The sequence below is a fragment of the Pseudomonas sp. GM80 genome, from assembly GCF_000282515.1.
GTDB lineage: Bacteria > Pseudomonadota > Gammaproteobacteria > Pseudomonadales > Pseudomonadaceae > Aquipseudomonas.
On record NZ_AKJD01000252.1, the window covers coordinates 1 to 57,671 of the forward strand.

Genomic DNA, 57,671 nt, shown 5'->3' on the forward strand with positions numbered 1-57,671 from the left:
CGGCAGCTCCTACAGGGGGTGCTTGAATTCAGGAGTGTTGGTGTGACTGCCAAACCGCAAAGTACGTTGCTATCCCCGTTGCAAACCGCCCGTCAACTGGCCGCCGAGTTTGCCCTCACCGCTGTCGAACGCGACGAACGCGGTGGCACGCCGAAAGCCGAGCGCGATGCCCTGCGCGACAGCGGCCTGCTGGCCCTGAGCATACCCACTCGCTACGGCGGCCTCGGCGCGAGCTGGAGCGAAACCCTGCAAATCGTCCGCGAGTTCGCCAAGGTCGACAGCTCGATCGCCCACGTCTTCGGTTTTCACCACCTGATGCTCGCCACCGTGCGCCTGTTTTCGCGGCCGGAACAATGGCAGCCGTGGTTCGAACAGACCGCCCGCCAGAACTGGTTCTGGGGTAACGCGCTCAACCCGCTGGACACCCGCACGGTGGTCAAGGATCTCGGTGGCTGGCGCGAGTTTTCCGGCAAGAAGAGTTTCTGCTCCGGCGCCAGCGACTCGCAGATGCTGATCGCCTCGGCCGTGGATGAAAGCGCCGGCGGCAAATTGCTCATCGCCGCGATTCCCAGCGGCCGCAGCGGCATCACCCTGCACAACGACTGGAACAACATCGGCCAGCGCCAGACCGACAGCGGCAGTGCGACGTTTGAACGGGTGCGGGTCGAAGAGTCGGAATTGCTTCTCGACCCCGGCCCCTTGAGCACGCCCTTCGCCTGCCTGCGACCGCTGATTGCGCAGCTGACATTCACCCATATGTTCCTCGGGATTGCCGAAGGTGCCTTCGAAGAAGCGCGCCAATACACCCTCAGTGAAACCCGCCTTTGGCACAAATCCTCGGCGCGCAGCGTGCGTGAAGACCCTTACGTGCTCGCGCATTACGGCGAATTCTGGGTCGCCCTTGAAGGCATTCGCTTATTGGTCGAACGCGCGGCGGCGCTGCTCGACGAGGCCTGGGCCAAAGGCCCGAACCTCAGCGCCGAAGAGCGCGGCCAGGTCGCCACGGCGATCGCCACCGCCAAAGTCGCCGCCAGCCGTCAGGGCCTGGACATCTGTAGCCGACTGTTCGAAGTGACTGGCGCGCGCTCGACCCACGCCTCGCTGCGCCTCGACCGGCACTGGCGCAACCTGCGCACGCAAACCCTGCACGATCCGCTGGATTACAAACTCCATGAGCTGGGCGACTGGGCGCTGAACCAGTCGCTGCCGGTGCCGACGTTCTATTCCTGATTCTTTCCTTTGTGGAGCGAGCCCATGCAACTGCTGACCCTACCGCCCTCACCCGCCCTGGCGACGTCGATCCGCGCCACTGCGCAGGTGTTCGAAGACCCGAAGTCCCAGGCCCTGCTCGCGCATCTGCAACAAGTCGCGCCGAGCGAAGCCAGCGTGTTGATCATCGGCGAGACCGGCACCGGCAAAGAGTTGGTCGCGCGGCATATCCACAACTTGAGCCATCGCCGCCATAGGCCTTTCATTGCGGTGAACTGCGGGGCATTCTCCGAATCGCTGGTGGAGGCCGAATTGTTCGGTCATGAAAAAGGCGCCTTCACGGGCGCCTTGAGTGCCAAGGCCGGCTGGTTCGAGGAAGCGGACGGCGGCACCTTGTTTCTCGATGAGATCGGCGATCTGCCGATGGCGATTCAGGTGAAGTTGCTGCGGGTCTTGCAGGAGCGCGAAGTGGTGCGGCTGGGCTCGCGCAAAAGCATTCCGATTGATGTGCGGGTATTGGCGGCGACCAACGTGCAACTGGAAAAAGCCATCAACGCAGGGAATTTCCGCGAGGATCTTTACTACCGACTGAACGTGGTCAATCTGGAGCTGAGTCCGCTACGCGAACGCCCCGGCGATATCCTGCCGCTGACCCGGCATTTCATCGAAGCCTACAGTCAGCGCCTCGGGTACGGGCGGGTCACCATCAGCCCCGGTGCCGAGCACAAACTGCGCGGCTACAGCTGGCCGGGCAACATCCGCGAGCTGGAAAACGTCATCCATCACACCCTGTTGATCTGCCGCAACGGCGTGATCGAGCGTGATGATTTACGCCTGTCCAATCTGCGCATCGAACGCCCGGACGACCAGCACGCCAGTGTTGATGACTCTCCGGAAGCACTGCTTGAGCAAGCCTTTCAAAAACTCTTCGCGCAGCAGGCCGGTGCGCTGCACGAAAAGGTTGAAGACGCTTTGCTGCGCGCCGCTTATCGCTTCTGCCATTACAACCAGGTACACACCGCCGCGCTGCTCGGGCTGAGCCGCAACGTCACGCGCACGCGACTGATCAAGATCGGCGAACTGGCGGTGAACAAACGGCGCCTCACGGAAAACCTGCACGGCGAGCGTTTGATTCAACTGTCGATCTAACCGACCAGGTTGCAGTGCAGCGCATCGTCGTGACTGCGGGCGATGCTGCTCAGCACCTGGAAGGAATTGAAGGTGATGGTTTTCGCCTGATGCGTGTGAATCAGTTGCCAGAAATCCTGCTCACCGCTTTCAAAGCTGCGTAACGCCGCCTCCCCCGCTTCGCGGGTCTGCCATTGCAGAAAGCTCAATACGCGGCGGCCGTCATCGCTGGCCTGCACGCTGGCACTGACAAAGCCCTCATAACGCTGGGCCAGACGCTCTGACTGTACAGACAGCGCATTGACCAATGCCGGTTGCTGGCGCGGCTCGATCTCGAATTCGATCAACTGAGTGAAACTGCGGTTTTTCGCTGATGCTTGCATGAAAATCCCCACTTGGCGGTAAGGCGAATCTTGCGACTCGAAGGCCTGCAGGGTAAAACCTCTAGTTAAGTCAAGGTCAAGAGCTGTTTTCAGATGATCAGCAAAGAAAACCTGCACAAACAGTTAACCGTCGGCGAAGTCGCGGCACGCAGTGGCGTGGCGGTGACGGCGCTGCATTTTTATGAATCGAAGGGGCTGATCAAAAGCCAGCGCAACGCCGGCAATCAGCGGCGTTATCCACGTGAGGTGCTGCGGCGGGTAGCGTTGATCAAGGTCGCGCAACGCCTGGGGATTCCGTTGGCGGAGATTGGCGAAGCGCTGAAGATTCTGCCTGATGATCGCGCGCCGACGGCGGCAGACTGGAAAGTTTTGTCCGAGCAGTGGCGGCGGGAACTGGATGAGCGGATCGAGCAATTGACGCTGCTGCGCGATCGGCTGAATGGCTGTATTGGCTGTGGCTGCCTTTCAATGCAAGCCTGCCCGCTGCGCAATCAGGGCGATGTGTTGGGTGAAAAAGGGCCTGGGCCGCATTTCCCAAAGGATTAATCGATTTCAGGAGGCTTTTGTGGTGAGGGGATTTATCCCCGATGGGCTGCGAAGCAGCCCCTAAGCCAGTCAATTAGGTATTACTGTAAAAATGGGGACTCAGGTTTTGGGGCTGCCTTGCAGCCCATCGGGGATAAATCCCCTCACCACAGGGGTTGCATGCTCTTGCTGCTCGTCGGGCAAAAGTCAGCACTGCGCGGACAGTTCTATAGTGATTCTTCACCTCGCAAAACAACAATCAGGGAGTACGTCATGAGCGTCAAACCCATTCCCGAGGGGTATCACAGCATTACCCCGTATCTCGGCATTCACAAAGCCGCCGAGGCCATCGACTTCTACAAAAAGGCTTTCGGTGCCACCGAAGTCATGCGTTTATCCATGCCGGACGGCGGTATCGGCCATGCCGAACTGCGCATCGGCGACAGTGCAATCATGCTCGGTTCGCCGTGTGATCAAGGGCCGTTGAGCAGTCCGGACAACGCCGTGTCGGTGGGTTTGCATTTGTATGTCACCGATGTCGACAAATCCTTTCAGCGAGCGCTGGATGCCGGGGCGACGACGGTGTCGGAGGTCAAGGATCAGTTTTACGGTGATCGCAGCGGGACGTTGAAGGACCCGTATGGGCACCTGTGGTTTCTGGCCTCGCGCAAGGAGGATTTGACGCAAGAGCAGATCAGGCAGCGGGCGATGGAGATGTTCAGCCAGGGTTGAATTTCTCGGTGAAATTGATGGCCTCATCGCGGGCAAGCCCGCTCCCACAGGGATCTGTGGTGTGACCGCTTTCTACGCTACACCACACAACCCTGTGGGAGCGGGCTTGCCCGCGATGGGGCCGGTACAGACGAACACATCACATTTCATGAACCGGCCCATCACGCTTTGCGCCTTGCCCCAAACCCCGGACACTTTCAGGATGCAGGCAACAAGCCCCCTGAAACAAGGATCAGCCCGATGTTTGCCGGATTCCTCAAAGACCAGCGTCACGTCAACGGCGTCGACATTGCCTGCCGCGTCGGCGGCAGCGGGCCGGGCCTGTTGCTGTTGCACGGCCACCCGCAGACCCACGTCATCTGGCACAAGATTGCCGAACAACTGGCCGAACACTTCACCGTGGTCGCCGCCGACCTGCGCGGTTACGGCGACAGCAGTCGCCCCGACGCTGACGAACTGCACCTCGGTTACTCCAAGCGCGAAATGGCCCGCGACAATGTCGAATTGATGAAAGCACTGGGTTTCGAGCAGTTCTCGATCCTCGCCCACGACCGCGGCGCACGGGTCGCTCATCGCCTGGCGCTCGACCACCCCGCCGCCGTGCAACGCATGCTGTTGCTGGACATCGCGCCGACCTTGTCGATGTACACGCAAACCAACGAAGCCTTCGCCCGCGCCTACTGGCACTGGTTCTTCCTGATTCGCCCGGCACCCTTGCCGGAAACGCTGATCGAAGCCAACCCGGAAGGTTATCTGCGCAGCGTAATGGGCAGTCGCAGCGCCGGCCTCAAACCGTTCACCGATGAAGCCTTCAGCGAATACCGGCGCTGCCTGCAACAACCCGGCAGCGCACGCGGCATCTGCGAGGATTACCGCGCCAGCGCCGTCATCGATCTGGAACACGACCGGGCCGACATCGCTGCCGGACATCACCTGAGTTTGCCACTGCGCGTATTGTGGGGCGCCGAAGGCACCGTCGGCCGCTGCTTCGATCCGCTGAGGGAATGGCAGCAAGTGGCGACGAATGTCTCCGGCCAGGCCCTGCCCGCCGGCCACTACCTTGCCGAAGAAGTCCCCGAACGGGTGCTCGCCGAAGCGCTGGCCTTCCTGCGCTGAGCAAAACCCCCAATGCTATGCTCGCGGCTCCTGCCGCCAGTGTGCGTTTTGCCATGCCCCAGAACAAAGACACCGTGCCCCTGCCCGAAGACCTGCGAGTGCTGCTCACCGTGATCCGCAAAAACGGATTTGCCGCCGCGGCCGATGAGCTGGGCCTGTCACCGGCCTACGTCAGCAAACGTATCCAGATTCTCGAAACCACCCTCGGCACTCGCCTGCTGCACCGCACCAGCCGTCGCGTTTCGCTGACCGAGGACGGTGAACGGGTGCAGCGCTGGGCGTTGCGCATTCTTGATGACTTCCAGCAACTGCACGACGAACTTTCCGACGCTCACGACAGCCCGCGTGGGCGTTTGCACCTGTGCAGCAGCTTCGGTTTCGGGCGCAATCACGTGGCGCCGGCGGTGTCGTTGCTGGCCGAACGTTATCCAGACCTGGAGATTCGCCTCGACCTGTTTGACCGGGTCGTGGACATCATCAATGAAGGCTTCGACCTGGAGATCCGTGTCGGTGATGACCTTCCCGGGCAGCACATCGGTCGACAACTGGTGAGCAATCGGCGCGTGTTGTGCGCGGCGCCCGGCTATCTGCAACGGCGCGGTACCCCGCTGACGCTGGAGGACTTGCAGCAGCATGACTGCCTGGTGATCAAGGAACGTGACAACACCTTCGGCATCTGGAATCTGGACCGTGACGGCGGCGAGGAAAGCGTGCGGGTCAGCGGGCCGTTGTCATCGAACAATGGCGAGATTGTTCTGCAATGGGCGCTGGATGGGCGTGGGATTTTGCTGCGTTCGTTGTGGGATGTGAAGCCGCTGCTGGAGCAAGGGTTGCTGGTGCAGGTGCTGGAAGATTACGGGCAGAGCGCGAATGTCTGGGCGGTGTACCCGACACGGTTGGCGCATTCGGGGAAATTACGCGCGTGTGTGGAATTCTTGCAGGAGCACTTCAAAAGCCTGTCCCTGTAACCCCAAACACCCAAACACCTTAACACCACGAAACCCTGTGGGAGCTGGCTTGCCAGCGATGGCATCAGTACATCAACATCATTTTTGCAGACACACCGCCATCGCTGGCAAGCCAGCTCCCACAGGTTATGCGTTTAACTTAACCACGGGTTGGCAGCCAGGTGTTGGCGTTCGAATGCGCTGATCTGATCGCGGCGTTGCAAGGTGCTGCCGATCGCGTCCAGCCCCAACAACAGCGACGTTTTGCGCAGCGCATCAATGTGGAAATCGACCACGCTGCCATCCGCGAGGCTGATCCGCTGCGCCTGCAGATCGATACTGAGCCGCGCGGTTTCAGCCTCGCCGACAAGCGTTCCGATGCGCTGCACCTGCGCCTCTTCCAGGGTGATCAACAACACGCCGTTGCGTTGGCAATTGTCGTAAAAGATCCCGGCAAAACTGCTGCCGATCAACGCGCGAACGCCCAGTTGCTGCAACCCCCACACCGCGTGTTCACGGCTGGAACCGCAGCCGAAATTCGGCCCGACCACCAGAAAACTCGCGCCTTGCCACGTCGCTTGATTCAACACGAAGTCGGGGTTGGGCGTGCCATCGGGCAAAAACCGCAGATCGAAAAACACCCCGCGATCCAGCCCTTGCCGGTCGATGCCCTTGAGAAACTGTTTCGGCATGATTACGTCGGTGTCGACGTTGGCCGCCAGAAACGGCGCGGCCTGACCGCTGACTTGAGTGAAGGGTTGCAGGCTCATGGGCGTTCTCCAAAGTGGCGGATGTCGGTGAGTCGACCGCTGATCGCAGCGGCGGCGACCATTGCCGGGCTCATCAGATGCGTGCGTGCTCCGGCGCCCTGCCGACCCTCGAAATTACGGTTGGTGCTGGATGCGCAGCGGTCGCCGGGGGCGAGCACGTCATCGTTCATCGCCAGGCACATCGAGCAACCGGACTGACGCCATTCAAAACCGGCGTCGATGAAAATCTGCGCAAGACCTTCCGCCTCTGCCTGCGCCCGCACTTCGCTGGAACCGGGCACGATCATCGCGCGTACATGCCCGGCGACCTGTTGCCCGCGCACGACGCTGGCAGCGTCGCGCAAATCTTCGATCCGCGCGTTGGTGCACGAGCCGATAAAGGCGTGGCTGATGACGATATCGCTGAGCGCCATGCCCGCTTCGAGGCCCATATAGTTGAGGGCGCGGCGCATGTCCTGACGCAGGATCGGATCGCTGATCAATTGCGGATCCGGCACTCGCGCACCGATGGCAGCGGCCTGATCCGGGCTGGTGCCCCAGGTCACCATTGGTTCCAGCCCACTGGCGTCGAGGTGTATTTCGCGATCGAACACCGCGCCGGGATCGCTGCGCAATTCGCGCCATTTTTCCACGCCGCGATCCCACAACTCACCTTGGGGCGCGCGCGGTTTGCCTTTCAAGTAGCTGAAGACTTTCTCGTCCGGCGCCATAAAGGCCCCGCGCGCACCGGCCTCGACGGCCATGTTGCAAATGGTCATGCGCGCTTCGACGCTCAAGGCATCGATGGACGAACCGCAGAATTCGATGGCGTAACCGGTGGCGCCGGACGCGCCGATTCGGCCGATCAGCGCCATGATCACGTCTTTCGAAGTCAGGCCCGGTGCCAGTTCGCCGTCCACCGTGACGCGCAGGCTTTTCAGGCGTTTGTAGACCAGCGTCTGCGATGCCAGCAGGTGCTCGATTTCCGAGGTGCCGATGCCGAAGCCGAAAGCTCCCAGTGCGCCATAGGTCGTGGTGTGGCTGTCGCCGGCAGCGATGACCATACCCGGCAGGATGAAGCCTTGTTCGGGCGCGATCACGTGCTCGATGCCTTGGCGCTTGTCGAGGATGTCCAGCAGTTCGATACCGAAGTCCCGGCAGTTTTCCGCCAGATACGACACTTGCCGGGCGCCGCCGGCATCGGGCATCGCGGCGATACGCAGCGGCGTAGTCGGGTTGACGTGATCGACCACCGCCAGCGCCGTGCCCGGTCGCCAGACCTGGCGCCCGGCAGCGCGCAGGCCGCTGAAAGCCTGCGGGCTGGTGTACTCGTTGATCACCTGACGATCGATATACAGCAGGACATGGCCCTGATCGTCGAGGCAGCACACCGTGTGCGAATCGATATGTTTGTCGTAAAGGGTTCTGGGACTCATCATGGCGTTCACTCAAGCAATCCGGGTGATTGCCATCATAGGCAGGCGCTGCCGCCCATCAATTGCCAGACAGTGATCGCGCGGATCATGAATCGTGTTCAATCCCCCCCTGTAGGAGCTGACGAGTGAAACGAGACTGCGATCTTTTGACCTTGAAAAATAGAATCAAAAGATCGCAGCGTGCCGCAGCTCCTACAGGAGAGATTGCGAAACATTTGCTTTCATATCGCCTTTCGGGATTTGCGTCGCTCATTCGTCCTATAGAGATGCAGGCCGTTCGCGTAGGCAAAAGCCACGAGCGGTCATTCGGGGACTGCTGTGCTGCGAAGCCCGTAGTGCCGCGCCCTCCCACCGAAACAGACGTCCAATCATGTCGAAGAAATCCCGCTCCAAACTGTGGTTCCTCGTTCATAGCTGGCTGGCGTTGCCGATCTGGTTTTTTGTCCTGATCGTCTGCGTCACCGGTACCTTGGCGGTGGTCAGCCAGGAAATCGTCTGGCTGGCGAACCCGCAAATGCGCGCCAGCCAGCCGACGGATGATGCGCCGCGACTGAGTTACGATCAGGTGCTGGCCGCCATCAAGAAAGCCGAACCTCGCACGGTGGTCGAGAGCATCAGCCGTCCCGACGAGTCGCACTTTGCGCTGGATGTCCGGGTCAGCTACCCGGATGGCCGTGAGCAGACCGTTTACGTCAATCCGTACACTGGGGTGATTCAGGGCGGCGCGCCGGATTTCAACTTCAAAGCCTTTACCCGCGCCTTGCATGGCTGGTGGCTGGTGCCGTTCACCAATGGTTACAGCTGGGGCTGGTACCTGGTGTCGTTCCTCGGTTTGCCATTACTGGCGTCGCTGATTACCGGGCTGGTGGTTTATAAACGCTTCTGGAAAGGATTCTTTAGCCCTACCCTGCGTTTTCGCCACGGTGCACGGATTTTCTGGGGTGATTTCCACCGTCTCAGCGGAATCTGGTCGATCTGGTTTATCGGCGTGATCTCGATCACCGGGACCTGGTTCCTGATCGAAGCGCTGCTGTTCGACAACCACATTTCCATCTCCAGCGAACCGGTCATTCCGGCGATGGCACGTGAAGCGGTGCCGATCTCGGCCGACGGCACACCACCGCCGCGCATCAGCCTGGATCGCGCCATTGAAGTCGCCCAAGAGAAAATTCCCGGCCTGGAAATCAGCTTCGTCAGCCTGCCGGCCAACGCCTACACCCATCTGAACGTCGGCGGCCGCGGCTGGTATCCATTGATGTTCCAGACCGCGACGCTCGATCCGTACAGCGGTGAAATGGCTGCTTCGCGTTTGTTGAGCGACCGTACCTCACTGGAATTCGTCACCGAATCCATGCGCCCCCTGCACACCGGCGACTTTGGCGGGCTGTGGATCAAATTGATCTGGTTCTTCTTCGGCCTGCTGCTGAGCATGATGGTCCTCAGCGGCTTGTTGATCTGGACCAAACGCACGGCGCTGGCGACGGCCAATGCCCTCAAGCGTGAATCGAAGAAAAACCGCGTGCAGGCGCAACCGGCCCTGCGCCGAGAAACGTCGGAGGTCGACCTGTGAGCAAGTCCAACACTGCACCTCAACCGTCGCGCCTGCGCCTGTTCTGGCACAAATGGCGCTTCCACATCAACGTGCTGTTGCTACTGATTCCATTGGGGTTCATGCCGAAATACTTCGCCGATGCGGCGCTGTTTCGCGGCGATGTCGGCCTCGGTGAACGCGAAGTCGGCGAAGTCGCGGTCGGCCCCTGGAGCCTGCGCCTCGCCGAGTTGCGCAATCAGGCGCCCCAGCTGGAAGGTCCGGCCGGCTACATGAAAAGTTTCAACGCCGCGCTTTGCGATGCCTGCATCGACACAGTCAAAGCCACTTACCTGCGCATTGGCAAACCGCGCAGCCTGCGCGCCGCCGGGGTGATTTTTTTCGGCGCGCCGTACCGCATGGGCGCGCAGTTGCCCGTACCGGAAAAAACCAAAGCCGACGCCGAACTGTGGATCACCATGGAAGGCTGGGACGGCAGCATGCATCAGGCCTCGATTCCCCTGAGCCAGGCCTCCCCCGCCACCATTGCCTGGCTGACTCAACAAGGAGCCAAACCATGACCCGCTCGCAACGCCCTTCCCGCCTGCGGCTGAGCGCCGCGTTGCTGGTGCTCAGCGCCGGTTTCACTGGCAGCGCGCTGGCGCATAACCCGATGTGCGAATGCAAAGCCATCGACGCTGACCAGATCAAATGCACCGGCGGTTTTTCCGACGGCAGCGGCGCCCCCGGCGTGACCCTCGACGTGATCGGTTACGACGAAACTATTCTGGTACCGGGCAAGCTTGGCAGCGATTCAACGCTGACCTTCAAAAAACCCGGCGCCGAGTTCTACGTGCTGTTCGACGCAGGCCCGGGCCACGTTGTCGAAATCGACCAAGCGGATATTGAGGCCCCATGAGTACGCCCACCACGCAAGTCGTACGCCCGGCCGGTGCCGGCCATGAAACCCTCAATGTGTTGCTGTTGTGTCTGTTGATTCTGGCGATTGCCGGTTCGGTGGTGGCGTGGCGCGGGGTTTCCCATGAGCCGGAGCCGGTCGCCAGCAATCAGTTCGACGCACGCCGCGATCTCAGTGCATCAGAGCAAGGCATTTATGCCGACCTGCGGGTGACCCTCGACGAAATCCGTCTGCTGCGCGAAGAACAGCAAACCTTGCCGACGCCGCAAAATCTGGCTGACGAAGGTTTTGCGCCATTTGCTCAGGATGCGAGTTCAGTCAGCCGCGGCGGTCATGCCTGGCAATTGCTGGCCGACACTGCCTACTTTGGCCACAGTCAGGCACCCGCCGTCGCTGGTTCATTCGTGATGCTGTTGAGCACCGATAACAGCGCTGCACCGGACATCTGGCTCAACCGCGATGCCGATCTCAAAGTGCCGACCGAACTGACCGCCGCCGCCCTGTCCGCGTCGGGCTGGAAACAGATCGTCGCGCAATACGATGCCGGGGTTACCCGCGAACATCGCCATTGATTCCTCGCCCTCACCCGAGAGAAGACCGTTTGCCCATGTCTATTTCATCGCCTCGCCGTCCCTTGTTGCGTATGTTTCTGGTCGGCCTCTGCGCCTGCCTGCTGAGCCCGCTGGCCAGCGCCGATCAGGCCAAGCGCCTGCGCATCGGCATCACTCTGCATCCTTATTACAGCTATGTGGCGAACATCGTCGGCGACAAGGCCGAGGTCGTGCCGCTGATTCCCGCCGGTTTCAACCCGCATGCTTACGAGCCGCGCGCCGAAGACATCAAGCGCATCAGCGGGCTGGACGTGATCGTGCTCAACGGTGTCGGCCATGATGATTTTGCCGACCGCATGATCGCCGCCAGCGAAACACCGAACATCAAGACCATCGAAGCCAACGAAAACGTGCCACTGCTGGCCGCCACCGGGGTCGCTGCGCGCGGCGCCGGCAAAGTGGTCAACCCGCACACGTTTTTGTCGATCAGCGCCTCGATCGCCCAGGTCAACAACATTGCCCGCGAGCTGGGCAAGCTCGACCCGGACAACGCCAAGACCTACACGCAAAACGCCCGCGCCTACGGCAAACGCCTGCGGCAGATGCGTGCCGACGCGCTGGCCAAGCTGACCCAGGCGCCGAACGCCGAGCTGCGCGTCGCCACCGTCCATGCCGCTTACGACTATCTGTTGCGTGAGTTCGGTCTGGAAGTAACCGCCGTGGTCGAGCCGGCGCACGGCATCGAGCCGAGCCCGAGCCAGTTGAAGAAGACCATCGATCAACTGCGCGAACTGGACGTGAAAGTGATCTTCTCGGAGATGGATTTCCCGTCGAGTTACGTCGATACCATTCAGCGTGAATCCGGGGTGAAGCTGTACCCGCTGTCGCATATTTCCTACGGCGAATACACCGCCGACAAGTACGAAAAGGAAATGACCGGCAACCTCAACACTGTGGTACGGGCGATTCAGGAGTCCGGCGCATGACCTCCAAAGAAACCCTGATCGCCGACCACACCGAATCCCCTGTAGGAGCGAGCCTGCTCGCGAATGCGTCGGTTCAGGCAACCTCTTCGTTGGATGACATAGCGCTATCGCGAGCAGGCTCACTCCTACAGGTTTCGGGGCCGACGCTGGATTTTGCGCAGGTTTGTCTGACGCTGGGGCGTACGACGATTCTCGACAAGGTCACCTTCCAGGTGCAGCCCGGCAGCGTCCACGCACTGGTCGGCCCCAACGGTGGCGGCAAGAGTTCGCTGATCAAAACCCTGCTCGGGCAGATGCCGCATCAGGGCCAGCTCAGCCTGCATTGGCCGCGCGAGCCCGGCACCATCGGTTATGTGCCACAGGCACTGGAATTCGATCGCGGTTTGCCGATGACCGTCGACGATTTCATGGCCGCGATGTGCCAGCGTCGTCCGGCATTTCTTGGTTTGAGCAAACACTACGCCGGCGCCATCGGTGATGCGCTGGAACGCGTCGGCATGCAGGACAAACGCAAGCGCCGCATGGGCGCGCTGTCCGGCGGTGAACGGCAGCGGGTTTTGCTTGCGCAAGGGTTGATTCCGGCGCCGCAATTGCTGGTGCTCGATGAGCCGATGTCGGCCCTCGACGAAGCCGGGATTCAGGTGTTCGAACGCCTGCTCAATGACTGGCGCGCCGCCGGCATCACCGTGTTGTGGATCGAGCATGATCTTGAAGCCGTCGGTCGCCTGGCCGATCGCGTCACCGGCCTCAACCGTCGTGTGTTGTTCGACGCCACACCTCGCGAGGCGCTGACCCCGGAGCGTCTGCTGACACTGTTTTCGACCCATCCACGGAGCGCGAGCTGATGAGTTACGAAGCCTTTCGTTTGATGGTTCAAGGCTGGGCCTCGTCCGGTTACCTGCCGGAAGCGCTCGCTTATGGGTTTGTCGTCAATGCGTTGCTCGCCGGCCTGCTGATCGGCCCGGTACTCGGCGGCCTCGGCACGCTGGTGGTGGTCAAGCGCTTCGCGTTTTTTTCCGAAGCAGTCGGTCACGCCGCGCTGACCGGTGTGGCCATTGGCATTCTGCTTGGCGAACCCTACACCGGGCCGTACGGCAGTCTGTTCGGTTACTGCCTGTTGTTCGGCATCCTGCTTAATTACCTGCGCAACCGCACCGGTCTGGCGCCCGATACCTTGATCGGCGTATTCCTCTCGGTGTCGCTGGCCTTGGGTGCGAGCCTGCTGCTGATTCTCGCCGGCAAGATCAACGTGCACATTCTCGAGAACGTGTTGTTCGGTTCGGTATTGACCGTCAACGGCAATGATCTGGCGGTGCTGGCCATCGTCGGTTCGCTGGTCATGGCCCTGGCGCTGCCGCTGTACAACCGCATCATGCTCGCCAGTTTCAATCCGCAACTGGCGGCGGTGCGCGGCGTCGCGGTGAAGACCCTGGATTACCTGTTCGTGATTCTGGTGACGCTGATTACCGTCGCGGCAGTGAAAGTCATCGGCGCGATTCTGGTCGGTGCGCTGCTGGTGATTCCCGCCGCTGCGGCACGCTTGCTTAGCCAGTCGCTCAAGGGCTTTTTCTGGTGTTCAGTGTTGATCGCTACTGTGAGCACCTTGTGCGGGATTCTCGCGCCGATCGTCTTCGATCTGCCAATTCCGTCCGGCGCCGCGATCATTCTGGTCGCCGGCATCGCCTTCGCCCTCGCCGCCATCGCGCGCGGTGTCGTCCCGAGCCTGAAAGGGAATCTTGGATAAATGACTTTTTCAATGCGCAAACTGACTTTGGCCATGGCCCTGTGCGGCGTCGTCTGCACGCCACTGCTCGCCGCCGAAAACGCTAAACCGCTGCGGGTGCTGGCGTCGCTGCCGATCACCTACGGCCTGGGTGAAGTGCTGCTCAAGGGCACCGATGTCAACCTCGAACGCGCGGCACCGGCGAACCTGCCGGGCAGTCGCCAGACCGCCTACTTCACCGGGCGTGGCGCGCCGGCGCTGAGCAAACTGGCGACCGGTGCCGACGCGGTCATCGGCGTACGCTCGCTGTGGGCTGACGATCCGCTGTATCCGATTTCTCGGCGCAGCAATATTCGCATCGTTGAAGTCGACGCGGCACGGCCGGTCGACGGCGCCCTGCCCGGCATCGCTGTGCAGCCAGGTCTGATGATCGATGGCTTGAACAGTCAGCCATGGCTTTCCAGCAACAATATGGGGCGCATGGCCGACGTCATGGCGGCGGATCTGGTGCGCCTGGCACCGGCCGCCAAGCCTGCGATCGAGGCGAACCTGGCGGCGTTGAAACAGCGTCTGCTCAAGCTCAGCGCCGACAGCGAGGCGCGGCTGGCCAGTGCCGACAATCTGAGCGTGATGAGTTTGAGCGATCACTTCGGTTATTTGATTGGCAGCCTGAATCTGGAATTGGTCGGCCAGGATCCGCGTCCGGATGCGGAGTGGACGCCTGAGGATCTGAAAAAGCTGACGGCCACGCTCAAGGACAATGATGTGGCGGTGGTGCTGCATCATCGCCAGCCTGCGGAGGCGGTGAAAGCGGCGATTGCCGAGTCGGGTAGCCGGTTGTTGGTGTTGAGCACCGATGCGGCGGATCCGGTGGCGGAGCTGGAGGGGAATGTGGATCTGCTGCTCAAGGGATTGAGCGGGGTGTAATTTCATCCGAGACCGCGTTATCGTTCATCGCTGGCAAGCCAGGTCCCACAGGGTTCGCGGTGAACGCAGATTTTGTAATCCCCCCGATACCTGTGGGAGCTGGCTTGCCAGCGATGAGGCCCTGATCATCAACACAAATCCAGGGCATGAAAAAACCCGCTGACCTTATCGGTTCAGCGGGTTTCTTTTTGCCGGATGCTTATTGCGCCACGGCCTGCGCTTCCATCTTCTGGCGCAGGCTCAGCGGACGCATGTCGGTCCAGACTTCTTCGATGTAGGCCAGGCATTCCTTTTTCAGGCCGCTCTTGCCCACGGTGCGCCAGCCTTCCGGCACGGCTTTGTAGTCCGGCCAGATCGAGTACTGCTCTTCGTGGTTGACCACGACCTGAAAGAGGATGTCCTCGCGGTCGAATACTGACGTCATGCTGGTTCTCCATCGTTGTAAGGGTGGGCTGCACAACGGGTGCAGCCGGGTATGTAGAAAGAACGTTCGGCGCGGCGAAAAATTTACACGGCGGCCGTCGCGGCCACCAAGGCACGGCCGAAGATCTCGGCAACACGGTCGATTTCAGCGGCGGTGATCACCAGCGGCGGCAGGAAACGCACCACCGCACCGTGACGGCCGCCCAGCTCCAGGATCAGCCCGCGCTTGAGGCACTCGCGTTGCACCAACGGCGCCAGAGCCGCGAACGCCGGCGGATGACCGAGGGCATCCGGCGCACCGTTCGGGTCAACCAGTTCAACACCGAGCATCAGGCCACGGCCACGAATGTCGCCCAGCTGCGGGAAGTCACGCTGCAGGATGCGCAGGTGCTCGCTCAGGCGTGCGCCCATGGCCGCGGCGTGCTCGCAGACCTTGTGCTCGACCAGATAACGCATCACCGCAGAACCGGCGGCCATCGCCATCTGATTGCCACGGAACGTGCCGGCGTGTGCGCCCGGTTGCCAGGTGTCGAGCCAGTCGCGATACACCACCACCGCCAGCGGCAGGCTGCCACCGATGGCTTTGGACAGCACCACCACGTCAGGCGTGATGCCGGCGTGTTCGAAGGCAAACATCTTGCCGGTACGGGCGAAACCGCTCTGGATCTCGTCGACGATCAACGCCACGCCAGCCTTCTCGGTAATTCGGCGCAGGCCGCGTAGCCACTCGATGTCGGCGGGTATCACCCCACCCTCGCCCTGCACGGCTTCAACGATCACGGCGGCGGGCAGTTGCACGCCGGCTTCGGGGTCGTTGAGCAGGTTTTCCAGATAACTCAAATTGGCTTTGACGCCCGCAGCGCCACCGAGGCCGAACGGGCAACGGTAGTCATACGGGAACGGCATGAACTGCACGCCGCTGCTGAGCAACGCGCCCAACGGCCTTTTCGGCCCCAGGCTGCCCATCAGGCTCAAAGCGCCCTGACTCATGCCGTGGTAACCACCGGAGAACGACAGTACGGTGCTGCGCCCGGTGGCGGTGCGCACCAGTTTCAGCGCCGCTTCCACTGCGTCAGTGCCGGTCGGGCCGCAGAACTGGATTTTCGCCTCCGCCGCGAGGGCAGACGGCAGCAGGCCGAACAGGTCCTGAACGAATTGATCCTTGACCGGTGTGGTCAGATCGAGAGTGTGCAACGGCAGTTCATCGGCCAGCACTTGCTGGATCGCTTCGATCACCACCGGGTGATTGTGGCCGAGCGCCAGCGTGCCGGCACCGGCCAGGCAATCGATAAAGGTGCGGCCTTCAACGTCTTCGACGTACAGGCCTTTGGCACGCTTGAGCGCCAGCGGAATGCGCCGTGGATAACTGCGGGCGTTGGATTCCTGTTGCGCCTGACGCGCGAGCAACGGCGACTCGTTGAACTGGTACAGCGTTTCCGCTGGCGCCGAGCTGACCCGGGCCGACGACTCTTCGATAAGGCTGGTGGCGACTGACATCTCTCGACCCCTCAATACGCTATGGATAGTGACCAAAACAGCACACCGCACAGGTGCGCATTCCGGTCGCGGAGCGCACTTGCAGGTTTTCCTGTTCTGGAAACGCTTAAGCGTCCCGAGGATTTAGACCCTTGATCGAGTTGTCAGGCCGAGGTGTCGAACGACTGGGTCATTGCCAGGGTCTGCAAGCCGTCGCGGGCAGCCGGTTGCGTCGATTCGCGATAGCCCAGTCGCCGATAAAAAGCCTGGCCGGTGCGGGTGCTGTTGAGATTGACATGCAGAACGCCGCGAATGCGCAGCCAGCCGTGCAGATCGTTCATCAACGCCCGCCCTGCGCCACGACGAAACCATTCCGGCTGCACGTAGCAGAACGTGATTTCCCCGCAGGCGGCGGCCATGCCGACGCCCACCGGTTTATCCCCGAGCAGCGCAACATTCACATAGCACTGCGGATTGGCCAGCCAGGCACTGATCTGTTCGGCAGACAGTTGCGCAAGCCAGGCGCTGACTCGTTGGGGATCGTTGCGGTGATCGAACGCACAACCGACGCGGATCGAGCGTTCGATGATGCGGCTGATGATGCCGCTGTCGGCCGGGAGGGCCGAACGAATACAGATGGGTGCTTCCATGGCGCTGTTCCCTCAATCCATTGAGTCAAAGCAGGGGCCGACCTTAACCCCGCCCCGCCCGGATAGCGAACGCCAAGAAGTTACATTTGATGAGAATCCCCTGTAGGAGCTGCCGAAGGCTGCGATCTTTTGATCTTGTTTTCCAGGATCACAAGATCGCAGCCTTCGGCAGCTCCTACAGGGGGGAGTGAAATCAGAGCGTTTGCAGGGGCATGGTCAGTTCGACGCGCAGGCCGTCCGCGCGGCTGTCGAAATGCAGCGCGCAGTCGCAACGCTGGACGATCGCCTGGACAATCGCCAGGCCGAGGCCGCAGCCGGTGCTTTGGCCGTTGCGCCAGAAGCGCTGGGTCAGGTGCTGCAAATCATCCGGGGCAATGCCCGGACCATGGTCGCGCACGACAAAACGTACGCGGTTGCCGATGGTTTCCAGGCTCACCTCGACTGCGCAATCTTCCGGTGTATGGCGCAGCGCGTTGTCGAGCAAATTGCGCAGCGCGGCAATCGCCAACACCGCAGGCATCTGCAACGGAGCCTCAGAAAGCTGCGCCGGCAATTGCAGTTTGATCCGCAGTCGTTCGCCGCCGGTAGCATCCTGAATCGCCAGTCGGGCGACCTGTTCGGCACTGCATTGCGAACCGTCGTCGAACGACAGACTGCCTTCGACTCGCGCCAGCAGCAGCAATTGCTCAAGGGTCCGATGCAGGCGATCAGCGCCCTCTTCCGCCCGCGCCAGCGATTGATCGCGAGCGCTGCCTTCGGTCATGCGCGCCACTTGCAGGTGGGTCTTGATCGCCGTCAGCGGGCTGCGCAGTTCGTGCGCCGCGTCACCGGTCAGCCGCCGCTCACGTTCGATGGTCTTGCCAATGCGCTGGAACAATTGATTCTGCGTATCCAGCAGCGGTTTCAATTCGCTGGGAAATGCCTGCAATTGCAGCGGCTCAAGCGAGTCGGCATTGCGCCGCATCAGCGCTTCACGCAAGCGATTGAGCGGCGCCAGCCCCTGGCCGATGCCCAGCCACAACAGGCACAGGCACCCAAGCAACGCCACGCCGACCGGCACCGACGCGGCCAGCAGAATCGACATGTTCAGGGCCTCGCGCTCGATCTGCCGATCCGCCGTGGTAATCCGCACATCGCCGCGTGCGAGGGTGAAACTGCGCCACGGCGCGCCGTCGATGATCTGGTCGTGGAAGCCCATTTTCTCGGCCTCCAGCGCTTGCTCGGGGTTGTTGTGACTGCGGGCGAGAATTTCCCCGCGCAACGAACTGACCTGACAGGCCATGCCGCCAGGAATATTCAATTGTTCAGCGCTGAAATGCGTGCCCTCGCCTTTGCTCGGCAGTGTCGGCAACTGTTCCAGCAGCCCGGCGACCATGCGCGCCGACGCCACCAGACGCTGGTCGAGGGAAAACATCATCTGATTGCGCAGGTCACTGAGCATCCAGGCCGCCGCCAGCGCCCAGATCAGCGCGAACGCGGCGCCGAGGGTCAGGCTCAGGCGCAGTCGCAGACTCATCACTTGCCTTGATCTCCGCCATCTGCCGGGCCGAGCCGATAACCCAGGCCGCGCACGGTTTCGACGATGCCCTTGCCGAGTTTGCTGCGCAGGTGATGGATGTGTACGTTGAGGGCGTTGCTTTCCAGCTCGTCGTTGAAGCCGTAGACGCTGTCCTTCAGTTGCTCGGTGGAAAGCACCCGCCCACGATTATGCAGCAGGGCTTGCAGCAACGATTGCTCGCGGCGCGACAAATCCACCGGTTGCCCGGCGAGGGTGGTTTCGCGGCTGCTCGGGTCATAAGTCAGCGCGCCGTGTTCGATCAGATTGACGCTGCGGCCCGCCACGCGGCGCAACAGGGTTTGCAAGCGCGCGAACAGTTCACGCAGATCGAACGGTTTGAGCAGGTAATCGTCAGCGCCGGCCTGCAAGCCATCAACGCGGTCGGTAACCGAATCGCGTGCGGTCAGAATCAGTACCGGGATTTCCAGGCCACTTTGCCGCAATTGTTGCAGCAATTTGAGGCCATCTTCGTCGGGCAGGCCGAGATCGAGCACCATCACGTCAAATTCGGCGACCTTGAGCATCGCCCGCGCCTTCGACGCCGTGTTGACGTGGTCGACGGTCAACCCCTGCGCCGTGAGACCGGCAACGATCCCGCTGGCGATCAACTCATCGTCTTCGCAAACCAGTACGTGCATGGTGAGTCCCGTAGAAAAAAGCCGATTAGGCAGTTGGCCGATTAAGCTGACATTATGCCCCGAACGTCACAGCGACAAGGGCATGGCGGTTAATCATCGGTTAATCGCCACCGCCCATTGTGCACCTCACTTGCACAGGGACAAGGCTCCTCCATGCGTCATTTTTTTCTTTTGTTTGCTCTGCTGATTTCGAGCCTGGCCCAGGCTGGAAACAACCCATTTGAGTCAAAACCGGAGTTTCTGCCGGTCGATAAAGCGTTCGTGCTCACGTCCGAGCGTCTGCAATCGGGTGAAACCCAGCTGTTCTGGCAAATCACCGACGGCTATTACCTGTATCAGAAACGCCTGAAATTCGACGGTCTGAGCGCCGAACAACAACCGGCATTGCCCGAAGGCGAATCGCACAGCGATGAGTTTTTCGGTGAGCAACCGGTTTACCGCCAAGGCCTGGAAGTCAAAATCCCCGCCTCGGCCAGCGGCCAGATCAAGGTCAGCTATCAGGGCTGTGCCGATGCCGGCCTGTGCTATCCGCCGCAGACCCGAGTGATTGACCTCGGCGGTAAAGCCGCCGTCGCGGCAAGCGCCGAAGCACCTGATCAGGCCTTGGCCAGCAGCCTGCAACAGCGCGCACTGGGCTGGAGTCTGCTGGTGTTCTTCGGCCTCGGCCTGCTGCTGGCGTTCACCCCTTGCACGCTGCCGATGCTGCCGATTCTCGCCGGTATGGTCGTCGGCAGTGGTGCCACACCGCGTCGCGGTTTTGCGCTGGCCGGCAGTTATGTGATTTGCATGGCGCTGGTGTATGCGGCGATGGGCGTGATTGCCGCGCTGCTTGGCGCGAACCTGCAAGCATGGTTGCAGAACCCTTGGCTGCTCGGCACCTTTGCCGCGATCTTCGTGGTGCTGGCGTTGCCGATGTTCGGCTTCTTTGAACTGCAACTGCCGGTGGCGCTGCGTGATCGCCTCGAACACGCTTCGCGCAGTCGCAGTGGTGGCAGCCTGGTCGGCGCCGGCGCGCTCGGCGCGCTGTCGGGCTTGCTGGTCGGCCCGTGCATGACCGCGCCGCTGGCCGGCGCGCTGTTGTATATCGCGCAGAGTGGCAATGCCCTGCACGGTGGCTTGATTCTGTTCTCGCTGGGCATCGGTATTGGTGTGCCGCTGTTGCTGCTGGTGACCGTCGGCAATCGTTTCCTGCCCAAACCCGGCGAGTGGATGAACCTGCTCAAGGGCGTGTTTGGTTTCCTCTTTCTCGCCACTGCGTTACTGATGTTGCGGCCGGTGCTGGACCCGTCGTTGTGGCTGGGCTTGTGCGGCGCGCTGTTGTTGATTGCCGCTTACAGTGCCTGGAAACAATCCGAAGGCTTTGGCCGTGTTGCACAGATGTTCGGGGCAACGGCGCTGCTGCTGGGTTTGTGGGGCAGTTTGCTGGTGATCGGCGCGGCGGGCGGCAGTGATGATCCGTACCAGCCGTTGCAGGTTTATAGCGCCGGTCGCACGACCAGCGCTGCACCCAATGGCCATGAAGCGTTCACCACGATCAACACTCCCGACGCCCTGCAACGCGAACTGGATACAGCGAAAACCAAAGGCCAATGGGTCTTGCTCGACTATTACGCCGACTGGTGCGTGTCGTGCAAAGTCATGGAAAAACAGGTGTTCGGCAAGGACAAGGTCATGCAGGCATTGAGCGATGTGCGCCTGCTCAGGCTTGATGTCACCGCCGACAATGCCGCCAGCCGCGAGCTGCTCAGCCGTTACAAAGTGCCGGGGCCACCGAGCTTCGTCTGGATCGGCACGGACGGCGCAGAGCGTCGCAGCCAGCGCATCACCGGCGAAGTCGATGCCGACACGTTCCTGCAACGCTGGGCCACCACCCGAGACGCCAATTAATGCTGACGTTCACCCTCGGCACCTTTGCCATTGCGCTCAACCACCTGCTGCTGATCAGTGCTCTGGCGCTGGCGACCTTTGTCGGCTGGTGGGTGGCCAAGCGCGGCAGTGACAACCCCGAGTCGGCGCTGTTCAGCCTGTTTCTACTGGGCATGCTCGCGGCGCGCGTGGCGTTTGTCGTGCTGTACTGGGCGCACTATCGCAATGACCCGTGGCAGATCATCGACCTGCGCGATGGCGGTTTTCTCGCCTGGCCGGGGGTGATCGTATTGCTGCTGGCGGCGCTGTATCGCGGCTGGCGCCGGCCTGGTTTGCGCCGGCCGCTGGGCTTTGGCGTGGTCAGCGGCGTGGCGTTCTGGTTGCTCGCAACCCTGTCACTGAATATCTATGAACAAGGCACCCGGCTGCCGGACATTTCCCTGCGCAACGCGGCCGGGGAAACCATCCAGCTCAGCGACTATCAGGGCGGCCCGTTGGTGATCAACCTGTGGGCCACGTGGTGCCCACCGTGCCGCCGCGAAATGCCGGTGCTGGAAAACGCCCAGCAGCAACGACCGGATCTGACCTTCCTGTTCGTCAATCAGGCCGAAAGCATGCAAAGCGTGGCGACGTTTCTCGAAACCCAGGGCCTGAGCCTCAATAACGTGCTGTTCGACCGCAGTGGTCGCCTCGGTCAAGCCGTGGGTTCCATGGCATTGCCGACTACGCTGTTCTATAGCCCTGACGGTCGGTTGCTGAGCAGTCACCTTGGTGAGCTATCGAACGCCAGCCTGGCCCGTGCCCTGGAAAACTTTGGCACGCCAACCCCGAATTCGAACCCGGCCATCGCACCGGCCACCTCTGCAAGGAAACTGCCATGCCCCGCCTCCGCCACCTGCTGACGCTGACCCTGGGCACCGCCCTGCTGCACTTGCCGTCCGTGCAGGCTGCTGAAGAATTGCCGGCGGCGATCAAACAGATCGAAGCCAAAGGCGCGAAAATCGTCGGCCAGTTCGATGCGCCCGACGGTCTGCGCGGTTATGCGGCGCAATACCAGAACCGTGGCATGGCGCTGTACCTGACCCCGGATGGCAAACACGTTTTGCTGGGTAATCTGTACGACGCCGACGGCAAGGACCTCAGCAGCGAACCATTGCAAAAACTGGTCTACGCACCGATGGCCAAGGAAGTCTGGGCCAAGTTCGAGGCGAGCAACTGGATTCAGGACGGCAACAAGGATGCACCGCGCACGGTGTACCTGTTCAGCGACCCGAACTGTCCGTACTGCAACATGTTCTGGGAACAGGCGCGGCCTTGGGTCAAGGCCGGCAAAGTGCAACTGCGGCACATCATGGTCGGGATCATCCGTGAGGACAGCCCGGGCAAATCAGCGGCGTTGCTGGCGGCGAAAGACCCGAGCAAGGCGCTGGAAGATCATGAGAAGGCTGGCAAGGGCAGCTCGCTTAAAGCGCTGAAGGATATTCCGGTGGCGGTGCAGAGCAAACTGGCGGCCAATATGCAGTTGATGGAAGACCTCGATCTGCAGGCGACGCCGGCGATTTTCTACATGGATGCCAAGGGTGAGCTGCAACAGCAGCAAGGGGCGCCGTCGCCGGACAAGCTGGCGCAGATTCTCGGGCCCAAGTAAGCAAGATCAAAAGATCGCAGCCTGCGGCAGCTCCTACATGGGCTGTCGCAGGCTGCGATCTTTTCAATGGCGCTCAGCCAGGAAGGCGAACAACACCTCCGTGACAAACTCGGGATTCTCCAGATTGGAGATATGCCCCGCCTGCGGCACCAGCACCCACGGGCAGCCAATCAACTCAGCCATTTCCTGTGCTTCCGAAGGTGGTCGCGGTTTGTCCTGATCGCCGCACAGCACCAGCGTGGTTGCAGCGCTCAACTCGCCCAGACGTGGCAACAGATCATCGCGGCCAAAGGTGATACGCCCCATCGGCACGATGCTTTCGCGCAAGCGGTCCGACGAATACGCCGCCAGTTTTGCACGGAAATCCTGATACAACGCCGACTGCGGATCGATGCCCGGGCGGAAAAAGATCGGCACAACGATGTCGAGCAGTTGCTCGCTGATTTCACCGGTTTCTTCGATTTGCTTGAACAGCGAGAAGTAATACTGACGGGTAGGCTCCGGTTCGACGCCGACATAGGTGTCCATCAGCACCAGGCCGTTGATCCGCTGCGGTGCCGCCAGCGCCAGACGCACGCCCCACATGCCGCCGACCGACAAGCCGACCAAGGTAACCTGATCGATGTTCAGATGATCGAGCAAGGCCTGCGCCTGCCTGGCGATGTCGTCCAGCGAGCGGGTGTTTTCAGGCAGCCGCCCCGACTCGCCATGACCCCACAAATCCAGCGCAATCACCCGATAGTGCGGCGACAACGCGGCGATCTGCGGTGCCCACATGGCCTGATCCCACAGATAACTGCCGGCCAGCAGGACTGCCGGGCCGGTGCCTTGATCGATGTAATGCAGTGCTTGTCCGTCAACCGTTAAAAAAGGCATCGATTCACCTGCGCGGTAAAAAACAGAACCGGCAGACTGAGCTGCCGGTTGCTGATCGTCAATCGGGCAAATGTCTAAAAATGTTCCTGTTGAAATGTGTTGAATGCACTGACGCCATCGCTGGCAAGCCAGCTCCCACAGGTTCTAAAGTGAACACAAAATTTGTGATCATGTTCGATTACTGTGGGAGCTGGCTTGCCAGCGATGAGGCCAGTACAGATACCGAAAAAACTACAGACCCTCCAGCTCCGCCATCAGATCATTCAAGCGGTCGACTTTCTCCTCGGTGATGTCACTCGCCGCCAGCCCATCGATGTACTCGGCCAATTCCTCCACCGTGCTGCACTCGAACATCGCCCGCAGCGGCACGTCGCGTTGCAGCGACTTCTGCACCCGCGAGGCAATCTGCGTGGCCAGCAACGAGTGCCCGCCCAGCTCGAAGAAGTTGTCGCGCACACCGACCTGCTCGACCTTCAGCACCTCGGCCCAAATATCCGCCAGCGTCTGCTCGAGGTCATTGCGCGGAGCCAGGTAATCCTGGCTCTGCAACTGGCCGATCTCCAGCGCTGGCAAGGCTTTGCGGTCGAGTTTGCCGTTGGCATTCAGCGGCAGCTGATCGAGCCACAACCAGTGCAGCGGCACCATGTACTCCGGCAACTCGGCGCGCAGGCGCTGTTTGATCCGCTCTAGGCGTTCGCTTGGGTTGAGTGCCGAATCGGCCGCCACCAGATAACCGACCAAGTGCTTGCCATTGACGCCTTCCTGCACACCGACCGCGCCATCGCGCACTTCCGGCTGTTCGTGCAGGCGCGCTTCGATCTCACCCAGTTCGATGCGGTAACCGCGAATCTTCACCTGATGGTCGACGCGGCCGACATACTCCAGCACGCCGTCGCTGCGACGCCGCGCCAGGTCACCGGTGCGATACAGACGCTCGCCCGGCGCGCCGAACGGGTTCGGCACAAACACTGGCGCGGTGCGTAGCGGATCGCTGACATAACCGCGACCGACGCCCGTGCCGGCCACGCACAACTCGCCCACCGCACCCAGCGGCACCAGCTCCAGCGCACCATCAACCAGATACAGCAAGTTGTTGTCGGTCGGTGTCCCGATCGGCAAGTAACTGCCGCGCGTCGAGGCCATGTCGACACGGAAGAACGCCACGTCATCGGAACATTCCGCCGGGCCATACGCGTTGACCAGACCGATGTCCGGGTAACGCAGCAGCCATTGGTGCGCCAGTTCCGGTGGCATCGCTTCGCCGGTCGGCAACATCCAGCGCAAGCCATCAAGGCTCAGGCGCTCCGAGGCGAGCATGCCCTGAATCAGCGATGGCACGCTCTCCAGCACGGTGATGCCCTGCGCCTGCACATGCACCAACAAACCTTGCGGATCGTGGGCAATCGTATTCGGCACGATGTCCACCCGCGCACCGAACAGCGGTGCGGCGAGGAACTGCCAGACCGAAATATCGAAGCTTTGCGAAGCGGTCTGCGCGATCACGTCGGCGTCGCTCAAGTTCAAGTACGGCACCTTGCTCAACTGGTTGTTGAGCATGCCGCGCTGCTCGACCATCACGCCTTTCGGCAGGCCGGTCGAGCCCGAGGTGTAGATCACGTAAGCGAGGTTGTCCGGGCCGCTGTAAATGCCCAAGTCCTGCGCCGAAATCGCCGCCGCTTGAATTTCTTCCCACACCAGCAAACGCGGGCGATTGGCGCAGCTGAATTCATCCAGCAAAGTCTGCGCCTGTTCAAAGCATGCTGTAGAGCAGACCAGTACCGGCGTACGGCTCAGTTCGATGATGCGTTGCAGACGCTGACTCGGCAGGCCCGGATCCAGTGGCAGATAACCCGCGCCAGCCTTGAAGCTGCCGATGATCATGCCGAGCAGATCGAGATTGCGTTCGCCGAGCAACGCCACCGGTTGATCCATCTGCACCCCGGCCGCGACCAGGGCATGGCCGAGACGGTTGGCGTTGTGGTTCAGCTCGGCATAGCTCTGTTGCTGATCAAGACACGTCGCGGCGATGCGCTGTGGATGGGCGGCGACCTGCGCTTCGAACAGCGCAACATAGCTCTGCTCCAGCGGATAATCGTGGGCACTCTGGTTGCAACCATGCAGCAGGAAGTCCTGTTCCTCGGCACCCAGCAGCGGCAGATCGGCCATGTCGCCATGGAAGCCGTCGACCAGTGCCAGCAGCAAACGCTTGAACTCGCCGAGCATGCGCTCGATGGTCGATTCATCGAAATAACGCTGGTCATACGACAGGTGCAAACCGAGGTCATCGCCCGGGTAGCACACTGCCGTCAGCGGGAAGTTGGTGTGGGTTCGGCCCGAGTCCGACGTCGCGTTCAGGCTCTGCGCGCGGTCCAGCACCGAGACTTCCACCGGGGCGTTTTCGAAGACGAACAGGCTGTCGAACAGCGGCTGGCCTTTCGGCAGTTCGCTTTGTTCCTGGATGTTCACCAGCGGCAGGTATTCGTACTCGCGCAACTGCATGTTGCTGTCGAGCAAAGCGCTGAGCCACTGACGCACGCTGCTGCGTTCATCGTCCGCCGGCATCTGCACCCGCAGCGCGATGCTGTTGATGAACAGGCCGACCGTGCGCTGCATCTCCGGCATTTCCACCGGACGCCCGGCCACGGTCACGCCGAACAGCACATCACGATCACCGCTCATACGGCGCAGCACCAAGGCCCACGCTGCTTGAGCAAACGTGTTGATCGTCAGTTGATGCGCCTGCGCCAGTTCACGCAGACGCGCACCGTCCTCGACATTGAGGCGGGTGTAGCGGTCACCGACGACCATCCCGCCGCTTTCACCGGCGTGTTCGCGCAGGAACGGCCGGTCACTCGGGATCGGCGTGGTGCGCTCGAACCCTTGCAGGTTCTGCTGCCACCACTGCCGCGCTTCGGCCAGGCTCTGGCGTTGCAGCCAGCCGATGTAATCGCGATAACGCGGCGGCACGGCGAGTTGCGCTTCACGGCCCTCGCCCATCGCAGTGTAGATCTCGAAGAAGTCGTTCATCAGCAACGAGCGGCACCAGGCATCGATGAGGATGTGGTGGTTGCTCATCATGAACCAGTAGCGCGCCGCGCCGACCTTGATCAGGCGCAGGTGAAACGGCGCCTGATTGAGCAGATCGAACCCGGCCTCGCGCTCGTTTTTCAGCAACGCTTGCAGCTGCGGTTCCTGCTCGGTTTCGGCGACGGCGCTCCAGTCCAGATATTCGATTGGCGTGCGACCCGGCGTGTGAATCACTTGCAGCATGTCTTCGCCAACGTTCCAGCAGAACGAGGCGCGCAGCGCTTCGTGACGGGCGATCACCGCTTGCCAGGCTTGGGCGAAACGCTCGGCATCGAGTTCGCTGTTGATGCGGTAGCGATCCTGCATGTAGTACAGACCGGTGCCCGGTTCGAGCAAGGTGTGCAGCAACATGCCTTCCTGCATCGGCGTCAGCGGATAGACGTCTTCGATGTGCGCGGCCGGCACCGGCAAGGCATCAAGTTGCGCCTGGGTCAGTTTCGCCAGCGGGAAGTCCGACGGCGTCAGGCCGCCGGCCTCGTCTTGCAGGCAATGGGCGATCAGGCTTTGCAACTCACCGAGGTAGGCATCGGCCAGATCGTTGATGGTTTGCGCGTCATAACGCTCGGCGCTGAAGGTCCAGCGCAGGAGCAATTCACCACCGTAAACCTGACTGTCGATGCTCAGCTCGTTCGGCAGTGGCGCGTGCGGATCGTGGGCAGCACCGACCGGCTCATCCAGCGGACGGAACAGCGCATCGCTGCCGAAGCTCTGGTCGAACTGGCCGAGGTAGTTGAAGGTGACCGGCGCATGCGGCAGCGCGGCCATGCTGCGTTGACTGAGGTCATCGGCGAGATAACGCAGCACGCCATAGCCGAGGCCTTTGTGCGGCACGGCGCGCAATTGTTCTTTGATTGCCTTGATCGAAGCGCCCTGCCCGGCGGCTTCTTCGATGTTGTGCGGGGTCAGGCGTAATGGATAGGCGCTGGTGAACCAGCCGACGGTGCGGGTCAGGTCGATCTCGTCGAACAGGGTTTCGCGGCCGTGGCCTTCCAGCTGAATCAGCGTCGACGGTTGCTCACTCCAGCGGCACAACACGCGGGCCAGCGCGGTCAGCAGCAGATCGTTGACTTGCGTGCGATAGGCGGCCGGCGCCTGTTGCAGCAACTGTTTAGTGTGTTCGGCATCGAGGCGCACGCTGACGGTTTGCGCGTGGCGATTCTGCTGGCCGCCCTGCGGGTTTTCGCAAGGCAGGTCGGCGTTTGAGCCGGCCAGTTGGGTCTGCCACCAGTCGAGTTCTTCGCGCAGGGATTCGCTGCCGGCGTAAGCCTGCAAACGTGCCGTCCAGTCCTTGAAGGCACTGGTTTTCGCCGGCAGCTTGACCGACTGCCCGGCGTCGAGTTGGCGGTAAACGGTTTGCACATCGTCGAGCAACACACGCCATGAGACGCCGTCGACCACCAAGTGATGAATCGCGATAAACAGGCGTTGCTGTCCTTCAGGGCCGTCGACCAGCAAGGCGCGAACCAGCGGGCCATTTTGCAGATCGAGGCTGCGCTGGGCATCGGCAAACAGCGCTTCGCACTTGTCCATCGAGGTAACACGCACTTGCCACAACACCGCCGCATCGGAGACCGGTTGGTGCATCGCTTGCCACGCGTCGTTGACTTCGCTGAAGCGCAGACGCAAAGCATCATGCTGCTCGATCACCGCCAACAGCGCCTGTTCCAGACGGTGCGGTTCCAGTGGTACGGTCGGCTCCAGCAACAACGCCTGGTTCCAGTGCTGACGCTCAGGAATATCGGTGTCGAAGAACCAGTGCTGAATCGGCGTCAGCGCCGATTCGCCAACCACCAGACCCTGTTCGGCCGTCACCTGCTCGGTGCGACTGGCTACCGCCGCGAGGGTCTGCACGGTCTGATGCTGGAACAGATCCCGCGGACTGAAATGAATACCTTGCTGCCGTGCACGGCTGACCACTTGAATCGACAGAATCGAATCGCCGCCGAGTTCGAAGAAGTTGTCGTTAAGGCCGACCTGTTCGACGTTGAGCACCTCGCACCAAATCTGCGCCAAGGTCTGCTCAAGTTCGTTGCTCGGCGCGACGTAGTCCTGACGATTCAACTCAGGATCCGGCGCCGGCAACGCACGACGATCGAGTTTGCCGTTGGCGGTCAGCGGCATGCTCGCCAGCAGGATCAGGTGCGTCGGCACCATGTAATCCGGCAGTTGCGCCTTGAGGTGCGACTTGAGGGCGTCGCGCAGTTCAGCCTGTCTGGCTTCATTCTGCTCGGCAACTTCGGTGACCAGATAGCCAACCAGTTGTTTGCCGCTTGGCGCATCGAGGGCGAGCACCACGGCTTCGCGGATCGAATCGTGATCGAGCAAACGGGTTTCGATTTCGCCCAGCTCGATACGGAAACCACGAATTTTTACCTGATGGTCGATCCGGCCCAGGTATTCCACCAGACCATCGGCACGCTGGCGCACCAGGTCGCCAGTGCGATACATGCGCCCGCCATCAGTGGCAAACGGGTCAGCGACAAACCGTTCGGCGGTGATGCCCGGACGGTCGTGATAAGCCTGCGCCAAACCCGCGCCGCCGACGAACAATTCACCGGTCGCGCCTTGCGGCACCAGCGCCAGATCGGCGTCGAGAATGTAGGCGACACGCGCGCCGATCACGCTGCCGATCGGCACACTGCCGGCGCCCTCTTCCAGCACCTCCGGCGCCAGACTGGCGAGTGGCATGACCACGGTTTCGGTCGGGCCATAGGCGTTGAAGAACATCGCCGGTTTGAACGCCGCGCGAATCCGCTGCAGGTGTTCACCGGTCAACGCTTCGCCACCGGTGATGATCATCCGCACCGGCAGGATTTGGTTTTGCGTCGAGAGGAACTGCGCCAACTGGCTGCCGTAGCTCGGGGTGAAACCGAGTACGTTGATTTTATGCGTGCGGATCAAGCCGCAGATTTCTTCCGCGTCCCACTGACCTTGCGCACGCAACACCACTTGCGCGCCGCTGAGCAGCGGCACCAACAGACGCTCAGTCGCAGCGTCGAAGTTGATCGAATAGAAGTGCAGCTCGCAGTCGTCCGGGCGCATGCCGAATCGCTCGATCACGGCTTGGCAGTGCATGGCGATTTCGCCGTGGGAGACCACCACACCTTTCGGTTTACCGGTCGAACCCGAGGTGTAAATCAAATACGCCTGATGCTGCGGCAGGCTGATAAACGGCAGCTCAGTGGCCGGGTAATCGGAGAGTGCCGCGCTGTCGTCTTCCAGGCACCAGCGCGCCACATTTGGCGGCAGATCGCCGAGGGCTTTGAACATCGCGCGATCACTGAGCAGCAGGCCGATGCGGCTGTCGTCGATCATGTAGTGCAGACGGTCTAGCGGGTATTCCGGGTCCAGCGGCACATAGGCGCCGCCGGCCTTGAGAATCGCCAGCAGGCCGATGACCATTTCCAGCGAACGCTCCAGCGCCAGGCCTACGCGCACTTGCGGGCCGACGCCACGCTCACGCAAGGCCCAGGCCAAGCGATTGGCGCGGGCGTCGAGTTCGGCGTAGCTCAGGGTCTGCCCGGCGAAGGTCAGGGCCGGTGCGTCTTTGCGCGCCAGCGCCTGCTCGGCGAACAGATGATGGATGCACTGATCGAGACGATGCTCGCCCGGCTCGATGCCGAGGCTGTCGAGCAGTTGCTGTTGCTCCGGCGCATCGAGCAGCGGCAATTCGCTGAGACGTTGTTGCGGATCGGCGATCAGCGCTTCAAGCAGGTTGCGCCAATGCTTGGCCATGCGTGCGATGGTCGGCTCGTCGAACAAATCGGTGCTGTAAGTCAGGCAGCATCCGAGGCGGTGGTCGAGGTCGGTGACTTCCAGGTTGAGGTCGAACTTGGTCGCCCGCGCATCGTTGGCCAGATATTCGACGGTCATGCCGGCGAGCATGCGGCTCTGCTGGAATTCCCAGCGCTGCACGTTGCACATCACCTGGAACAGCGGGTTGTACGCGGCGCTGCGTGGCGGCTGCAAGGCTTCAACCAGATGATCGAACGGCAGATCCTGATGCGACTGGCCTTCGATCACCGTGTGGCGCACCTGCTCGAACAGTTCGCCGACCGACATCATGCCGTCGAGCTGGCAACGCAGCACCTGGGTGTTGAGGAACGCACCGATCAGCCCTTCGCTTTCCGGACGAATGCGGTTGGCCACCGGCGCGCCGATGCGCAGATCGGTCTGGCCGCTGTAGCGGTAGAGCAGCGTGGCCAGTGCGGCAGTCATGGTCATGAACAGGGTCAGACCGTTTTGCGCATTGAATGCACGAACGCGCGCGGCGAGGTCGTCGCTCAGATCAAAACGGAACAGCTCGCCCTGATGACTCTGCACTGGCGGACGCGGGCGGTCACCGGGTAATTCCAGTAACGGATGTTCACGGCCAAGTTGTGCGGTCCAGTAGTCGAGTTGACGCTGACGCTCGCCGGATTCCAGCCAGTTGCGCTGCCAGACGCTGTAGTCGAGGTACTGCACCGGCAGCGGCTCGAGCGGCGAATCGCGATCATCAACAAACGCTTCGTACAGCGCACTGAGTTCGCGGGCGAAGATATCCATCGCCCAGCCTTCGGTGACGATGTGGTGCAGGGTCAGAACAAAGTAATGCTCGTGCTCGGCAGTCTTGACCAGACAGGCACGCAGCAGCGGGCCGGTTTCTAGGTCGAACGGCAGATGCGCTTCTTCATCGGCCAGTAGCTGAACCTTTTGCTCGCGCACCTCGGCGGCGAATTTGGAGAAATCCTTCCAGCCCATGCGCACGCCGGTTTCGGCATGCACCTGCTGACGCGCAACGCCGTCGACACTCGGGAACGTGGTGCGCAGAGTTTCATGACGCAAAATCAGCGCTTGCAACGCCAACTCGAAACGCTCGACATGCAACACGCCACGCAGGCGCGCCATGCCGCCAACGTTGTACGCCGGGCTGTCCGGCTCCATCTGCCAGAGAAACCACATGCGCTGTTGCGAGTACGACAGCGGCACCGGTTGGCTGCGGTCGACCTTGTCGATCGGCGGCTGTTTGTTGGTGCGGCCGCTGGCCTGGATCAACCGGATCTGTTCGGCGAAATCACCGAGTTCGCTGTGCTCGAACAACGCGCGCAACGGCAACTCGACGTCACAGGCCTGACGGGTACGCGAAATGATTTGCGTGGCCAGCAGCGAGTGACCGCCGAGGGCGAAGAAGTCGTCGCGCAGACCGATTTGCGCCAGACCCAGCACTTCGCGCCAGATCGCGGCGATCTGCTGTTCCAGCTCAGTCACCGGTTCAACGTGTTCACGTACTTGCCACTGCGGCTCGGGCAAGGCACGGCGGTCGAGTTTGCCGCTTGGGCTGAGGGGCATTGCGTCGAGACGCATCAGTTGCGCCGGGACCATGTATTCCGGCAGTTCGGCGGCCAGAGCGGTTTTCAGCCGGGTGATTTGCTCGTCAGGATTTTCGCTGGCATCGGTTGCGGTGAAGTAGCCGATCAGTTGCGCACCGGCAGCGGTTTCGCGCACCAGCACCACGGCTTGGGCGACGCCGTCCTGGGCGAGCAGACGTGCTTCGATTTCTTCCGGTTCGACACGGAAGCCACGCAGTTTGACCTGCTGATCGAGGCGGCCGAGGTATTCGATGACGCCATCGGCGGTCCAGCGCGCGCGGTCGCCAGTGCGGTACAAACGCGCGCCCTGCTCACCCAATGGATCGACGACAAAGCGTTCAGCGGTCAACGCTGGACGACCGAGGTAACCGCGAGCCAGACCAATGCCGCTGATGCACAACTCGCCCGGCACGCCGGCCGGCACGGGATTGAGGTCGGCGTCGAGCACGCGGCACATCACGTTGCCCAGCGGCCGGCCGATCGGCGAGCGTTCGCCATCGGCCGTGGTGCAATGCCAGTGGGTGACGTTGATCGCGGTTTCGGTCGGGCCGTAACGGTTGTGCAATTGCACCGCTGGCAGTTGCGCCAACACACGGTTGCGCAGTTCGGCGGGCAGCGCTTCACCGCCCGAGAATACCCGGCGCAGGCTGGTGCATTCGGCGCTCAGCGGTTCGTCGATGAACAGCGAAAGCAGTGGCGGGACAAAGTGCAGCGTGGTCACCCCATGCTCTTGAACAAGCTGGGCGATTCGATGCGGATCGCGGTGTTCACCGGGACCTGCAATCAGCAGACGTGCGCCAGTGATCAACGGCCAGAAGCACTCCCACACCGACACGTCGAAACTGATCGGCGCCTTTTGCATCAGCACATCGGTTTCATCGAGCGCGTAAGTGTTCTGCATCCATTGCAAGCGCTCGGCCAATGCCGCGTGAGTGTTGCCGACGCCTTTCGGCTGGCCGGTGGAACCCGAGGTGTAAATCACGTAGGCGAGGTTGTCGCCGTGCAGGTGCAGGCCCGGTGCCTGGCTCGGCCAGTTCTCCAGGTGCAAGGCGTCCATGGCGATGACGCTGACGCCATCGCTGGCCGGCAAACGGTCGAGCAATTCTGTTTGCGTCAGCAGCAGTTCGACGCCGCTGTCGCTGAGCATGTAGGCCAGACGATCAGCCGGGTAATCCGGGTCCAGCGGTACATAGGCGCCACCGGCCTTGATGATCGCCAGCAGGCCGATCAGCAGTTGTGGCGAACGCTCGGCGGCGATGGCCACGCAAACGTCGGGGCCGACGCCTTTGTCGCGCAAATAGTGCGCGAGGCGGTTGGCCTGAGTGTGCAGTTCCGCGAAGTCGAGGCTGCCACCGTCCCACACCAGTGCGATGCGTTCCGGGGTCTGGCGGGCCTGTTCATTGAGTAGCTCTGGCAGCCATTGTTGCGCCGGGGTGCACGGTACGACGCTCCAGTTTTTTTGCTGGTCGTGTTCGTTGGTGGTCAGCAGTTGCAGATCGCCGATGGCTTGCTCCGGGCGTTCGCAAACTCCGCGCAACAGGTTGCTGAAGTGTTCGGCCAGACGCGCAATGGTCGTGGCATCGAACAATTCGCTGGCGTAGTCGAACGACAAAGTCAGGCGACCGTTACGGTCTTCTTCGCTGTGCAGTTGCAGGTCGAACTTGGCTTCGCGGCTGTGCCACGGCAGCTCTTCGGCGAGCAGACCCGGCAGGCGTTTCAGCGCGCTGAGGTCGCGCTGCTGGTGGTTGAACATGACCTGGAACAGGCCTTGTTCGCGGGCCTGCGGGAAGGCTTCGAGAAGTTGCTCGAACGGCAGATCCTGATTCGCCTGGGCACCGAGCGCGGCCTGGCGGGTCTGCGCCAGCAGTTCGACGAACGACAGGCGCGAATCGATCTCGGCGCGCAGCACTTGGGTGTTGATGAAGAAGCCGATCAGGCCCTGGGTTTCCAGGCGCGGACGGTTGGCATTTGGCACGCCAATGCGGATATCGCGCTGACCGCTGTAGCGATGCAGCAGGCTCTGGAATGCCGAGAGCAGCAGCATGAACGGTGTCGACTGGTGCGCTTGGGCGGTGTTGCGGATCGCCTCGCTGAGGCTCGTGCGCAGTCGCACGGTATGGCGCTCTGCGCTGTGAACATGCTGCGCCGAACGCGGAGAGTCAGTGGCCAGTTCCAGGGTCGGATGCTCGTCACCCAACTGGTTTTTCCAGTAGGCCAGTTGCCGCTCGCCCTCACCTTGCGCCAGCCATTGGCGCTGCCAGCTGCCGTAGTCGGCGTATTGGGTTGGCAACGGCGCGAGGTTGGCGGTCGCGCCTTGCGAAGCGGCGGCATACAGGCGCGAGAACTCGTCGATCAACACGTTCAGCGACCAGCCGTCGGCGATGATGTGGTGCAGCGTCACCAGCAACTGGTGATCTTCGTCGTCGATGCGCACCAGCGTCACCCACAGCAGCGGGCCTTTTTCCAGGTCGAACTGGGTGCGCGCTTCGTCTTCGCGAATCTGCACCGCGCGGGCTTCGCGCTCATGCGCCGGCAGGTCGCTGATGTCGATCAGTTGCAGGTTGAATTCAGCGGCGGCATCGACGCGTTGCAGGGCCACGCCGTCGCGTTCGAAAAAGCGTGTGCGCAGCGATTCGTGGCGCTCGATCAGTTGCTGGAAGCTGGCGCGCAAGGCGTCTTCGTCCAGTTCACCACGCAGGCGCAAGGCACCGGGAATGTTGTAGGCGCTGCTCTGCGGGTCGAGTTGCCAGGTGATCCACAGACGGTTTTGCGCCAGCGATTGCGGTATCGGCTCGCTGCGCGACAACGCGGTGATTGCACCTTGGGCGCTGCCGCCGTCTTGTTGCTGTTGCGCCACGGCTGCGGCGAACTCGGCCAGCGTCGGCGCTTCGAACAGCAGACGCAGATTCAGCTCAAGGCCAAGTTCTTCGCGAACCTTGGCAATCACTTGCGTGGCGGCGATCGAGTTGCCGCCGAGCAGGAAGAAGTGATCGTCGGCGTTGACCTGTTTGACGTTGAGTTGCTCGGCCCAGATGCTGCCGATCAGCGCTTCGAGTTCGCAGGCGCTGGTGGTCGACTCTGCGGTTGCGGCTGTGGGCGCCGGGAACACTGCGTAGCTGTCGAGGCTGCCATCAGCCAGGCGATTGCGGCACGCTGAACGCTGCAATTTACCGCTGGAGGTTTTTGGCAGCGCGCCTGGATTGAGCAGCACCACCACGCTCGGTGCTTCCTGGTACGCCTCGGCCACGGCTTGGCGGATCGCCTTGATCAACGCTTCCGGCGGCAGGATTTTCTGCACGCTGCGGCTGATTTCCGCGGCGATGCCGATGCCCTCTTCGCCATTCTGGTTGACGGCGAATGCCGCGACGCGGCCCTTGCGCACCACCTCCACTTCGTTCTCGACGGTCTTCTCGATGTCCTGCGGATAGAGGTTGTGGCCGCGCACGATGAGCATGTCTTTCAGACGACCGGTGATGAACAGCTCACCGTCGCGCATAAAGCCCAAGTCACCGGTGCGCAGCCAAGTGCGGCCGGCGTGCTGAACGAACGTCTTGGCGCTGGCCTCGGGGTTGCGCCAGTAGCCGAGGGCGATGCTCGGCCCGGCCGCCCAGACTTCGCCGACGGCGTTGTCGACCAGTTCTACGAGCGTGTTCGGCTCGACGATCAACACCGCGTGCTCGGGCTGGCTGATGCCGCAGCTCATGATCGGGCTGCCTTCGCCCGGCTCGGCGCGGTTTTGCGCCAGCGCCTGATCGTCCACGCGCAGTGCTGGGATACCGGTGCCGCGCGGGGTACCGGCGACGAACAGCGTGGCCTCGGCCAGACCGTACGAGGCCATGAAACTGTCGTCGCTGAACCCGCTCGCGGCAAACTTCTCGGCGAAGCGCTCAAGGGTGTCGAGGCGGATCGGCTCGGAGCCGGAGTAGGCCACGCGCCAGCGGCTCAGATCGAGGCGTTCGAGCGCCGACTCGCTGACGCGTTCGCTGCACAAACGGTAGGCGAAGTCCGGTCCGCCGCTGATGGTGCCGCCGTATTGGCTGATCGCTTCGAGCCAGCGCAAGGGCCGACCAAGGAAGTACGCCGGCGACATCAGGACGCACGGCACGCCGCTGAAAATCGGCTGCAGCAGACCACCAATCAGCCCCATGTCGTGGTACAGCGGCAGCCAGCTGACGATGACATCGTCGGGGTTCACATCGATGCCAAAGCCATGACGGATCAGCAGTTCGTTGGCGACCAGGTTGCCGTGGCTGACCTGCACGCCTTTGGGCAAAGCGGTAGAGCCGGAGGTGTATTGCAGGAAGGCGATGTGATCCTGCGGCAGGTTCGGCTCGAGCCAGTTTTCGGCAAGCGCATTGTCGAGGGTATCGACGCACAGCAGCGGCGGCGCGCCTTCGATTTGCTGCAAGGCGTCGCGCAGGTCGGCGCTGGTCAGCAACAGGCGCGGTTCGGCGTCGGCAATGATCGACAGCAGACGCTCCTGATGGTGACGACGGGCGGATTCCGGCGGATAGGCCGGCACCGCGATCACGCCTGCGTACAGGCAACCAAAGAAGGCCGCGACGTAATCCGGTCCGCTGGGAAACAACAAGACTGCACGATCGCCGAATTCGGCTTCGGCCTGCAACGCGGCCGCAATGGTGCGCGCGCGTTGATCCAGTTCGCGATAGCTGAGTACCACAGCCTGCTCTGCGTTTTCGGCGAGAAAACGCAGGGCCAATTGGTCCGGTGTCAGGGCCGCACGGCGCTGGAGGGCTTGGACCAGAGTGCTGGGGATTTCGAACGCGTCGGTCATGAGGTTTCCTGCCTGAATTCGGCTTGCGAGTGGAATCGGGTTGCTGTGTCACGCCCCTCTTGGGCATGCAGGGCGCGGTCTGTGCCGACCGCGCAAGGCTTGGGAATGCTGTCTGGCCGGGGCTCGATACCCGGAACCATTCACCAATGAGAACGGATGACGTCTTGAAATAATTAGTCGGCAGGCTGGATCGCCAATGGGGCCGGGATGCGGCGGCGTGTCGCAGTTCTCACAACGCACCGATTTGGATCATTAGTTCTTTTTCTCATTTGACAATCATTATCATTCAACATAATTTGTCGCTCGATGTGTAGGACGGCCCCGTCCCCCCAAGGCGTCCCACTAACCTATTTGGCAGCAAGGTGATTTCCATGACGGAACAAGTATCCACAAGCAGGTGCGATTCACCGCTACTTCAGGCATTCGTCGACAATCGACTGATTCTGGTCAAAATTGCAGCCCGCATTACCGGCTGCCGGTCACGTGCCGAAGATGTGGTGCAGGATGCGTTTTTCCGACTGCAGTCGGCGCCGCCGATCACATCGTCGATCAAGGCTCAACTGAGTTATCTGTTCCAGATCGTGCGCAACCTCGCCATCGATCACTACCGCAAACAGGCGCTGGAACAGAAATACTCCGGCCCTGAAGAGGAAGGGCTGAACGTGGTCATTCAGGGTGCTTCGCCGGAAACCTCGCACATCAATTTCTCCACCCTGGAACACATCGCCGACGCGCTGACCGAGCTGCCAAGCCGGACCCGTTATGCGTTTGAGATGTATCGCCTGCACGGTGTGCCGCAGAAAGACATTGCCAAGGAACTGGGGGTCTCGCCGACCCTGGTCAACTTCATGATTCGTGATGCGCTGGTGCACTGCCGCAAGGTCTCGGGCAGCCGTCGGGATGCGGTGATTGCCGGTCGCCGCTGAGACCGCTTCTTCAGATAGAAAAAGATCGCAGCCTGCGGCAGCTCCTACATGAGGACCCGGTCGCAGGCTGCGATCTTTTGCTTTCAGGTCACTTCAAGCCAGCTTGCACCGATCAAAAAACCGCTCACGCCCCAGAATCATCAACGCCGCGCGCTTGTGCGGGAAGTCGAATTCCTTCTCGCAGTGGAAGCACTGGTTCTGCATGTGGCCAATCATCTTGGCGTTATCGGCCCGCGGCTCGGCGACCACGCGTTGCGTGCGCGGATCATCCAGAAACAGGTAATGCACCAGCGCCGACAACCAGCTCGCGACTTTGTGCGGGCCGCGATGATCTTCTTCACCGACCAGCATGTGAATGCCACGATCGTAATTGTCGGCGTCGTAAAACGGCGCGATGCGATCTTCCTTGGCCCAATAGGCTTCGAAATAGGCAAACGGCTGATCATCGAAGCAGCCGATCAAGGTCAACGTGTGCGGGTCGGCGTCGAGTTTGCTCAGGTATTCGCGGTGCTTCTCGATGCTGCCCTCTTCCTGCCAGAAACTGGCGACGCGCGGGCTGTTTTGCCAGCGGTTGAAACGCGGCAGATCCTCTTCGATTTCGACCGTACGCAGCGAAATCCACGCCCCCAGCCGCGCATCGAAACGCCGATAGACTTCACCCCGTGGCTTCACCGGTCGCTGCGGATGGCGCTTGCCCTGGCTGATGACCATTTGCTGCGGATAGCTGCCGGTCAGCGACGTGCCGAGCCACGGTTGCGGCAATTGCCAGAACAGCGTGCGTTCGCAGCGATATTCGCCAGCGACCTCAGTGCTTACCAGCAAACCGCTGAGCAACGCTTCGGTCGGCGGCTGATCCAGCTGCCAGGTCAATTGCTGGCATTCGGGATCACGGGCAAACAGCCAATAACAGGCCGCCCACAGGGCTTGCCCTGGTGGCAAGGCAAAACGCTCATCGAGCTGGATTGGCCCTTTGGCCTGACGATCCAGGCGCAGGCGAATCAGCGGCTGCCCGTCGAGGCTCAGGCTCAGGCGGCTTTCGGTTGCATCAGCGATCAGATGACTGCCTGAGGGCAAGGCCAGGGCAGTCAGGTCATTCAGATTGGACATGGGTCGGGCTCACGATAATCGTCGACAGTTCAACGATGGGACGTGAGCCGGGCAGGGAAATTTAGGCTTGAAGCCCAAATCATTCCCTCAGTGGCGCGGCACCGGGACCACGGCAATCTTGTACGGATCGAAGATTTTCAGCATCTCGCCGTTGTCGCGCAGGCCTTGCAGCAACTTGCCAAACGCTTCGCCCGTGATCGGCGCGGTCGAACGCAGGATCGCGTAGTGGTGGTAGACCTGATCGATGCGCTGGGAAACCAGCAATTCATCACGCACCTTTTCGTTACGCAGCAGGTAATCACTCAGGTAAGAACGGGTCACCAGGGCAATGTCGGCGCGCCCGCGCAGCACCATCAACAGATTGCTGTCATGGGAATAGGTCAGCGTGGCGTTGAAATTCTGCGCGAGAAATTTCGGGTCAGCGTTGAAATTGGCGAATTCGTAGTGATACCCGCTGAACAGCGCCAGTCGCTTGCCGGTGAGGTCGGCAAAATAGTTCTGCTGGCGGCCGTCTTCGCGTTGCGCAACGAAAATCTCCGCGTCTTCAAGGCCCATGTCGACGTCCGTGTGGGGTATCTCCTTCCAGCCCCACTCCGGGTTTTCGAAGATCGCCATGTCGATCCGGCCCTGCTTGAAATCACCGAAACGCCGAGGAATCGAGGTCGGTACCAACACAAACTGGTAATCGCTTTGCAGACGGTTCAAGGCCTCGACCAATTGCGGCAGCAGGCCGGTGTCGGCGCCGTTTTCCGGGCGAATGGTGTAGGGCGGAAAATGCGCCGCGCCGACCCGAACCAGTTGCGCTGCCTGAGCGGGCAATACCCATATTGCAGCCAGCGCTGCGAGCATCAACCCCGCGGCCGTCCGAATTGGCGAAGACTTCAAAACACCCCACTCCCCGAAAAAATACCGATCAATGCATTCAAGCTAGGCGGTTTCGCCCAGTTAGCCAGTTTCCCGACGCGATAGAAAGTGCCTTAACGTTCCTCAAGGACCAGAATCAACGCCTCGTCCGCCAACTGATCAAGGCTCAGACTGCCGCCGGCACGGAACCAGGTGGTGGTCCAGGACAGTGCGCCCGTGAGGAAACGTCGGGTAATAAATACGTCGCCACGGATAAACCCGGCTTCTTTGGCCTCACCCAGCACCTGCAGCCAGAGTTCTTCGTAGACATCGCGCAGCGCCAGCACTTGCGCCTGGCCGTCTTCGGACAACGAACGCCATTCATAGACCAGCACCGCCATGGCTTCGCCGCTGCCGCCCATGATCGACTGCAATTCGCAGCGGATCAGCGCCAGTACGCGCTCGCGCACATTGCTGGCGTCGGCAAGCGCTGCACGCATCAAAGCGGTGTTGTAGCGAATGGTTTCTTCCATCACCGCGCGGAGAATTTCATCCTTGCTTTTGAAGTGATGAAAAATACTCCCCGACTGGATGCCGACCGCGCCGGCCAGATCGCGCACCGTGGTGCGCTCGTAGCCTTTGTTGCGGAACAGGTGAGCCGCCACTTGCAGCAGTTTGCCGCGGGCGCTGTCCGGGTCGGTCAACTGGCCTTGGTCAACCAATTGGCGCATGACCTTCAGGGCTTTTTGCTCGTCCACCCGTTCTCTCCTACAGTCGATCTGTCTGTTGCCCCCTGAAACCGCAGGGTTGCGCGCAATTTAAGCCGCCAGCCGCGACCAAGCAAGCGCTTGGGCAGAAGATAGTTTCAGCTGTTTACAAACCAAGCGCTTGCTTGGTAGCCTCCAGACACTTCTGTCGCAGGTTGCTGAGTCGGAGATAAAAATGCCCACCACCGTTCGCATCGGATGCGCCAGTGCATTCTGGGGAGACACCTCGACCGCCGCCGCGCAGTTAGTCGACGGCGGCAAACTGGATTATCTGGTCTTCGACTATCTGGCCGAAATCACCATGTCGATCATGGCCGGCGCGCGCATGAAAGATCCGCAGGCAGGCTTCGCCGGCGACTTCATCGAAGTGTTGACGCCGCTGCTGCCGCAATTGGCCGAGCAGAACATCCGCGTCATCAGCAACGCTGGCGGAGTCAACCCGCAAGCCTGTGCCGCCGCCCTGCAAGCTATCTGCGACAAGGCCGGCATCAAGCTGAAAATCGCCGTGCTGCTCGGCGATGACCTGCAACCACAGTTCAAACAACTCACTGGCATCACTGAGATGTTCAGCGGCGCCCCGCTGCCGCCGATGTGCGTCTCGACCAACGCCTACCTCGGCGCTCCGGGCATCGTCGAAGCCCTGCGCCTGGGCGCCGACATCGTCATCACCGGACGGGTGGTCGACAGCGCCGTGGTCAGCGCCGCTCTGGTGCACGAATTCGGCTGGTCGTGGCACGACTACGACAAACTCGCCCAGGCCGCACTGGCCGGGCACATCATCGAATGTGGCGCGCAATGCACCGGCGGCAATTTCACCGACTGGCGCGACGTGCCGGATTATGAGCACATCGGTTTTCCAATCGTCGAAGTCAGCGCCGACGGCCAATTTATCGTCAGCAAACCCGAGGGCTCCGGCGGGCTGGTCACGCCGCTGACGGTCGGCGAGCAAATGCTTTATGAAATCGGCGATCCACAGGCATACCTGCTGCCCGACGTGGTCTGCGATTTCAGCGAGGTCAAACTTCAGCAACAAGGCAAGAACGCCGTGCATGTTCACGGCGCCAAGGGCCTGCCGCCGACGGATAAATACAAAGTCAGCGCCACCTACCCGGACGGTTTTCGCTGCACCGCCAGTTGCCTGATCGCCGGTATCGACGCCGTTGAAAAAGCGCAACGCGTCAGTCAGGCGATCATCGACAAGACCGCCGAAATGTTCAGCCAGCGTGGCTGGGCGCCCTACAGCGAAACCCACATCGAACTGCTTGGCAGCGAAGCGACTTACGGCCCGCACGGGCAACGCCGCGACAGCCGCGAAGTGGTGATCAAACTCGCCGTACGGCATCCGAGCAAGCAGGCACTGGTGTTGTTCTCCCGAGAGATCGCACAGGCTGCGACCGGCATGGCGCCGGGGCTGACCGGCATCGTTGGCGGACGGCCAACCGTGTATCCGCTGATCCGTTTGTTCTCATTCCTGATCGATAAAAACGCCTGCACCTTGCAGATCGATCTTGCCGGTGAACGCCATTCTTGCGCCCTGCCCTCATTGGCCGCACTCGACAGCGAAGCTTTGCCGATTGCCCAACAACCGCCGAAACCTCAGGGTCGCGCGGATGCCAGCGTACCGTTAGTAAAACTCGCCGTGGCGCGTTCTGGCGACAAGGGCAATCACAGCAACATCGGCGTGCTGCCGCGCAGACCTGAATACCTGTCGTGGATCGCCGAAGCGCTGACTCCGGCAGTGATCGTCGACTGGATGAGCCACGTGCTCGACCCGATCCACGGCCGCGTCGAACGCTGGTATCTGCCCGGCACCCACAGCCTCAACTTTTTATTGGAAAACGCCCTCGGCGGTGGTGGTGTGGCCAGTCTGCGCATCGACCCGCAAGGCAAAGCCTTCGCCCAGCAATTATTGGAAATCCAGATCCCGGTGCCGCAGAGCATCGCCGAACAGCTCGACTAGAGGATGGTTTGCATGGCTTACGCGTCGATTTTCAATGCCGAGCTGTTCAGCGGCCAGACCATCATTGTCACCGGCGGCGGCAGCGGCATTGGCCGTTGCACCGCGCATGAACTGGCAGCGCTCGGCGCCAACGTGCTGCTGGTCGGGCGCAAACCGGAAAAGCTCGAAAAAGTCGCCGCCGAAATCGCCGAGGACGGCGGCCGCGCACACTGGCAGGCCTGCGATATTCGCGATGAAGAAGCGGTGAAGCAACTGGTCAAGGAACTGATTGCCGAGCACGGGCCGATTCACGGCCTGGTCAACAATGCTGGCGGCCAATACCCGTCGCCGCTGGCCTCGATCAATCAGAAAGGTTTCGAAACCGTGCTGCGCACCAATCTGGTCGGCGGTTTTCTGATGGCGCGGGAAGTGTTCAACCAGTCGATGAGCAAACACGGCGGCAACATCGTCAACATGCTTGCCGACATGTGGGGCGGCATGCCCGGCATGGGCCACTCGGGCGCGGCGCGTTCAGGCATGGACAACTTCACCAAGACCGCCGCGTTTGAATGGGGTTATGCCGGGGTGCGGGTCAATGCGGTGGCACCGGGCTGGATCGCCTCCAGCGGCATGGACACTTACGAAGGCGCGTTCAAAGCGGTGATCCCGACCCTGCGCGAGCATGTGCCGCTCAAACGCATCGGCACCGAGTCGGAAGTCAGCGCGGCGATCGTGTTTCTGCTCAGCCCGGCGGCGGCGTTCATCAGTGGCAGTACCTTGAAAATCGACGGCGCGGCGAGTCTGGGTAGCCGTGCTTGGCCGTTGCACAAAGCCACTCACAGTGAGTCGTTCAACGGCTTTCACCGCGCGTACTTACCCGACGTGCTCAAGGACAAGGAGTAAGCCATGCCGCAGATCCAGTCCCAACTCGATCCCCACAGCGAGGCTTTTGCGCGCAATCGTGCGGCAATGCTCGTAGCCATCGAACACGTCCAGCAACTCGAACAGAACCTGCTGAACAAGGCTGCCGAAGCCAAAGCAAAATTCGACAAGCGTGGGCAATTGCTGCCGCGTGAACGCCTGAACCTGCTGCTAGATCCCGGTGCACCATTCCTCGAACTGGCCAGCCTCGCCGGCTACAAGTTGCACGACGACAAGGACGGCAGCTCGGCCGGCGGCGGGCTGATCGCCGGCATCGGTTACGTTTGTGGCATCCGCGCAATGGTCGTGGCCAACAACAGCGCGATCAAGGGCGGCACCATCTCGCCCAGCGGCTTGAAAAAATCCCTGCGCCTGCAGCAAATCGCTCAGGAAAACAAACTGCCAGTGATCACCCTCGCTGAAAGCGGTGGCGCCAACCTTAATTACGCGGCGGATATTTTTGTCGAAGGCGCGCGCAGTTTTGCCAACCAGGCACGGATGTCGGCGATGGGTTTGCCGCAGATCACCGTGGTACACGGCTCAGCCACGGCGGGCGGCGCTTATCAGCCGGGGCTGTCCGATTACGTGGTGGTGGTGCGCGGCAAGGCCAAGCTGTTTCTGGCCGGCCCGCCGTTGCTCAAAGCCGCCACAGGCGAAGTCGCCACCGATGAAGAACTCGGCGGCGCCGAGATGCACGCGCAGGTTGCCGGCACGGCGGAATACCTCGCGGAAAACGATGCCGACGGCGTGCGTCAGGTGCGCGAAATCCTGCGCATGCTGCCATGGAATGAACAGCTGCCATGGCTGCCGGAGCCGCAATACAAAGAGCCGCTCTACCCGATCGAAGAACTCCTCGGGCTAATCCCGGACGATGCGAAAAAACCTTACGACGTGCGCGAAATCATCGCGCGTATCGCCGACGAATCCTGCTTTCTCGAATTCAAGGGCGAGTTCGATCAGCAAACCATTTGCGGGCAATTGAAGATTCAGGGCCGCGCCTGCGGTTTCATCGGCAACAACGGCCCGATCACCCCGAATGGTGCGAGCAAGGCAGCGCAGTTCATTCAGTTGTGCGACCAGAGCCAGACGCCGTTGCTGTTTTTCCATAACACCACGGGCTTCATGGTCGGCACCGAATCGGAACAGCAAGGCGTGATCAAACACGGCTCGAAACTGATTCAAGCGGTGGCCAATGCGCGGGTGCCTAAACTGACCATCGTCGTCGGCGGCTCTTATGGCGCGGGCAACTATGCGATGTGCGGCCGCGGTCTCGACCCACGCTTCATCTTCGCCTGGCCCAACAGCCGCACGGCGGTGATGGGCGGCGCGCAGGCCGGCAAAGTCTTGCGCATCGTCACCGAAGCCAAACAACTCAAGGACGGCCTGACGCCGGACCCGAAGATGCTCGACATGCTCGAACAGGTCACCGCGCAGAAACTCGACAGCCAGTCCACCGCGCTCTACGGCAGCGCCAATCTGTGGGACGACGGGCTGATCGATCCACGCGACACGCGCACCCTGCTCGGCTACTTGCTGGACATCTGCCACGAAGCCGACATTCGCATGCTGCAACCCAACAGCTTCGGCGTCAGCCGGTTCTGACCGCCACGGATCTTACGGAGAACAATAAAAAATGATCTTCACCCCGGAACACGAAGCCCTGCGCCGTACCGTCCGCCAGTTCGTCGAGCACGAGATCAATCCGCACGTCGAGGAATGGGAAAAGGCCGGACGCTTTCCCATCCACGAGATTTTCCGCAAGGCCGGCGACCTCGGTTTGCTGGGCATTTCCAAACCGGAAAAATTCGGCGGCATGGGCCTCGACTACAGCTATTCGATTGTCGCCGCCGAAGAGTTCGGCACCATTCATTGCGGCGGCATTCCGATGTCGATCGGCGTGCAGACCGACATGTGCACGCCGGCCCTCGCCCGTTTCGGCTCCGATGAATTGCGCGAAGAGTTCCTGCGCCCGGCGATCACCGGCGAGCAGGTCGGCTGCATCGGTGTCTCTGAAGTCGGCGCCGGTTCCGACGTCGCCGGGCTGAAAACCACCGCGCGCAAGGACGGAGACGACTACGTGATCAACGGCAGCAAGATGTGGATCACCAACTCGCCGAGTGCTGATTTCATCTGCCTGCTGGCCAACACTTCGGACGATAAACCGCACATCAACAAGTCGCTGATCATGGTGCCGATGAACACGCCGGGGATCAGCCTCAGTTCGCACCTCGACAAGCTCGGCATGCGCAGCTCGGAAACCGCCCAGGTGTTTTTCGACGACGTGCGCGTGCCGCAGCGCAACCGCGTCGGCCACGAAGGCGCCGGGTTCATGATGCAGATGCTGCAGTTTCAGGAAGAACGCCTGTTCGGCGCGGCGAACATGATCAAGGGCCTTGAGTACTGCGTCGACAGCACTATCGAGTACTGCAAGGAGCGCAAAACCTTCGGCAATGCACTGATCGACAATCAGGTGATCCACTTCCGTCTCGCCGAATTGCAGACCGAAATCGAATGCCTGCGCGCGCTGGTCTATCAGGCCACCGAGCAGTATGTGAAAGGTCAGGACGTCACGCGTTTGGCGTCGATGGCCAAACTCAAAGCCGGGCGTCTGGGCCGCGAAGTCAGTGACAGCTGCCTGCAATATTGGGGCGGCATGGGTTTCATGTGGGACAACCCGGTGGCCCGCGCTTATCGCGATGTGCGGCTGGTGTCGATTGGCGGCGGCGCCGACGAAATCATGCTGGGGATCATCTGCAAACTGATGGGCATCCTGCCGGGGAAAAAGAAATGAGCAGCCTGCCGGAATGCCAGACGCTGTTGCTGGAACTGCATGGCGGCGTGCTGCACATCACCCTCAATCGCCCGGACAGCCGCAATGCGATGAGCCTGCAAATGGTCAGTGAGTTGCGCGCGGTGCTCTCGTCGGTACGCGATGACCGCAGTGTTCGCGCTCTGGTGCTCAGCGGCGCCGGCGGGCATTTCTGTGCTGGCGGCGACCTCAAGGACATGGCCAATGCCCGTGCTCAGGGCGCTGATGCTTATCGAGAATTGAATCGTGCGTTCGGGGCTTTGCTGGAAGCAGCACAGCACGCGCCGCAAGTGCTGATCACGGTGCTGCAAGGCGCAGTGCTTGGCGGCGGTTTTGGGCTGGCGTGTGTCAGCGACATTGCGATGGCCGATCATCAGGCGCAATTCGGTTTGCCGGAAACCAGCCTGGGGCTGCTGCCGGCGCAGATCGCGCCGTTTGTGGTGCAGCGCATTGGCCTGACCGAGGCGCGGCGACTGGCGCTGACCGCCGCACGTTTTGATGGGCATCAGGCTCGGCGTCTGGGGTTGGTGCATTTTGTCGAACAGGACCCGCAAGCCCTCGCCGAGCGTCTGGATGAGGTACTGCAACACGTGCTGTGTTGTGCGCCGGAGGCGAATGCCATGACCAAGCAATTGTTGTTGGCGAGTGCCGGACCGCCATCAGGAGCTTTGCTTGATGAAGCGGCGCAGTGGTTTGCCGGGGCGGTGACGGGGGAAGAAGGGATCGAGGGCACCATGGCTTTTGTGCAGAAGCGTAAACCGCGGTGGGCTACCTAAAAAGCATCGCTGGCAAGCCAGCTCCCACAGGGAATTTGCGTCGTTAACAAAACCTGTGGGAGCTGGCTTGCCAGCGATGAGGCCAGCACATGCAACGCAACTTCCGAGGAAACAGCCCATGCCTGCCATTCAGAAAATCCTGATCGCCAACCGCGGTGAAATCGCCTGCCGCATCCAGCGCACCGCCCAGGCTTTGGGCTACCGCACCGTCGCCGTCTTCAGCGACGCCGACGCCAACGCGCTGCACGTGCAAATCGCCGATCAAGCCGTACACATCGGCCCCGCCCCCGTGCAGCAGTCCTACCTGAACATCCCGGCCATCCTCGACGCCGCCCGTCGCAGCGGCGCCGATGCCATCCACCCTGGCTACGGTTTCCTCTCGGAAAACGCCGAGTTCGCCCGCGCCTGCGCACAGGCGGGTCTGACATTCATCGGTCCCAGTGTCGAAGCCATCGAACTGATGGGCAGCAAACGCCGCTCGAAAATCGCCATGCTCGAAGCCGGCGTGCCCTGCATCGCCGGCTATCAAGGTACCGAGCAGGACGACGCGACCCTGCTGCGCGAAGCCGAACGCATTGGCTACCCCTTGATGATCAAGGCCAGCGCCGGTGGCGGCGGTCGCGGCATGCGCCTGGTGCACGATGCCGCGGATTTGCCGGCGCAGTTGCGCACCGCACGTTCCGAAGCGTTGAACGGTTTTGGCAGCGACGAATTGATTCTCGAACAGGCGCTGATCGAACCACGGCATGTCGAAGTGCAGTTGTTTGGCGATCAACACGGCAACCTGATCTACCTCGGCGAGCGCGATTGCTCGGTGCAGCGCCGCCATCAGAAAGTCATCGAAGAAGCGCCCTGCCCGGTGATGACCACCGAGTTGCGCCAAGCCATGGGTGAGGCCGCGCTCAAGGCCGGGCGTGCGGTGAATTATGTCGGTGCCGGCACGGTGGAATTCTTGCTCGATGCACGCGGGCAGTTTTACTTTTTGGAGATGAATACCCGCTTGCAGGTCGAGCATCCGGTGACCGAGCTGATCACCGGAGTGAATCTGGTGGCGTGGCAATTACTGGTCGCCGAGGGGCAACCGTTGCCGCTGACTCAGGACCAAGTGCAACTCAGCGGCCATGCCATGGAGGTGCGACTCTACGCCGAAGACCCCGCGCAAGATTTCCTGCCGCAAACCGGTCGCATACAAGCGTGGGAACCGGCGTTGCAGCGCGGCGCACGCATCGATCATGGTCTGCTTGCAGGGCAATCTGTCAGCCCGTTCTACGACCCGATGCTGGGCAAACTGATCGCCCACGGCGCTACCCGCGAAGAGGCCCGGCGCAAACTCCTGCGCGCAGTGCAGGACACAGTGTTGCTGGGTGTGCAAAGCAATCAGCGTTTGCTCGCCGGCCTGCTGCAGCATCCGCAGTTCATCAGCGGCGACTTCAGCACAGCGTTCATCACGCAGCATTTCAGCGACCACCCGAGCCTGCACATTTACTCGCCAAGTGCTGAAGATCTGGCCATTGCCGCCGTGCTGTTTTATCAAACCAGTGCCCTCAGCCACCGCGCGCCACTGTCCGGTTGGCGCAACAATGCCAACGTGGCGCTGCACTACCGTCTCGGCCGCGACGAGCAGAACTGGACGCTGCAACTGCTCGCGCAAACGCACGGCGTATTCAAGGTGCAGGTCGCCGAACGCACGCTCGAACTGAAACTAGTCGACCGCGATGCGCAGTCGGTGACGCTGGAAGTCGACGGCTTGCGTCAAAATCACCCTTATCACCTCGATGGCGAACAACTCTGGCTGTTCACCCATCCCGGCAGCCTGCAGGTGGAGGATCGAACTCACGCGGTGATCGACAGTCAGACCAGCGTCAGTTCCGGCACCTTGAAAGCGCCCATGGACGGCGCCATCGTCGACGTACTGGTCAGCGAAGGCAGCCCGGTCAGCAAGGGTCAGCTGCTGGTGGTACTGGAGGCAATGAAAATGGAGCACCCGCTCAAGGCCGGCATCGACGGCGTGCTCAAGCGGGTGCAAGTCAAAGTCGGCGATCAGGTAAAAAATCGTCAGGTTCTGTTGCAGGTGGAGTAGTCAGCCAAGCGCAAACGCAGGGTTTGGCTACGCTCTGAATAATCAGAACGTACAAATCAGGAACCCTGCGATGCCCCACTGGCTGGTCATAGATCTGGAAGCCACCACCGATGAGGGTGGCTGGCCGGTCACCGAGATGGAAATTATCGAGATCGGCGCCACGCTGGTCGATCGTGCCGGGCGCGAGCAGGATCACTTCCAGCGCTTCGTCAAACCGACACGGCGGCCGTTGCTGACGCCGTTCTGTCGTGAGCTGACGCACATCACCCAGGCCAATATCGACTCGGCGCAGCCGTTGACCGAGGTCTGGCCGGCGTTCGAGCGCTGGCTCGCACAACATCAGCCACGGCTTGAAGGCTGGGCCAGTTGGGGCGACTACGATCGCAAGCAATTACTTCAGGAATGGCAGCGTCTGAATATCGACAGCGGCTTGAGCAAAGTGCCGCACATGAACCTCAAACAACGTTTTGCCAAGGCCCGGCGCCTGGAGCGGCCATTGGGCCTCAACGGCGCGCTGCAATTGGCCGGCATGCAGTTCAACGGTCAGCAACACCGGGCGCTGGAAGATGCGCGCAACACCGCGCGATTGTTGCCGCTGGTTTTGCCACTCTAGGGTCAATTCGAGAACTCGCCGGACAGGCGCCGGGCAGGTGACGGCGCCGAAAGCCTTGTGCATACTGGCCGCCTCCATTTTTTAGCCCTTTTCGAGGAATCGCCCATGTTTAAAGTCAACGAGTACTTCGACGGCACCGTCAAGTCGATCGCCTTTGGCACCGCTGAAGGTCCGGCGACCATCGGCGTCATGGCCCCGGGCGAATACGAATTCGGCACCAGCCAGCGTGAAATCATGCACGTGGTCTCCGGCGCACTGACCGTCAAACTGCCCGACAGCAGCGATTGGGAAACCTTCGCCGCCGGCAGCCAGTTCAACGTCCCGGCCAACAGCAAGTTCCAGCTGAAAGTCGCCGTCGACACCGCTTACCTGTGCGAATACCGCGGCTAAAACCCTCGGCTGCACCCAATAAAAAATGCCCGTGTCCAAGGACACGGGCATTTTTCGTTTCAGCGAGGCTTACTCGAGGATTTCCACCGGCATTCCGACTTCAAGCCGACCATTGCTGTCATTGACCAGGTTCTGGCCGAACATCGCGCCATCGGCTTCGGCGCGGTATTTCTGCAAGGTAGCCAAGGGTTCACGATCGGCACTGCGCTCGCCGGTTTGCGGGTCGATGGTGGTGAGGATGCAGCGCGAGCACGGCTTGACCACGCGAAACTCGACGTCGCCAATGCGAATCCGCTTCCAGCTGTCCTCGGCATACGCCTCGCTGCCTTCGATCACCAGATTGGGGCGAAAACGCAGCATCTCCAGCGGCCGCCCGACCTTGTGCGAAAGGTCCTGCAGCGACGCTTCACCAATCAACAGCAGCGGAAACCCGTCAGCGAAAGCGACCTGATCATCATCCTTGCCAAAACCTGACTGCGTGGTACGCGCACGATCCAGCGGCACCTGCACCAGACGGGTCGGTTTGCCGATAAACGCGCTGACCCAACGGGCCGCCTCGTCACCGGCATCCGGCACGCGCAACGTATCACGCCAGATCGTCACGCCGCGCAGTTCGGCGTCGTCGCCTGGCAGGGCGATTTCGATGGAAGACTGTTGGGGTGCGCTCAGGGTCAGACCGCCCTGAGCATTCCACAGGGCCGACAACTGACTCATCTTCGCTTCCGCGCGCTGGGTCAGGAAGCGGCCACTGGCTTCGTCCACGAGCATCCAGCGTCGGTCGCCATCAAGCCCCAGCTTGTCGAGGTCGACGCTTTGCAGCACATCGACTTTGCCGGATTTCAACGGGTAACGATAAAGCGCGCTCAGACGCAGCATGGCCAGCTCCCTGGAGGATAAAACCGCCACCCTATACGAGCTTCATGCACGAATCAAAAGATCAATTCGTACACTGGATTCCAGCTGCTACTCGACCTTGTGGCGAGGGGATTTATCCCCGTTCGGCTGCGCAGCAGTCGCAAATTCAGCAAATGCGGTTTAAATGGTGTACGAGTCAACTGCATTTGGGGCCGCTGCGCAGCCATCGGGGATAAATCCCCTCGCCACAGGGCTCACTCCTACAAAGGGGGTGTGATCAGGCCGGGACTTCGTCGAGCATCAGGCGCTGGCGCACCACGTCGACCAGTTTGTCCGGCTGGAATTTGGAGAGGAAGTTGTCGCAGCCGACCTTCTTCACCATCGAGTCGTTGAAGCTGCCCGACAGCGAAGTGTGCAGCACCACGTACAGCCCACGCAGGCGCGGGTCATTGCGAATTTCAGTGGTCAGTCGGTAACCGTCCATTTCCGGCATTTCCGCATCGGTGAAGATCATCAGCAGCTTGTCGGTCATGTTCACGCCGGTGTCAGCCCAGGCCTTGAGCATGTTCAGCGCCTTCAGACCGTCGCTGGCGATGTGCATTTTCACACCGAGTTGGCCGAGGGTGTCGCGCAGTTGCGAGAGCGCCACGTTGGAGTCGTCCACCAGCAGCACTTCACGGCCACGCGCACGTTCCAGCACTGGGTCTTCGAGTTTTTCCCGCGAGACTTTGGCGTTGTACGGGACGATTTCGGCGAGGACTTTCTCGACGTCGATGATCTCCACCAGTTGATCGTCGACTTTGCTGATCGCGGTCAGGTAATGCTGGCGACCGGCACTGGTCGGCGGCGGCAGGATGGCTTCCCAGTTCATGTTGACGATGCGGTCGACGCCACCGACGAGGAATGCCTGCACCGAACGGTTGTACTCGGTGACGATGATGGTGCTGTTCGGCCCCGGCACCAGCGGACGCATGCCGATCGCCTGCGACAGGTCGATGACCGGCAAGGTCTGACCGCGCAGATTGACCACACCGCAAACGAATGGGTGACGCTGAGGCATCAGCGTCAGCTTCGGCAACTGCAAGACTTCCTGAACCTTGAACACGTTGATCGCGAACAATTGGCGTCCGGCCAGACGAAACATGAGAATTTCCAGGCGATTCTCACCCACCAGTTGCGTGCGTTGGTCTACCGTGTCGAGAATGCCGGCCATCAATGACTCCTGGGCTTGTTCTGATGAATTCACTATGTGAGGTTATCGGCTGCGCATGGCGGTTCTTTATCGCCATACCAAGTGCCGTCAAAAATGCCATGCTCAGGCATTGATGTCACATTAACATCATGCTTTACTGGCCCGGTGATTTTCATCTGCTACATTCTCTGCAGCGCGACCTCGGTTGGCGCCGTAGGTTCCCGCGCCTAAGGGATTCCCCTAGGAACAATCAGGCCTAACCTGATGTTCGCAATATCCAATAGCCATTAATGTGACGCCATTCTCATTGCATGAACGGAGTCAGGCTATTGTGTGCGATCGCAGGTCAGTGGAAACACCTCCTCTCGAAACCCCGAATCTGTGCACCTGCACACCGGGGCGCGATCTCGCGACGGTTCACGATCGTCGACACACACGGCATTCCCTCATCAGACATGACGTTGTGGAGATAAGCATGCCAAACGATCGCAAGGACTGGGCGCAACGGTTCCCCGAGTTTATCCTCGAGGCTGAAACGCTTCTGGCCAAGTCCGAGGAATGCCTCAGCCACCTGCAACTGATCAACAACGACAAGGACGCCATCGAGTGCATGCTCAGCACACTGCTGAAGCTGGCGAGCAAGGCAGATGCGCTGGCGCTGCAAGCGATTTCCGAATTTTCCCTGCATCTCCACGGCCTGCTCAATCATGCGCAGGATGAGGTCGACCTGCATGCACAGGCGCTCAACGCACTGCAAGACTGCTTCACGTTGATGGCCTGGCAATTGGAACTGGTCGATCAAACCACTGGCCAGTTGAGCCTCGACGACAGCGAGCAGACCTCCCTGATCGAGGCCTTTGCCTCCCAGGTCGGCCAGAGCCAACTGCAACTGCCGCACCACGTCAAACCATTGTCCTTGGTGGCGTATTCGGACCGGCAAGCCTGACTCTGTGAAAAGATTGCGCGTTGCCAGAGTCTGAAAGCGCAGACGGCGAATGTCGCAATTGAATAGTTCATACCTGCCAGCGACACAGTCGAATAAATAATCACATCTGATCTCAACGGACTTCTCGCTGCCGGTATCAGGGTTTGCCTGTGTATAAATAAGGCACTATCGATTCCTGTCGAATTGAATAAATCAACTTTTCCATAATGGAACTCACGTCCAATACGACGTAATTCCTGACCGACTGGACATATATAGCAAACGCGACCAACGGTATCTTAAGTGGTATTATGCCGCGCATTAGTTGCTTTCAATTAATGGCACAGTGATTCCAGCGATAGGCTGCCAACGAAGTTGGCGGTTCAATATCGATCACGCGACGTTGTTGAATTCAATAACATAAATGACAGTGTTTTCAGACAGAGATCCGTCAGCCACTCTGACCGGTCTGCCCGCAGCTAACATCCATTGGCTCCATCCGTTATGTACGCCAGCCTCAAGTCAATCGCCACATGGCCACCTTCCCGGGAAAATGCCCGCCGGTTCACACTCATACTGAGTGTCGCCGCCGCGCTCGGCAGTGTGCTGACCTATGGTTTTTCCCTGCCGCTTTGCCTCGGACTGCTGCTGCTCAACGTCGCTGCCACCGCGTGTGTCTGGGTGCAATATCGGCTGTCGCGCAAGTCGATCAAGTTTCAGCCGCAGGAGTTGGCCGACCGCTTGCTCGAAGTCCAGGAAAACGAGCGCCATCGCCTCAGCCGGGAATTGCACGACGACATCGGCCAACTGCTGACTGCCGCCAAACTGCAAAGTGAATGGCTCAAGCGCCGCTTGCCGGACGACTTGCAGGAACAATGCAGCGTGCTCTGCGACACCCTTGAGGAAACCCTCAACAAAGTGCGTGACGTGTCGGCGATTCTCAATCCGCGGCAACTGACCAGCCTTGGCCTGGAGGCCAGTCTGCGCGCGCACTTGCTCAAGACGCTGACCAACACATCGGTGCACTGGAGCCTGGACTGCCAGCAGCGGCTGAACGGCATTCCCGAAGAAATGGCGGTCGCCGCTTTTCGCATTACTCAGGAAGCCGTGACCAATATCCTGCGCCATGCGCAGGCAAAGAATCTGCTGATTCGCGTCCAGCGTCTGCCCAAAGGCCTGACGCTGCTGATCAGCGATGACGGTCAGGGATTCGCCCCGGCAGCCAATCCGGGGCGGGAAGGACAACGCGGCATGGCCGGGATGGCCGAACGGATGGAGCAGTTGGGCGGCACCCTGAGCGTTACCAGCGAGCCGGGCAAAGGCACTCAAATCGAAGCACTTTTCCCCTGGGCGCCGCGTGCACTCGAGCGGGCCAGTACGAATAAGGTTATGCGTTGACTTGTAACTTACTTCTGGTGGATGACCACTCGCTGATCAGGGCCGGCGTGCGCGCTCTGGTGCTGGATATTCCCGGCTACGCGGTGATTGGCGAGGCCAATGACGGCTCGCAACTGCTCGAAATGGTCGAGCAATTGAGTCCCGATATCGTACTGCTGGATATTTCCATGAAAGAAACCGGCGGCCTTGAAGCCCTGCAGCGACTCAAGCGCGTGCGCCCACAAAGCAAAGTGCTGATCCTGTCGATGCACACCGACCCGGCGCTGATCATGCAAGCGCTGGAATCCGGCGCGCATGGCTACCTGCTCAAGGACACCACGGCCACCGAACTGGAACACGCGCTCGAAGCGTTGCGCAACAACGAGCGCTATCTGAGCCCGGCCATCGCCCATACAGTGATCAATCAGGCCCTGACGCGCAACCAGAAGACCCAGCCGGAAACCAGCGACTCGCACAATCTGACCGCGCGCCAACTGGAAATCCTGCGGCTGATCGTGCGCGGCAAATCGACCCGGGAGATCGCCAACGGCCTGGGCCTGAGCATCAAGACCGTCGAAACCCACCGCTCGCAGATCATGAAACGCCTGCAGATCTACGACGTAGCAGGCTTGGTGCTGTTCGCCGTGCGCGAGCAGATCATCAGTCTGGACGACTGACCGCGCCACTCAACAGTGGCGAGTCCGCCGGCAAATGCACCTGCAGCGCTGCCGGGCGCGCTTCGAAACGCATGTTGTCGCCTTCCAGTGGCTCACCGTCGAGATTGATGTAAAGCCCTTCGGCCACCTTGATTTCGACCCACGGCAAGCGGGTCCGCACAAACATGTTTTCGATGCCGAAACCGTCGCTGAGCAAATTTTTCAAAGTCCCCACCAGCTCCTGAGGCGCCGGCAGAATACTGATGTCCAGCAGGCCATCATCGGCCAGCGCCTGCGGGCACAATACGTGCCCGCCGCCTGCCTGACGTCCATTGCCGATGCCCAGCGCAAGCAGTTCGCCACTCCAGTGGAAGTCCGGGCCTTGCAACTCGCCGTAGGCTGCATGCAATTCACTGAAGCGCGACAGGCCGGTGAACAGATACGCCGCCCCGCCCAGGACCTTTTTCAAGTCTTCCGAAGTATTGGCCGTGACCTGACTGCCAAAACCGCCGGTGGCCATGTTGAGAAAGATCTGCCCGCCAACCTCACCGAGATCGATGTCACGCGGCGACACCTCCAGCAACTCGAGGGCCTCGGCCGGTTCCAGCGGTACGCCTGCCGCACGGCAAAAATCGTTGGCCGTGCCCAAGGGCAACAGCACGAGACTGGCCTCGCCGGGATGCGCCGACAACGCCTGAGCGATGTCGCGCAAGGTGCCATCGCCACCGCCGGCAATGATGGTGCGGTAACCGGCGGTCAGCGCTTCCTCGACCATGCGCTCGGCATCACCCGCCTCCCAGGTCACCCGCACCGCCAGCTCCCAGCCTTGCTCGCGTTTGCGTTCGACAGCGCTGCGCACCGCCTCGTTGAGTGCCTGCTTGCCATGCAGAATCATTAGCGCCCTGCGTTCACTCATTACGGTCACTCCCTGAATGGAATCGGTACGGGACATCTTGACCACTGCGCCACGTAAAAAAGCCGCAAGAATGGCAATTATTTCAAGCGTCCAAGCTTGCTCGTCCTACAGAGCAGGAAATCTTCCTACAAAACCTGAGGAAACGGCTGAATTGACCCGGCGCCAGCATTGGCACATCGTGCGCCGGCAACAGCAATTTTTCGATCTGAAACACACAAGGAAGTGCCGCAATGAGTGGATACACGTTTAGCGCTTGCGATCGTTCAAAGGATAGCGAGCAACGGCCAGCAGGTGGACACCTCAATGCATAGCCAGGAAACCAGAACGCCGGTCAGCCCGCTTGCTCCACTTACGGAGAGTCGCGCCAGCCACAGCAACGGCGCCAAAACCGGAGAAGTGAATATGGAACCTCGCATCACCGAGCTTGAGACCCACCTCAAATACATTCGCCGGGACATGGATGAAGTTCGCGGCGATGTCAGAACTATCAAACATCGGCTGGCCTACTCCGCAGGTGCAACCGCGGTCGTGCTGGGCTTGCTCGGATGGGTGGCGAACAGTCGGTTCGACCAGCTCGTCTCGATCATGACGCGCTGACCGTACAGGCAGGCTTCGGAGACGACCTCCGAGCCTGCCCCTGCGATCGACGTGTCAGCTCAGCAGATCGCTGAGCGGAATGAAGACTACTTCGTCGCCCTCGCCAAGCGTGCGCCCCTCCAGCACCTCCACCAGTCCATCGGCCCAGGCCGCACTGCGCAGGACACCCGAACTTTGATTGCGATAAATAACCGCACGACCTTGCTCAAGGCGACCCCGCAAATACTCACGGCGATTGCCTGCCACGGGCCAGTCAAACCCCGCCGGTACCGGGAACTTCAGTGGCTCCACGTCCTGCACGCCCTGGCGACGCAACAGGTAGGGACGGGTCAGCAAGGCGAAGGTCACCAGGGTCGAAGCAGGATTACCCGGGAGGCCGATCACCGGCACCTTACGAAAATGGCCGAACGTCAGTGGCTTGCCGGGTTTGATCGCGAGTTTCCACAACGCCAGCTCACCCTCCTCCCTCAGCGCAATGCCGAGAAAATCGGCCTCACCCACGGACACGCCTCCGGTCGAGAGAATCAGGTCGACATCCTGCAAGGCGCCAAGCCGCTCACGGGTTGTGGCCAGATCGTCCGGAAGAATCCCGGCATCAATCACTTCACACCCCATGCGCTGCAACCAACTGCACAGCACCACCCGGTTGCTGTTGTAAATCTGCCCCGGACCCAACGCCTGCCCCGGTTCGACCAGCTCATCGCCAGTGGACAACACCGCCACGCGCACCTTGCGCACCACGCTCAATCCGGCACAGC

47 protein-coding genes (1 of these 47 running past the window's edge) are annotated in these 57,671 nt (G+C 61.2%); 30 read left to right on the plus strand and 17 right to left on the minus strand.

Annotated features, from left to right (window positions below; translation table 11 throughout):
* The first annotated feature begins 42 nt into the window (after positions 1-42).
* Entirely contained in the window at positions 43-1,230 is a 1,188-nt protein-coding gene (locus tag PMI37_RS28905; RefSeq protein WP_045123338.1) for an acyl-CoA dehydrogenase family protein, read from the plus strand.
* A gap of 24 nt (positions 1,231-1,254) precedes the next feature.
* A complete protein-coding gene (locus PMI37_RS28910) occupies positions 1,255-2,358 on the plus strand; it encodes a sigma-54 interaction domain-containing protein (protein WP_008088127.1) in 1,104 nt (367 codons plus the stop codon).
* Here PMI37_RS28910 and PMI37_RS28915 read toward each other — a convergent pair.
* Positions 2,355-2,720: an antibiotic biosynthesis monooxygenase gene (locus PMI37_RS28915; RefSeq protein WP_008088129.1), complete on the minus strand. Its 366-nt coding sequence runs from the start codon at positions 2,718-2,720 to the stop codon at positions 2,355-2,357. The genes PMI37_RS28910 and PMI37_RS28915 overlap by 4 nt on opposite strands.
* Before the next feature lie 93 nt (positions 2,721-2,813).
* Between PMI37_RS28915 and soxR the strand changes: the two genes are divergently transcribed.
* From soxR to PMI37_RS28935, 4 genes are all read left to right on the plus strand, one after another.
* Positions 2,814-3,266 carry a redox-sensitive transcriptional activator SoxR gene (gene soxR / locus PMI37_RS28920; RefSeq protein WP_008088131.1) on the plus strand — a complete coding sequence of 151 codons (453 nt, stop codon included), beginning with the start codon at positions 2,814-2,816 and terminating at the stop codon, positions 3,264-3,266.
* A 252-nt stretch (positions 3,267-3,518) separates the two neighbouring features.
* Positions 3,519-3,977: a VOC family protein gene (locus PMI37_RS28925; protein WP_008088133.1), complete on the plus strand. Its 459-nt coding sequence runs from the start codon at positions 3,519-3,521 to the stop codon at positions 3,975-3,977.
* Between the two features lie 240 nt (positions 3,978-4,217).
* The gene (locus PMI37_RS28930; protein ID WP_008088135.1) at positions 4,218-5,093 is read left to right on the plus strand and encodes an alpha/beta fold hydrolase; all 876 of its coding nucleotides are present in this window, start codon (positions 4,218-4,220) and stop codon (positions 5,091-5,093) included.
* Positions 5,094-5,110: 17 nt separating this feature from the next.
* Positions 5,111-6,061 (plus strand): LysR substrate-binding domain-containing protein, encoded by a 951-nt coding sequence (locus PMI37_RS28935; protein WP_008088137.1) that lies wholly within the window; start codon positions 5,111-5,113, stop codon positions 6,059-6,061.
* A gap of 134 nt (positions 6,062-6,195) precedes the next feature.
* Here PMI37_RS28935 and leuD read toward each other — a convergent pair whose 3' ends face one another.
* Positions 6,196-6,810 (minus strand): 3-isopropylmalate dehydratase small subunit, encoded by a 615-nt coding sequence (leuD, locus tag PMI37_RS28940; RefSeq protein WP_008088139.1) that lies wholly within the window; start codon positions 6,808-6,810, stop codon positions 6,196-6,198.
* Complete coding sequence (leuC, locus tag PMI37_RS28945; protein ID WP_045123340.1) at positions 6,807-8,225, minus strand: 3-isopropylmalate dehydratase large subunit; 1,419 nt, start codon at positions 8,223-8,225, stop codon at positions 6,807-6,809. Before leuC ends, leuD begins: the two co-directional genes overlap by 4 nt.
* A 370-nt stretch (positions 8,226-8,595) precedes the next feature.
* Between leuC and PMI37_RS28950 the strand changes: the two genes are divergently transcribed.
* The 8 genes from PMI37_RS28950 to PMI37_RS28985 are packed head-to-tail and all read left to right on the plus strand — an operon-like array spanning position 8,596 to position 14,859.
* The gene (locus tag PMI37_RS28950; RefSeq protein WP_008088143.1) at positions 8,596-9,795 is read left to right on the plus strand and encodes a PepSY-associated TM helix domain-containing protein; all 1,200 of its coding nucleotides are present in this window, start codon (positions 8,596-8,598) and stop codon (positions 9,793-9,795) included.
* Positions 9,792-10,334, plus strand: coding sequence for a hypothetical protein (locus PMI37_RS28955; RefSeq protein WP_008088145.1), 543 nt, complete (start codon positions 9,792-9,794; stop codon positions 10,332-10,334). The genes PMI37_RS28950 and PMI37_RS28955 overlap by 4 nt, the downstream gene beginning before the upstream one ends.
* Positions 10,331-10,672 (plus strand): hypothetical protein, encoded by a 342-nt coding sequence (locus tag PMI37_RS28960; protein ID WP_008088147.1) that lies wholly within the window; start codon positions 10,331-10,333, stop codon positions 10,670-10,672. The genes PMI37_RS28955 and PMI37_RS28960 overlap by 4 nt, the downstream gene beginning before the upstream one ends.
* Positions 10,669-11,244, plus strand: coding sequence for a DUF6162 family protein (locus PMI37_RS28965; protein WP_008088154.1), 576 nt, complete (start codon positions 10,669-10,671; stop codon positions 11,242-11,244). Before PMI37_RS28960 ends, PMI37_RS28965 begins: the two co-directional genes overlap by 4 nt.
* Before the next feature lie 35 nt (positions 11,245-11,279).
* Positions 11,280-12,209: a metal ABC transporter substrate-binding protein gene (locus PMI37_RS28970; RefSeq protein WP_008088156.1), complete on the plus strand. Its 930-nt coding sequence runs from the start codon at positions 11,280-11,282 to the stop codon at positions 12,207-12,209.
* A complete protein-coding gene (locus tag PMI37_RS28975) occupies positions 12,206-13,054 on the plus strand; it encodes a metal ABC transporter ATP-binding protein (RefSeq protein WP_008088158.1) in 849 nt (282 codons plus the stop codon). Before PMI37_RS28970 ends, PMI37_RS28975 begins: the two co-directional genes overlap by 4 nt.
* Positions 13,054-13,953, plus strand: a complete 900-nt coding sequence (locus PMI37_RS28980; RefSeq protein WP_007917717.1) for a metal ABC transporter permease — start codon at positions 13,054-13,056, stop codon at positions 13,951-13,953. Before PMI37_RS28975 ends, PMI37_RS28980 begins: the two co-directional genes overlap by 1 nt.
* Positions 13,954-14,859, plus strand: a complete 906-nt coding sequence (locus PMI37_RS28985; RefSeq protein WP_008088160.1) for a metal ABC transporter substrate-binding protein — start codon at positions 13,954-13,956, stop codon at positions 14,857-14,859. It abuts the gene before it with no gap.
* 199 nt (positions 14,860-15,058) lie between these two features.
* On the opposite strand, the gene PMI37_RS28990 is transcribed toward PMI37_RS28985, so the two are convergent.
* From PMI37_RS28990 to PMI37_RS29010, 5 genes are all read right to left on the minus strand, one after another.
* On the minus strand, positions 15,059-15,283 hold the full coding sequence (locus tag PMI37_RS28990) for an MbtH family protein (RefSeq protein WP_008088166.1): 225 nt from the start codon (positions 15,281-15,283) through the stop codon (positions 15,059-15,061).
* Positions 15,284-15,366: 83 nt separating this feature from the next.
* Positions 15,367-16,779 (minus strand): aspartate aminotransferase family protein, encoded by a 1,413-nt coding sequence (locus PMI37_RS28995; protein WP_008088168.1) that lies wholly within the window; start codon positions 16,777-16,779, stop codon positions 15,367-15,369.
* 143 nt (positions 16,780-16,922) lie between these two features.
* Positions 16,923-17,408, minus strand: coding sequence for a GNAT family N-acetyltransferase (locus PMI37_RS29000; protein ID WP_008088170.1), 486 nt, complete (start codon positions 17,406-17,408; stop codon positions 16,923-16,925).
* A gap of 193 nt (positions 17,409-17,601) precedes the next feature.
* A complete protein-coding gene (locus PMI37_RS29005) occupies positions 17,602-18,924 on the minus strand; it encodes an ATP-binding protein (RefSeq protein ID WP_008088172.1) in 1,323 nt (440 codons plus the stop codon).
* Positions 18,924-19,604, minus strand: coding sequence for a response regulator (locus tag PMI37_RS29010; protein WP_008088174.1), 681 nt, complete (start codon positions 19,602-19,604; stop codon positions 18,924-18,926). Before PMI37_RS29010 ends, PMI37_RS29005 begins: the two co-directional genes overlap by 1 nt.
* Before the next feature lie 153 nt (positions 19,605-19,757).
* On the opposite strand from PMI37_RS29010, the gene dsbD reads away from it, so the two are divergent.
* From dsbD to dsbG, 3 genes are read left to right on the plus strand one after another with little or no spacing between them, the layout of a single operon-like run.
* Positions 19,758-21,491: a protein-disulfide reductase DsbD gene (gene dsbD / locus PMI37_RS29015; protein ID WP_008088176.1), complete on the plus strand. Its 1,734-nt coding sequence runs from the start codon at positions 19,758-19,760 to the stop codon at positions 21,489-21,491.
* Positions 21,491-22,372, plus strand: coding sequence for a TlpA disulfide reductase family protein (locus tag PMI37_RS29020; protein ID WP_008088178.1), 882 nt, complete (start codon positions 21,491-21,493; stop codon positions 22,370-22,372). Before dsbD ends, PMI37_RS29020 begins: the two co-directional genes overlap by 1 nt.
* Entirely contained in the window at positions 22,348-23,118 is a 771-nt protein-coding gene (gene dsbG, locus PMI37_RS29025) for a thiol:disulfide interchange protein DsbG (protein WP_008088180.1), read from the plus strand. Before PMI37_RS29020 ends, dsbG begins: the two co-directional genes overlap by 25 nt.
* 63 nt (positions 23,119-23,181) lie before the next feature.
* Here dsbG and PMI37_RS29030 read toward each other — a convergent pair whose 3' ends face one another.
* Positions 23,182-23,994 (minus strand): alpha/beta fold hydrolase, encoded by an 813-nt coding sequence (locus PMI37_RS29030; protein ID WP_008088190.1) that lies wholly within the window; start codon positions 23,992-23,994, stop codon positions 23,182-23,184.
* Positions 23,995-24,225: 231 nt separating this feature from the next.
* Positions 24,226-37,224, minus strand: coding sequence for a non-ribosomal peptide synthetase (locus PMI37_RS29035; RefSeq protein WP_008088192.1), 12,999 nt, complete (start codon positions 37,222-37,224; stop codon positions 24,226-24,228).
* Between the two features lie 371 nt (positions 37,225-37,595).
* On the opposite strand from PMI37_RS29035, the gene PMI37_RS29040 reads away from it, so the two are divergent.
* Positions 37,596-38,150, plus strand: a complete 555-nt coding sequence (locus PMI37_RS29040; RefSeq protein ID WP_008088195.1) for an RNA polymerase factor sigma-70 — start codon at positions 37,596-37,598, stop codon at positions 38,148-38,150.
* A gap of 93 nt (positions 38,151-38,243) precedes the next feature.
* On the opposite strand, the gene PMI37_RS29045 is transcribed toward PMI37_RS29040, so the two are convergent.
* The 3 genes from PMI37_RS29045 to PMI37_RS29055 all read right to left on the minus strand — a co-directional run bounded on the left by PMI37_RS29045 (position 38,244) and on the right by PMI37_RS29055 (position 40,858).
* Positions 38,244-39,257 (minus strand): GNAT family N-acetyltransferase, encoded by a 1,014-nt coding sequence (locus PMI37_RS29045; RefSeq protein ID WP_008088198.1) that lies wholly within the window; start codon positions 39,255-39,257, stop codon positions 38,244-38,246.
* Positions 39,258-39,344: 87 nt separating this feature from the next.
* Positions 39,345-40,142 carry a substrate-binding periplasmic protein gene (locus tag PMI37_RS29050; RefSeq protein WP_008088199.1) on the minus strand — a complete coding sequence of 266 codons (798 nt, stop codon included), beginning with the start codon at positions 40,140-40,142 and terminating at the stop codon, positions 39,345-39,347.
* Positions 40,143-40,234: 92 nt separating this feature from the next.
* Positions 40,235-40,858, minus strand: a complete 624-nt coding sequence (locus tag PMI37_RS29055) for a TetR/AcrR family transcriptional regulator (RefSeq protein WP_008088201.1) — start codon at positions 40,856-40,858, stop codon at positions 40,235-40,237.
* 184 nt (positions 40,859-41,042) lie between these two features.
* Here PMI37_RS29055 and PMI37_RS29060 point away from each other — a divergent pair, with 184 nt between their 5' ends.
* The 8 genes from PMI37_RS29060 to ppnP all read left to right on the plus strand — a co-directional run bounded on the left by PMI37_RS29060 (position 41,043) and on the right by ppnP (position 50,395).
* Positions 41,043-42,827, plus strand: a complete 1,785-nt coding sequence (locus PMI37_RS29060; RefSeq protein WP_008088202.1) for an acyclic terpene utilization AtuA family protein — start codon at positions 41,043-41,045, stop codon at positions 42,825-42,827.
* 12 nt (positions 42,828-42,839) lie between these two features.
* A complete protein-coding gene (locus PMI37_RS29065) occupies positions 42,840-43,709 on the plus strand; it encodes an SDR family oxidoreductase (RefSeq protein WP_008088204.1) in 870 nt (289 codons plus the stop codon).
* Positions 43,710-43,712: 3 nt separating this feature from the next.
* The gene (gene atuC / locus PMI37_RS29070) at positions 43,713-45,329 is read left to right on the plus strand and encodes a geranyl-CoA carboxylase subunit beta (protein ID WP_008088206.1); all 1,617 of its coding nucleotides are present in this window, start codon (positions 43,713-43,715) and stop codon (positions 45,327-45,329) included.
* 31 nt (positions 45,330-45,360) lie between these two features.
* Positions 45,361-46,518: a citronellyl-CoA dehydrogenase gene (gene atuD / locus PMI37_RS29075; protein ID WP_008088209.1), complete on the plus strand. Its 1,158-nt coding sequence runs from the start codon at positions 45,361-45,363 to the stop codon at positions 46,516-46,518.
* Positions 46,515-47,312, plus strand: coding sequence for an enoyl-CoA hydratase/isomerase family protein (locus PMI37_RS29080; RefSeq protein ID WP_008088211.1), 798 nt, complete (start codon positions 46,515-46,517; stop codon positions 47,310-47,312). The genes atuD and PMI37_RS29080 overlap by 4 nt, the downstream gene beginning before the upstream one ends.
* A gap of 118 nt (positions 47,313-47,430) precedes the next feature.
* A complete protein-coding gene (locus PMI37_RS29085) occupies positions 47,431-49,392 on the plus strand; it encodes an acetyl/propionyl/methylcrotonyl-CoA carboxylase subunit alpha (protein ID WP_008088213.1) in 1,962 nt (653 codons plus the stop codon).
* Between the two features lie 70 nt (positions 49,393-49,462).
* Positions 49,463-50,005: an exonuclease domain-containing protein gene (locus PMI37_RS29090; RefSeq protein ID WP_008088215.1), complete on the plus strand. Its 543-nt coding sequence runs from the start codon at positions 49,463-49,465 to the stop codon at positions 50,003-50,005.
* Between the two features lie 105 nt (positions 50,006-50,110).
* Positions 50,111-50,395: a pyrimidine/purine nucleoside phosphorylase gene (ppnP, locus tag PMI37_RS29095; RefSeq protein WP_007940055.1), complete on the plus strand. Its 285-nt coding sequence runs from the start codon at positions 50,111-50,113 to the stop codon at positions 50,393-50,395.
* Between the two features lie 69 nt (positions 50,396-50,464).
* On the opposite strand, the gene PMI37_RS29100 is transcribed toward ppnP, so the two are convergent.
* Entirely contained in the window at positions 50,465-51,271 is an 807-nt protein-coding gene (locus PMI37_RS29100) for an MOSC domain-containing protein (RefSeq protein ID WP_008088217.1), read from the minus strand.
* A 256-nt stretch (positions 51,272-51,527) separates the two neighbouring features.
* Positions 51,528-52,463: a chemotaxis protein CheV gene (locus tag PMI37_RS29105; RefSeq protein WP_007908676.1), complete on the minus strand. Its 936-nt coding sequence runs from the start codon at positions 52,461-52,463 to the stop codon at positions 51,528-51,530.
* Positions 52,464-52,917: 454 nt separating this feature from the next.
* Between PMI37_RS29105 and PMI37_RS29110 the strand changes: the two genes are divergently transcribed.
* The 3 genes from PMI37_RS29110 to PMI37_RS29120 all read left to right on the plus strand — a co-directional run bounded on the left by PMI37_RS29110 (position 52,918) and on the right by PMI37_RS29120 (position 55,421).
* A complete protein-coding gene (locus tag PMI37_RS29110) occupies positions 52,918-53,388 on the plus strand; it encodes a hypothetical protein (protein ID WP_008088219.1) in 471 nt (156 codons plus the stop codon).
* Positions 53,389-53,871: 483 nt separating this feature from the next.
* The gene (locus PMI37_RS29115; RefSeq protein ID WP_008088220.1) at positions 53,872-54,765 is read left to right on the plus strand and encodes a sensor histidine kinase; all 894 of its coding nucleotides are present in this window, start codon (positions 53,872-53,874) and stop codon (positions 54,763-54,765) included.
* Positions 54,762-55,421, plus strand: coding sequence for a response regulator (locus tag PMI37_RS29120; protein ID WP_008088222.1), 660 nt, complete (start codon positions 54,762-54,764; stop codon positions 55,419-55,421). The genes PMI37_RS29115 and PMI37_RS29120 overlap by 4 nt, the downstream gene beginning before the upstream one ends.
* Here the strand turns inward: PMI37_RS29120 and yegS are convergent.
* Positions 55,405-56,316, minus strand: coding sequence for a lipid kinase YegS (yegS, locus tag PMI37_RS29125; RefSeq protein ID WP_008088224.1), 912 nt, complete (start codon positions 56,314-56,316; stop codon positions 55,405-55,407). The two genes, PMI37_RS29120 and yegS, sit on opposite strands and share 17 nt — an antisense overlap.
* A 303-nt stretch (positions 56,317-56,619) precedes the next feature.
* Here yegS and PMI37_RS29130 point away from each other — a divergent pair, with 303 nt between their 5' ends.
* Positions 56,620-56,913 carry a hypothetical protein gene (locus PMI37_RS29130; protein WP_008088226.1) on the plus strand — a complete coding sequence of 98 codons (294 nt, stop codon included), beginning with the start codon at positions 56,620-56,622 and terminating at the stop codon, positions 56,911-56,913.
* Positions 56,914-56,967: 54 nt separating this feature from the next.
* On the opposite strand, the gene PMI37_RS29135 is transcribed toward PMI37_RS29130, so the two are convergent.
* Positions 56,968-57,671, minus strand: partial view of a molybdopterin molybdotransferase MoeA gene (locus PMI37_RS29135; protein WP_008088228.1) — the 3' portion only. Its footprint extends 523 nt past the window's final position; 704 of the gene's 1,227 nt are visible here — the last part of the coding sequence; the start codon falls outside the window, past its right edge — the gene reads right to left on this strand; its stop codon occupies positions 56,968-56,970.

What these genes read in the sequence shown, in the direction of transcription:
- PMI37_RS28925 (WP_008088133.1), top strand. Translation starts at nt 3,519, where the DNA reads ATGAGCGTCAAACCCATTCCCGAGGGGTATCACAGCATTACCCCGTAT.
- PMI37_RS29000 (WP_008088170.1), bottom strand. Translation starts at nt 17,408, where the DNA reads ATGGAAGCACCCATCTGTATTCGTTCGGCCCTCCCGGCCGACAGCGGC.
- leuD (WP_008088139.1), bottom strand. Translation starts at nt 6,810, where the DNA reads ATGAGCCTGCAACCCTTCACTCAAGTCAGCGGTCAGGCCGCGCCGTTT.
- PMI37_RS29040 (WP_008088195.1), top strand. Translation starts at nt 37,596, where the DNA reads ATGACGGAACAAGTATCCACAAGCAGGTGCGATTCACCGCTACTTCAG.
- PMI37_RS29010 (WP_008088174.1), bottom strand. Translation starts at nt 19,604, where the DNA reads ATGCACGTACTGGTTTGCGAAGACGATGAGTTGATCGCCAGCGGGATC.
- atuD (WP_008088209.1), top strand. Translation starts at nt 45,361, where the DNA reads ATGATCTTCACCCCGGAACACGAAGCCCTGCGCCGTACCGTCCGCCAG.
- PMI37_RS29130 (WP_008088226.1), top strand. Translation starts at nt 56,620, where the DNA reads ATGCATAGCCAGGAAACCAGAACGCCGGTCAGCCCGCTTGCTCCACTT.
- PMI37_RS29030 (WP_008088190.1), bottom strand. Translation starts at nt 23,994, where the DNA reads ATGCCTTTTTTAACGGTTGACGGACAAGCACTGCATTACATCGATCAA.
- PMI37_RS29060 (WP_008088202.1), top strand. Translation starts at nt 41,043, where the DNA reads ATGCCCACCACCGTTCGCATCGGATGCGCCAGTGCATTCTGGGGAGAC.
- PMI37_RS28970 (WP_008088156.1), top strand. Translation starts at nt 11,280, where the DNA reads ATGTCTATTTCATCGCCTCGCCGTCCCTTGTTGCGTATGTTTCTGGTC.
- PMI37_RS29100 (WP_008088217.1), bottom strand. Translation starts at nt 51,271, where the DNA reads ATGCTGCGTCTGAGCGCGCTTTATCGTTACCCGTTGAAATCCGGCAAA.
- leuC (WP_045123340.1), bottom strand. Translation starts at nt 8,225, where the DNA reads ATGAGTCCCAGAACCCTTTACGACAAACATATCGATTCGCACACGGTG.
- dsbG (WP_008088180.1), top strand. Translation starts at nt 22,348, where the DNA reads ATGCCCCGCCTCCGCCACCTGCTGACGCTGACCCTGGGCACCGCCCTG.
- atuC (WP_008088206.1), top strand. Translation starts at nt 43,713, where the DNA reads ATGCCGCAGATCCAGTCCCAACTCGATCCCCACAGCGAGGCTTTTGCG.
- PMI37_RS28965 (WP_008088154.1), top strand. Translation starts at nt 10,669, where the DNA reads ATGAGTACGCCCACCACGCAAGTCGTACGCCCGGCCGGTGCCGGCCAT.
- PMI37_RS29080 (WP_008088211.1), top strand. Translation starts at nt 46,515, where the DNA reads ATGAGCAGCCTGCCGGAATGCCAGACGCTGTTGCTGGAACTGCATGGC.
- PMI37_RS28950 (WP_008088143.1), top strand. Translation starts at nt 8,596, where the DNA reads ATGTCGAAGAAATCCCGCTCCAAACTGTGGTTCCTCGTTCATAGCTGG.
- PMI37_RS28995 (WP_008088168.1), bottom strand. Translation starts at nt 16,779, where the DNA reads ATGTCAGTCGCCACCAGCCTTATCGAAGAGTCGTCGGCCCGGGTCAGC.
- PMI37_RS28935 (WP_008088137.1), top strand. Translation starts at nt 5,111, where the DNA reads ATGCTCGCGGCTCCTGCCGCCAGTGTGCGTTTTGCCATGCCCCAGAAC.
- dsbD (WP_008088176.1), top strand. Translation starts at nt 19,758, where the DNA reads ATGCGTCATTTTTTTCTTTTGTTTGCTCTGCTGATTTCGAGCCTGGCC.
- yegS (WP_008088224.1), bottom strand. Translation starts at nt 56,316, where the DNA reads ATGAGTGAACGCAGGGCGCTAATGATTCTGCATGGCAAGCAGGCACTC.
- PMI37_RS29115 (WP_008088220.1), top strand. Translation starts at nt 53,872, where the DNA reads ATGTACGCCAGCCTCAAGTCAATCGCCACATGGCCACCTTCCCGGGAA.
- PMI37_RS29035 (WP_008088192.1), bottom strand. Translation starts at nt 37,224, where the DNA reads ATGACCGACGCGTTCGAAATCCCCAGCACTCTGGTCCAAGCCCTCCAG.
- ppnP (WP_007940055.1), top strand. Translation starts at nt 50,111, where the DNA reads ATGTTTAAAGTCAACGAGTACTTCGACGGCACCGTCAAGTCGATCGCC.
- PMI37_RS28980 (WP_007917717.1), top strand. Translation starts at nt 13,054, where the DNA reads ATGAGTTACGAAGCCTTTCGTTTGATGGTTCAAGGCTGGGCCTCGTCC.
- PMI37_RS29005 (WP_008088172.1), bottom strand. Translation starts at nt 18,924, where the DNA reads ATGAGTCTGCGACTGCGCCTGAGCCTGACCCTCGGCGCCGCGTTCGCG.
- PMI37_RS28930 (WP_008088135.1), top strand. Translation starts at nt 4,218, where the DNA reads ATGTTTGCCGGATTCCTCAAAGACCAGCGTCACGTCAACGGCGTCGAC.
- PMI37_RS29105 (WP_007908676.1), bottom strand. Translation starts at nt 52,463, where the DNA reads ATGGCCGGCATTCTCGACACGGTAGACCAACGCACGCAACTGGTGGGT.
- PMI37_RS29065 (WP_008088204.1), top strand. Translation starts at nt 42,840, where the DNA reads ATGGCTTACGCGTCGATTTTCAATGCCGAGCTGTTCAGCGGCCAGACC.
- PMI37_RS29020 (WP_008088178.1), top strand. Translation starts at nt 21,491, where the DNA reads ATGCTGACGTTCACCCTCGGCACCTTTGCCATTGCGCTCAACCACCTG.
- PMI37_RS28960 (WP_008088147.1), top strand. Translation starts at nt 10,331, where the DNA reads ATGACCCGCTCGCAACGCCCTTCCCGCCTGCGGCTGAGCGCCGCGTTG.
- PMI37_RS28910 (WP_008088127.1), top strand. Translation starts at nt 1,255, where the DNA reads ATGCAACTGCTGACCCTACCGCCCTCACCCGCCCTGGCGACGTCGATC.
- PMI37_RS29110 (WP_008088219.1), top strand. Translation starts at nt 52,918, where the DNA reads ATGCCAAACGATCGCAAGGACTGGGCGCAACGGTTCCCCGAGTTTATC.
- PMI37_RS28990 (WP_008088166.1), bottom strand. Translation starts at nt 15,283, where the DNA reads ATGACGTCAGTATTCGACCGCGAGGACATCCTCTTTCAGGTCGTGGTC.
- PMI37_RS28915 (WP_008088129.1), bottom strand. Translation starts at nt 2,720, where the DNA reads ATGCAAGCATCAGCGAAAAACCGCAGTTTCACTCAGTTGATCGAATTC.
- PMI37_RS29085 (WP_008088213.1), top strand. Translation starts at nt 47,431, where the DNA reads ATGCCTGCCATTCAGAAAATCCTGATCGCCAACCGCGGTGAAATCGCC.
- soxR (WP_008088131.1), top strand. Translation starts at nt 2,814, where the DNA reads ATGATCAGCAAAGAAAACCTGCACAAACAGTTAACCGTCGGCGAAGTC.
- PMI37_RS28975 (WP_008088158.1), top strand. Translation starts at nt 12,206, where the DNA reads ATGACCTCCAAAGAAACCCTGATCGCCGACCACACCGAATCCCCTGTA.
- PMI37_RS29090 (WP_008088215.1), top strand. Translation starts at nt 49,463, where the DNA reads ATGCCCCACTGGCTGGTCATAGATCTGGAAGCCACCACCGATGAGGGT.
- PMI37_RS28985 (WP_008088160.1), top strand. Translation starts at nt 13,954, where the DNA reads ATGACTTTTTCAATGCGCAAACTGACTTTGGCCATGGCCCTGTGCGGC.
- PMI37_RS29045 (WP_008088198.1), bottom strand. Translation starts at nt 39,257, where the DNA reads ATGTCCAATCTGAATGACCTGACTGCCCTGGCCTTGCCCTCAGGCAGT.